We start from the raw sequence: 55,660 nt of genomic DNA, 5'->3' as shown, positions 1-55,660 counted from the left end.
ACCAGGACTGGCATGCGGAAGCGATGCGCATTTTCCAGGATCGTCGGGGACACCAGATCTTTTGCCAGGTCGTGGAAGACCTTCGCCATTTCGTCAATGGTCGGGTGAATGGGCCGGTCGAGGGAATCCCTCACGAATTTCTCGGTATACTCGTTTCGAGCGACGAACACGTGGTCGAGCATCGGCATCGCCAGGCGGTCGAGCGTGCGCGACAGGAGCCAGGGCTGAAGCAGCGTCTCGGCGAGCCACGGCGTGCCGGGCGGGTACCTTCGCATCCCCGCCGCGCCGATCAGCACGAGCCGCTCGACCCGCTCGGGCGCACGTAACGCGGCTTGCGCCACGACCTGCCCTCCGGCCGAGTGCCCGACGAGCGTCACCCGGCGCATCCCGCGCTCGTCCATCCATTCCAGGAGCGTGTCGGCGTAGCCGTCGATCGTGTTCCGCGTCCTCGGCTTGTACGAGAGCCCGCAGCCCGGAAGATCGAGCCCAGCGAGGCGAAATCGCCCGGCGAGGGGGTTCAAGACATGCTCGAAGTGCGTGAAATCACCCACGAGTCCGTGGACGAACACCACGCTTTCCCCCTCTCCCGCGTCGAAGTAAGCGACGCTCCCACGCCGGAGCGCGGCGAAGCGCGTAGGGAACGGAAATGACTGCGAACGCCCCTGACCCTGACCACCGATGACGACCACGGGCCGGAAGGTACTGACGAGCCGGGCGACGTCGAGCGAAACCATTCGGAAGGACACGCGTCCGGGTCGGGTCACGCCGCGCCGAACCCGTGAAATATTGCCCACATCACGCAACCACGCGAAGGAAAGCTTTTTCGAGGGATGCACGTGGGGGCTCGACGGCGCGCCCACATGGAAGTACATACGCCGCTCGCTCGGCCTCGATCCGGGGCTGGAACGGGCAAGATGACACCTCCTCGAAATCGCCGAAGGTCGACCTCTCCTCGGGTGGAATCGGAAAACCACGGCGAGCCTGGCTTCGTGCACGCGAGCCGCGACGCGCAGATCGATTGGGTCTTCGAGATCCTGTTCGGCAAGGGCGCGCTCGACAGGGACGAAGCGGTCGGGCAGGTGCTCGACGCGCTCGTGCTCCTCGGCCTCGCCGACGAGGAGGACGAAGCGAAGAAGGCCAAAGCGCGCGTCGCCGTGGAGCGAGCGATCGACAACGGCCTGCGCGCGGGCCGCTTCGATCGTCCGAAGCGCGGCCAGATCCGCGCCATTCGTACCGACGCGAAGGATTATTCGTCCGAGGATTGGACGCTCTGCCTGATGAACGCGCTCGACCGCGAGCCGACCGATCGCGACGCGGCCTTGCGCTTCGCCGCGTACTGGGCCGCGTCGAACACGGGTCTCTCCTTTGCGCGTTTGCAGCGCGGCGGCTCGATCTTGACGGGCCTCGACGCTGCGCTCGAGTCGGCTCTTCGGCGCGGTCGCTTCCTCGACGTGGGCGGCGGCTGCGTGCGCAAGGTCTGAGGGGAACGGCTGATCGCTTCGTGATACGTTCCGCGCCATGTTCGGCCGGATCGGCGTCATCGCCCTGAACACGTACCGCGAGTCGGTGCGCGCGCGCATCTTGCTCGGGCTCGCGGTCGTGGCCTTCTTCGTGTCGCTCTTCTCGCTCGTGGTCGGCGCCTTCACGCTGAAGAACGCGCCGCGCGTCGTGAGCGACCTCGGCGCGGCGTCGATCTCGATCTTCAGCTTGCTCGTGGCGATCGTCATCGGCGCGACCTCGCTCTACCGCGAGCTCGAACAGAAGACGCTTTTTCCCATCCTGGCCCGGCCGATCCGCCGCAGCGAGTACCTCGTCGGCAAGTACCTCGGCACGCTGCTCACGATCGTCGTCTTCATCATGGCCGACGCGGGCCTCGTGCTCCTGCTCAGCGCGGGCCTCGGCGCGAGCAACTCGGCCGCGCACCTCTCTCGCATCGTGGGCGGCGCGCTCGGCTGGCTCTTGCTCATGGGCCTCGTCGCCTGGCGCGTCCCGGCGATGCGCACCTATGGCGTGATCCCGTGGGCCGCGGGCATGCTCGTGCTCGGCGTCGTCCTCTCGGGCGTCGCGCCGGACGAGCGCCGCGTCGTGCTCGCGTCGAGCCTGCTCACGCTGCTCGAGATCGCGATCGTCGCTGCGGCGGCCACGCTCTTCGCCTCGTTCTCCACGCCCTTCCTCTCGGCGCTCTTCACGCTCGGCGTGTGGCTCGTGGGCCGGTATGCCGACAACCTGGCGCGGCTGCCCGTGAAGCAATTCGGACAAACGATTCACGACATGGGTGTCGGGCTTTCGAAGATCGTCCCGAACCTGCAAATCTTCGTCCCGGCGCGGCCGCTGCTCGTCGGCGAGGCGATCGACGTGAAGCTCTCGTCGTACCTCGGCATGGCGTCGCTCACGTCGTTCGGCTGGTCTTTGGGGCTCCTCGCCGTGGCTGCGCTCGTCTTCAACGAGCGTGATTTCCTGTGAACGACGCGGCCGGAACGACCTCGATTTCGCCCGCGCGCGCGCGTTTCGTCGCGCGGGTCGTGCGCGCGCTCGGAGCCGCGGCGATCGTCGGGCTGCTCGTCGGCGCGGTGACGGCGCGTGTCGTGTGGTCGGGCGAAGCGGAGATCGCCGAGAGCACGGCGGCGCTGCGGCGCGGCGACGCGTACGAGGCCACCGTCCGGGCGCGCAGGGCCGCCGGCTGGTATGCGCCGGGCGCGCCGCACGTGCGGGTCGCCTACGAGCGGCTCGCGTCGATTGCTACGACGGCGGAAGGTCTCGGCGATCGGGATCTCGCGCTCCTCGCCTGGCGTGGCGTCCGCACGGCGGCGATCGAGACGCGCTGGCTCCTCGTCCCGCACAAGGAGGACCTCGACCGCGCGAACCTGGCCATCGCGCGGATCGAGGCCGCGGCGCCGCGCCCGCCGGGCACGCGCACCGAGCCGCCGCAGCGCATCGAGGAGAAGCAGCTCGCGGCGCTCCTGCGCGACGAGGCGCCGCGCACGCCGTGGGTCGTCCTCTTGCTCGTCGCGTTCGTCGCGTGGGCGGGCGGCGCTGCGTGGGCCGTGCGCCGTTCGAGCGCGTCGCCGGACGGCTTCGACCTCGCGCGGGCGCGGGCGGGCATCTTCGTCGCGCTCGCGGGCGTGCTCTTGTGGGTGCTCGCGCTCTGGCGCGCTTGATTCAGGGTTTGGCGAGGCCCATTTCCGCGACCACGCCCGTCGTCCCGGGCGACGACGCGACGACGGGGGCGGGCAGGAGCTTCGGCCTCGGCTGCGCGCCGTGTGTGGCCTCGGCGAAGGCCACGAGCGCGTTCGTCTGCACGTGCACGCGCTTGGCGAGCGCGCGCGCCCCGTCGGCGGCGATCTTCCCTTGCTCCTCCTTGTGCGAGCGCGCCGCGCCGATCATCTGCTCCTTCTTCGACACGTGCAGCGGCTCGCTCACCGAAAACAGGATCGTCCCCGTGCGTACGTCGAGGAAATCGGCCTGCGCGATCCCCTGGCTCTCGACGGTCACGCCCGGCGCGAGGAACATGCCGAGCACGGTCGGATAGAGCCACGCCCAGCCGTTCAGGTGCGTGCTGTCCTCGAAGCGCTCCGAATAAAGCACGAGATACCTGAGCCGGTAGCGGGCGGCGATCACGCGCAGCCCCTCGATTCCGCCCACGTTCGGCAGGTCCGTCGAGATGTCCGTGACCTGCGAGAAATGGGGATTTCCCGCGAGCGTCTTGGCGAAATGGTGTGATGCCGTGCTCCGGAGGCCGAGTGACGGCGATCCTTTGGGATCAAACGGTTCTGCCAGGGGAATCACGCCGATGCGCGCCGGGAGCTGCAAATCGATCGGCGCTTCGAGCACGGTTTGCAGGTCCTGCTCGGTGAGCGCGCCGGTCACGTCCTTCGTGAAGTACGAGCGCTGGAGCGCGGGCGCGGCGGGCGCGACCATTTCGGGCCGCGCGGCGGCGTAGGCCTGGGGCTCGGCCATCGGTGACGGCGCGCCGCCGCAGCCGGCGAGCAGGGAGATCGAGGCGAGGATGGGGGCGACTATCGAGGCGAGGCGCGTCTCTGCGAACATGGCGGGTATCCGTTCTCCGTGGCGTGTGCATGAGAACGAGACCCGAGCCTTCGCCTTACACGGCGATCTTCAGGCGCGCGCGAGGGGCGCGAACAGGAGCTTCTGGTAATGGGCGAGCTCCTCGATCGATTCGCGGATGTCGTCGAGCGCGCGGTGCGTCTCCTTCTTCTTCGGCGCCTGCCGTTCGGGACACCACCGCTTCACGAGCTCCTTCAGCGTGGACACGTCGATCATGCGGTAATGCAGGTGGGCCACGAACGCGGGCATGTAGCGCTCGAGGAACTCGCGGTCCTTCCAGACGGAGTTCCCACAGAGCGGCGCCGTCCCTTTCGTCACGTGCTTCTGCACGAAGGCGAGCGTCTGCGCGGCGGCGTCGTCGAGGGTGACCTTCGAGGTCGGGATCCGTTCGAGCAGCCCCGAGCGCGCGTGCAGGTCGCGGACGAAGTCGTTCATCGTGGCGAGCACCTCGGGCGGCTGGTGGATGACGAGGTTCGGGCCCTCTTCCACGACGCGGAGGTTACAGTCCGTGATGATCGTCGCGATCTCGACGATCGCGCAGCGCTGTGGATCGAGCCCGGTCATCTCGAGGTCCACCCACACGAGGCGGTCCGACGGTTCGGCCATGGGGCGGAGCATAGTCAACGAAGCCCGCCCCCCGCCAAGTTTTGACCCGCTCGGCTCGCCCGAGCGGAGGTCTCGACGCCGGAGCGCGTCGATCGGTGCCTTCGCCCGCTCGCGGATGGACTACCCTCCCGGCCATGGCCCGTGCGGCGCACCCCGAAGATCACGCGCATCACGACCACGCGCATGAGGATGGTCACGATCACGATCACGATCGTCACGACGATCACGACCACGCGCACGACGAACCGCGGAAGGGCCACGCGCACCACGACCACGACCACGGCCATGCGCACGGCTTGAGCGAGCTACGGCGCACGCCGTTCCGACGGCTCATCCTGGCGTTCACGGTCACGGCCGGCTTCATGGTCGTCGAGGCGGTCGTCGGCTTTCTGTCGGGCAGCCTCGCGCTCCTCGCGGACGCGGGCCACATGCTCGCGGATGCGGCGGCGCTCGCGCTCGCCATGATCGCGCAGCGCATCGCCTCGCAGCAGCGCACGCGCGCCCGCACGTACGGTTATCGCCGCGCCGAGGTGCTCGCGGCCTTCGCGAACGGCGTCGCGCTCGCGCTCACGGCCGTGTGGATCTTCGGCGAGGCCGTGCATCGGTTCAACGAGCCGCGCTCGATCGACGGCGCGGCCATGACGGCGACCGCGGTGACGGGCCTCGTCATCAACCTCTTCGCCGCGGCGGTGCTCTCGTTCGGCGACAAGGGGCACAACATCAACACGCGCGCCGCGCTCGCGCACGTCCTCTCCGACGCGCTCGGCTCCGTCGGCGCGATCGTGGGCGGCGTGCTCGTCCTCTCGCTCGGCTGGACCCGGGCCGACCCGATCATCAGCGGCGTCATCGCGCTCTTGATCTGCTGGGGCGGCTTCAAGCTCGTGCGCGACACCTCGCACGTGCTCATGGAGGGAAGCCCCATCGAGATCGACATCGCGCACGTCGAGGACACGCTTCTCAAGGTCCCCGGCGTCGTGGGCTTTCACGACCTGCACGTCTGGTCGATCTCGGAGGGCTTCGACGTGCTGACGGTGCACATCGTCATCGCGCGCGGCTTCCACGGCACCGACGTCGTCCAGGCCGTCGCGGCGCGCATGCGCGAGGCCCACGGCCTCGAGCACTGCACCATCCAGCCCGAGCCCTCCTCCGAGCCTCAGCTCGTCCCCCTGCGCCGCAAGTCCCAGGGGGAAAACATTTTGACGTCGAACGAAACGAAGCTCCCCCTCTCCCGCGAAGGAGAGGGGGATGGGGGGTGAGGGAAGGGGGTCGGGGGACGGCGCCGGCTACGATCCGGAGAACAACTCCGTCACCCAGTACGACCCATCCGCCCCACGCGACACGGCCACCCCGACGCGCGTGAACTTCTCCAGGAGCAAATTCCCCCGGTGCGACGGGCTCGCCCAGAGCGCCCTGTGCGCGTTCGGCAGCGAGCTCGCGCTCGCCACGTTTTCCCCGGCGATCGCCGTCTGGATCCCCGCCGCCTCGATGCGCTTGCGTGGATCGCCCCCGCCCACGTCGTGGCCGACGATCCGCGTCTTCATCATCTCCTCCGAGTGCGCCCGCGCCACCTTGTCGAGCGCCGCGTCTCGCACGAGCGGCTTGCGACCTTCGGCGATACGCGCCGCGTTGATCATGCGCAGCATCGCGTCCGCGTCGTCCTTCGCCCCCGCCGCGGCCTCCTCGCCCGGCACCGCGGCGCGGACGAACTCGGTCGGCGGCTTTTGCCCGGCGTAGATCGTCGTTTCCAGCACCGGACGTGGCCCCGTCGACACCGTCGCGAGCACCTGCACGAGCCACGCGCCGGGCTGGTCCACCGCGAACGTCGACCGGATCTTCCCGCCCGATAGCGAGCTCGGCACCGTGCGCGGCGCCGCGCGTGGCCCGAGCAAGACGACCTGCACGCCCGAGGCCGGCACGAGCATCGTCCCTTCCAGCGTGATCCACTGTCCCACGCGCGCCGTCGTCGTCACCGGCGCCATGTCCGCGAGCGCGTCGAACGTGATGACCGTCGCGACCGACGCCCCGCCTTCGCCGTCGAGCTTCGCCACGCCGCATCGACGCGCGCCGAGCGACCGAAGCCCGCCGATCCACCCCTTGAAGCGCGTCTCCGTGTCCGCGTCGTCGAGGTTCACCCCGGAGAGCGACCACGCCTTCGGCCACACGTGCGGGTCCCCCGCGGCGCGCAGCGCGAAGGCGAGCTCATCGGCCGTCAGCGCGCTCGCCCCGTCGAGCTGCCGCCGCGCCACGATCCCCGCGACTTCCATGAGCGCGCTGTCCGCGGGCCCGCAGAGGTTCAAGAGCGGGGCCTCGCGTGCGCTGGTTTTCGCGGCGGAGTGGGGGGACGAGACGGTCGGCTTCCAGGTGACCCGCAGCGCGCCGGCCTCGGCCGAGGCGACGAGCGGCAGCGCGAGGGCGGCGAGGGCGGGCAGCGAGCAGACGAGCGCTTGGAGGAGGGACGGACCTCGGTGCAATCGGCGCGAATGAGCGTTCATCGACGACTCCGGGTGGGGTCAACGCGCCGCGGTGTACACCCCTTGCGCGGGGTCGGCGACGAGCGGCGCGCCGAGCATCGTGCGTTCGACGTAGCGCACCATGGCCTCATGCACCTCGCGTGGCGCGCTGCGCGCCCGCTCGGGACGGTGCCGGCCCAGGATCTCGGTCATGACGTACCCGCCGAGCCCCTCCTCGTGGGCGACCTCGAGCAGCGCCTCCATCGCCGGATCGACCGCCGCGCCCCCCTTGGACATCCGCGCGGCGACGTACGTCCCGAGCGCGGATTCCAGGCAGATGAGCTCTTCCATCATCGTGAGGTGGTAGGGCACGTCCTCGGGCTGCTCGAAGATTCGCGCGCGGACCTCGGGCTCGTAGCGCATCACGGCGCGGCAGCCGGCGTAGACGCGCGCGGGATCGCCGCCCGAGGAGCCGACGTGGATCGCGCCCACGCTGTCGACGTCGAGGAAGACGCGGAAGAGGGGCAGGCGCGTGAGGCGCGAGGAAGCGAGGCCGTTCGAGAGCCGGTCGGCGAGCTCGATCGCGCGGCGCGAGGCCGGCCAGAAGGCGATGGCCTCGGCGAGCCGGCGGCGCGCCTCTTCGCGATCCGCACGTTTCTCCGCGAGCTCGGCGAGCCGGAGGTGCGCCGTCGCGAGCGTCGGGTCGATGCCGATCGCCTCTTCGAACGCCTCGCGTGCTTCCTTCGGCTGGTTCTGCGCGACGAGCATCTCCCCGAGCTCGAGGGCGATTCCTGCCGCCCGCGTGGACCCGAGCGCCGCGCGAAACGCCTCCGCGGCGGCCTTCGTCTCGCCCGCGTCGCGCTTCGATCGGGCCGCGGCGAGCGACGTTTTCGCCTCGTCCGAGAGCTTGACCGGCGTCAGCGTGAGCGCGCGGTCCTTGCGAACCACCTCCGCCGTTTGCCACGGGTCCGGCTCTGCGGGCGGCGGCGGTCCGTACTGCGCCACCAGGTTCGCGAGCTCGGGCGCGGCGTCGTCGAGCGAGTACAGCCGCGGCGATTTGTCGATCACCGTCACGATCAACGTCGAGAACCGGATCGTCCTGCGCAGGTCGTCGAGGCGCGCGGGGCCTGCGTACTGGAAGCGATGCAGGTCCGGGTACACGCGCGCCGCCGGCACCTGAATCGGCGTCTCGACCGGGGCGAGCAGGGCGCGTTGCGCCGCGGTGTACGCGGGGAGCCACGCAGGCCTGTCGCCGAGCGCCTGCGTTTCTGCGGCCGGCGCTGCGGGGGCGGGCGTCATCGGCGCGGCGCCGGCGCAGCCCATGCCGCCGAGCGCGAACGTCACGAGCGCTGCCCGAGCTACGCCACGCATGCCTTCGGTGGTAGCAAATTTCGGCGCACCTGACACCCCTGGTGACCACGTTGAGGCTGCAAGAAAGGGGCGCGTCTCTTCGGCATTTCCGTGGTACGCTCGGCTTGCTTGGGCATCGAGGTCAATAAAGGCGCCAAGGTCGGCTTGATGACCGTCGCGCTCGCGGCTGCGGCGTTCGGCGCGTATCGCTTCATCTCGCCGGATGCGGGCACGGAGAACGGTTATCGCGTCTGGGCGTACTTGCCCGACGTGACCGGCGTCGCGCCGCACTCGCGCGTGATGATCCAGGGCATCCAGGTTGGCACCGTGGATCGCATCTGGCTCGACGGCGGCAAAGCGCGCGTCGACATCAAGATGTTCCCGACGGCCCCGCTCTTCGACGACGCGGCGATTGGCAAACGCGCGACGAGCTTGATCGGCGAATACTACATCGTGCTCGCGCCCGGGACGGAGGGGTATCCACGCATCCCGGATCAGGGGCAGATCAAGAACTACATCGAGGAGCCCTCGATCCAGTCCTTGCAGGGGCAGGTCTCCGAGATCCTGAAGGACGTCAAGACGGTGACCGAGTCCTTGAAGGGCACCGTCGGCAGCGACACGGGCAAGGATCAGCTCGAAAAGATCCTGAAAAACCTCGCCGAGGTGACCGAGGCGCTGAACGAGACCGTCCGCGAAAACCGCACGGCGGTCCGCGACACGATCAACAACATCAACACGATCACCCAGAACTCGCAGCCGAACATCAACGCCATCCTCGACAACCTGCGGCAGGTCACGGGCGACGTCCGCAAGATGACGAGCGCGAATGGCGAAAACGGCAAGGCGGGCGAGCTCCGGAGCGCGGCGGCGCGGATCGACAAGGCGACGACCTCGCTCGAGAGCGCGCTTTCGCATGCGGACAACGTCGCGGCGCGCATCGATCGGGGCGAGGGCACGCTCGGCAAGCTCACGAAGGACGAGACGCTCATCAACGAGGTCGAGAGCGCTGTCGGTGACGTGGGCGAGCTCGTCGGCGGCATGGGCCGATTGCAGACCATCGTCGGCCTGCGGACCGATTACAACTTCCTCGCGAACACCATCAAGAGCTACGTCGAGCTGCGCCTCCAGCCGTCCGAGGACAAATACTACCTCATCGAGCTCGTCAACGATCCGCGCGGTCTCACGACGTTCGAGCAGATCGACGTCGACACGACGAACCCGAACGACCCGCCGCATTACCGCGAGATCCGTACGGTCACGACGAACGCCTTCCGCTTCTCGTTCCAGTTCGCCAAGCGCTTCGGCCCCTTCACGGGCCGCTTCGGCATCAAGGAGTCGACCGGCGGCCTCGGCCTCGATTTGCACCTGCTCGACGATCGATTCGAGCTCCGGCAGGACCTCTTCGGCTTCGGCGAGCAGATCTCCCCGCGCTGGCGCGTCGCGCTCGCGTACGAGTTCATTCGCAAGTTGTGGCTGCTCGGCGGCGTCGACGACATCCTGAATGCCGATCGGCGTGATTACTTCATCGGCCTCCAGCTCCGCTTCAACGACAAGGATCTGAAGACGATCCTGCCCTTCGCGCCGCCCGTGTTCTGAGCGCGCACCCGGTGCGGAGCCCGCGCCGCACCGATCTCTCCGCAGGCGAGGGGCGCGGCGAATGCTCCGCAGCCGATTTCCCGCGGAAATCGCGGTTTCGGGCTCGAAAGGACGACGGCACGGACCGTGCAATTGGTCCTTCGCGAGCGCCGCGACAAGGCGCTGTCCCAAGGAGCCAGCCATGATGCACGTCCCCTCGTTCTTCCGCCCCCTCGCCGTCGCTCTTTGCCTCGCTTTCGCCGCCGCGCCCACGGTCGCTTTCGCGGGTGAGGGCCACGCCCCGGCCGGCGCCAAGGCCAAGGACGAGGCGGGCAAGAAGAAGCGCGTCGCCTTCCCGATTCCGGCCGATCAGTTCACGAAGCACGTGGAAAAGCGGATCGAGAAGGCCCGCGGCCGCATGGAGAGCCACATGAAGGAGAAGAACCTCCCCGAGGCGGACCGCGCCGCGCGCCGCAAAGCCTTCGACGCGAGCGCGACCGAGCTTCGCGCCGCCGCCAAGCGCGTCGCGCAGGACGGCACGGTCACGAAGGAAGAGGCCAAGGAGGTCCGCAAGATCGCGAAGAGCCTCAAGCCGGGCGGGCACGACAAGAAGAAGGGCCGCGACCACGGCAAGAAGCCTGGAAAGGCCGCCTGATCCATCACGCGTCCCCGCCCCCTGATCATCCCGCCCACGAAACGCCGCCTCGACCGGAGGCATCCGCTGTACTACTGAACAACTGCACCCTGCGCAGCCCGGTCGAGGCGGTTCGAAAAACGTGTCCTATCTAACGTCTTGCCCGTTCGTCCCCTTGGAACCTGAGCGGGTTTTTCCTCGGTGGATCCTGTGCCAAACCTGGATCGCGAGCCTGGTTGACATGACCTGAAAATTCGTTCAGTATCCGGCCCAGGTCGCGCCTCGCCCGGACGTGCTGCTCGGGCCTGCTCGCGCGCGCCAGGGATGTCGCCATGGCTCCGCCCAGCGCCAGTCATCGTGTCGTTTGCCTCGGAGTGCCCGGTAGGTCGCAGCTCGGATGTGAAGAGACCAATGCCCGCGACGTGTTCCACCTGTTCACCGGAGCCCTCGGTCCCCCGGGCACCGTGGCGACGTGTCTCGTCGGCGAGGACGCCACGAAAAAAGCAGTGAAGGGCGCATTCGACGCGGCTTCGCGTGAGAGCACGCCGTTTTTCGTCGTGTATTTTTCGGGCCGCGCCAGCGAAAAGGGTCTGCACGTGGCGGACGGGTGCATCGGCAGTGACGTGCTCGGGGGGTATTTCGAGCGCGTGGCCGCGCCGTCGGTGCTGTTCGTCCTCGATCTCGTGGTCGGCGCGGTGCCCGATGAAGAGGTCGTGCCGAAATGGGTCGAGGCCGTGGCGCGGGCACGCAAAGGCCTGCGCGTGGCGGCAGCGCGCGCGACGCGGATCGGCGTGGGCACCGAGGGCGAGGGGCGGGCGCGTTTCACGGGCGCGCTGCTCGAAGCGCTGCAAACCTCCGACGGCGATCTGGAGTTTCAGGGCGCGAAGTACATCTCGGATATGCGGGCGCTCCACGCATCGCAGGCCATTCTGCGGCGGCGGTGGCATGCGACCCATCTACCGGTGCAGATGGGGCCCTTCGGGGATTTTCCGCTCGCGCGGTGCCAGGCCGCCGCGGGTATCGGAAAAGGCACCATTCTCGGGGTCGCGGCCGGGACACGCCTCTCGGCGACAGTGCGTCATTCGATCGAAGGCCGCGCGCATGTGCCGACCGTGTTGCATTACGCGCTCGAAGACACGAGTCACGAGGTGCTCGGCGAGGGCGAGGTGGTCGTGATCCCCGACGGACCGGTGTTCGTCGGTCGCCAGCGTATTCGGCTGCCGGCCCGCGTGCTCTCGGACCATACCGTCTGGGGGCCCACGCTGGAGCTCGGCGAGCGGGTGCACGTCCGCTGGCGTATCTCCTTGCGAGATGCTCGGGGCCGCACGCTCGATCGCAAGGTGTTCGGCCACGAATACGCGGCGCCGCCAAAGTCGTCGCGGCGCTCGCGCGGGTAGGCGGCGAGGCGGCCGGGCGGCTACGAAGCGCCGCCCGCTGTGCTACAAGCCGTCCGATGCCTCGCGCGCTTCCCAGCACGGCTCTCGTCCTTTCCCTCGTCCTCGGTGCCACCGTGGCCGCGTGTCAGGGGTGCCGGACGCCGCCTCCCGTCACCGCCGAGGAGGACGCGGCCTCTGCGCAGCCGACCGTACGCCTCTACCTGCTGAGCACCGTTGCCGGCGCGATCGAGCCGTGCGGTTGTACGAAGGATCAGCTCGGAGGCGTTGATCACCTCGCGGCGTTCCTCCGCGCGGAGTCGGCCGCGGCGCCGTCGAGCCTCGTGCTCGGTGCAGGCCCGATGCTCTTCGGCGAGCCGACGCTCCGGCCCGAGGCGGTGACGCAGGAGTCGTGGAAGGCGGAGACGCTGGCCGCAGCGGCGAAGGAGCTCGGGCTCGTGGCGTGGGCGCCGGGCTTGAACGACTGGGCGGCCGGCGGCGAGGCGCTCACGAAGTACGTCTCGACCGCGGGATCGTCGCTGCTCGCGGGCAATGTCGAGGGGGTGCCCGGCGTGACGGGCGTCGTCGTGCGCGAGGTGTCGGGCGTGAAGGTGGGGATCATCGGCGTGGCCGAGCCGCGGGATCGCGGGGGAAAACTGCCGGACGGGATCCGCACGAAGCCCGCGCTCGACGCGATGAAAGCGGGGGTCGAGGAGGCGAAGAAGCAGGGCGCGCGCGTGCTCGTGGGGCTCGCGGCGATCCCGCGCGGCGAGGCGCTCCGGCTCGCGGACGCGATTCCCGATCTCGCCGTGCTCGTGCTCGGCAAGCCCCAGGAGACCGACCACAACAACGACGCGCCGAAGCCGCCGATGCGCGTGGGCTCGACGCTCGTCGTGGAGACGTCGAACCACCTGCAAACCGTGGGCGTCGTGGATCTCTACGTGCGGGCGCGGGACACGGAGGTGCTCTCGTTCGCGGACGCGAGCGGGATCGAGCGCGCCGAGGAGCTCGTCGTTCTCGCGGGCCGCATTCGCGACCTCGAGACGCGGATTCAATCGTGGGAGAAGGGCGGCAAGGTCAAAGCCGAGGATCTCGCCGCGCGCAAGGCCGACCTCGAGAAGCTGCGCGCCGAGAAGGCGAAGCTCGAAGAGCCGACGCCTTCGCCGAAGGGCAGCTATTTCCGATACAAGCTCGTCGAGGTGCGCGAAAAACTCGGCATCGAGCCGGCGATGGCGACCAAGCTCGTCGATTACTACAAGCGCGTGAACGAGCACAACCGCACGGCGTTCGCCGACCGCAAGCCCGCGGCCGCGCCGGCGGGAAAGGCGAGCTACATCGGCATCGAGGCGTGCACGGTTTGTCACGACGAGGAGCGCAAGGTCTACGACGGCACTGCGCACGCGAAGGCGTACGAGACGCTGGAGAAGGACTTCAAGGAGTTCAACCTCGACTGCGTGAGCTGCCACGTGACGGGCTACGACAAACCCGGCGGCTCGACCGTCACGTTCGTGGACAAATTCAAGGACGTGCAATGCGAGGAGTGCCACGGGCCGGGGTCGCTCCACGCGAGGAAGCCGGACGCGAAAGGGCTCATCATCCTGAAGCCCGATCCGCAATCGTGCGTCTCGCAATGCCATCACCCGCCGCACGTCGAGAACTTCGATCCGGTGGCGAAGATGGACCTCATCCTCGGGCCGGGGCACGGGAAGTAAAGCTCTCGCCGGTTTCTTGGCCCTCGCGGGGCTCGTCGCGGATGGTGTGAGGCAGCGCGCTTCGTGCGCTTTGCCTGACCCATGCACGACATCCATCCCTCGATCGCGCGGCTGCTCGCGCTGCCGGAAGCGGCGCGCCGGATCGGCCCATTCGTGCTCGTGCGTCAGCTCGGGCGCGGGGGATTCGCGCCGGTGTGGCTCGCGCGCGAGGTGTACGGGACCGAGACGTTGCGCGCAGTGGCGGTGAAGCTCGTCGCGCTCGGGGGCGATGCGTCGCGGCGCATCGTCGAGGAGGCGCGCGCGCTTTGCCGGGTCGAGCATCGAAATGTGGTGCGGTTTCATTCGCTCGCGGTCGACGAGGCGGCGGGCGTGATGGGGCTCGGCATGGAGTATGTCGCCGGGAGGTCGCTCGCGGCGCGGCTCGAAGCGGCAGGGGCGATGCGCGCGGAGCAGGTGGTCGAGCTCGGGATCACGCTCGCTTCGGCGCTCGCGGCGGTGCATCGCGCGGGAATCGTGCATCGGGACGTCAAGCCGGCGAACGTCGTGGAGACGGCCGAGGGATACAAGCTCGTCGATTTCGGGATTGCCTCGGCGAGGACGAGCTTCCCGGAGGCCGCGGCGTGGGCGCCTTCGCGGGATCCGGAAAGCACCGGGCGCGTGGCGGCGTTGCAATCGGGGACGCTCGGGTACGTGGATCCGGTCACGATTGCGACGGGCGGGCCGGCGTCCCCCGAAAGTGATCTGTATGCGATGGGCGCGACGCTTTTCGAATGCCTCACCGGCCGCTTGCCGGCGGGCGCGTACCGCGGGGATCTCGACGAGCGGATCCTCGACGGTCGAGCCTCGCCGCCGCCCGTCGCGACGCTCGCGCCGGATGTGCCCCGAGCGCTCGCGGCATCCGTCGATCGAATGGTGCGTCCAGACAGAACATTGCGGTACGGATCCGCCGAGGAGGTCGCCGCGGCGTTCGAGCGGATCCGCGAGAGGACGGCGGCGCGCCCGAGCGTGATGCAGGTCGTGGCCGCGTCGGCGCCGATCCTGGCGGTCGTGTCGGGAATCGGGACGTACGCGGCCTATGATCGAGCGGCGCGCGCGGAGGAGGCCGCGTCCCGGTGGATGCCCGCGCTGATTCAGGCGGAGGCTCGACGGGAGACGACGGAGCCCCAGATGGGCGCGGCGGCTCCCGCGGGAATACGTCCGGCGGCGCCGCGGGTCGAAGTGGAGCGACCCGCGCCGACAGCGCTGACGGTCTGCACGCCCGCGCGTTCTCCTCGGCCGAGCGTGGCCCCGAGCGCGGCCGCTTCGAGCAAACCGGCAAGCACCGCGCCTGTGACGGACGTCTCGGCTTGCGCGCTCGATGCGTGGAGCGTCGGCGCGTGCGCGCCCGATTCGAACGTGACGTCCGGCGAGCGCGCCCACGGGGCGTTCGTGGTGTTCGTGCCGCAGGTCTCGGCGCGTCATCCATTTTATTGAAGCGTATCGACGACGCAGACGCCTTCGACTGCGCATCGATGGCCCGCGGTGCATTCGAGGTTCGAAGCGCAGGGCGGGGTGAAGATCTCCGTGCTGCGCATCGGCGCGCTGTCGGCGCCGCCGAGGATCATGACGCGGCCGTCGGGGAGGAGCTCCGTGGTGTGGCCGCCGCGCGGGAGGCCGAGGTCGCCGATGGGCGACCATTCGCCTGTCTCGATATCGAGGATCTCGGCCTCGGCCACGAGGCCTCCGTCGTCGCCGGTGCCGCCGGTGACGAGCAATCGGCGCCCGCCCACGAGCAAAATGGCGTCGTGGTTCGTGCGAGCATGGAGCATGGGCGCCGCGGCCGTCCATGCGCCGGTGCTCGGGTCGTACGTCTCGACGGTGTTCGAGGCATTGCTGTCGGCGGCTCTCCCGCCGACGGCGAGGGCTTTGCCGTCCGGGAGGGTGGTGAGGGAATGAGAAGCGCGTGGCTCCAGCATGCTGCCGGTGGCGGTCCAGGTTCGCGTCGCGGGATCGAAGACCTCGGCGGCGTCGATGGCCTCGGCGCCGGGGATCGCGTCGAGGTCGGCGAACCCGCCGGAGACGAGAATGCGCGCGTCGAGGAGCGCCGTGGCCCCGTGATAGCTGCGTACCTGGGCCATGGGCCCCGCGGCGGGGAGCCATGTCTCGAAAATGGTCCTGTAGACCTCGCTTTGCGGCACGATGTCGGATACACCGCCGGCCACGACGATCATGCTGTCGGCGGGGGAATAGGTCGCGGTGAAGTAAATGCGCTGCTCGGCCATCGGGCTCGTGGCGTTCCACGCGCCTTGTGCGGGGTCGAATCGCTCGACCGTCTTCAGGTAATTCGTGCGGTGCTGACCGCCCATGGCGACGAGCGTCCCGTCGGGGAGGCGCACCATCCGGAATACGAGGCGCGGGCCGATCAGCGCGGGGCCGGGGGCGAGGGTGAATGCTTCGGGGTCGAAGATCTCGCAGCTCCCGAGGGCGTGAAAGCCGTCTCCCTGCACGAATTTGTCGAGCCCGCCGCAAACGAGCACGCGCCCATCCGCGAGCGCGCCGGACGCGTGCAGGTACCGGGGCTCCGCGAGATCGGGCCCGGGCGAAAAAACCACCTTCGCGGTCGTGTTCGGGAAATTCGTGGGCGGGGGCGGATCGCTGCAAGCGGCGAGGCAAAACGAGGTGGCGAGGAGGATCGCGATCGGCCGGGAGCGCGTGGGCATGCGCCGCATTCATAACACGAGCGGAGGCCCGCTCGCGGCGCCCTGACATCCTGTTGCGCAAAGGGTTGCCCAGGTCCGCTCTTCGGCGCGGGCCGCTCGAGCAATGAATTGCGCGGTTCCGTGACGTGCGATCGTCCCAGCAGGCGAGCGCAGCGTGCTCGAGGAGATCCGCGCGGAGAATTTCGCGCTGATGGAGGCTGCCGCGCGCCTCGCTCCGCGGTAAAACGTTTTACTTGACGGAACCCCGCCCCGCCGGTAGACGGCGCGTGTGTCCCCCGAAGACGACAGCGTCGATCTGATCCTGCGCCACATCTCGCAGCGGTTCCCGGACGAGCTCGCGCGTGGTCTCCTCGGCTGCGAAGGGCCTCTCACCGCCGCCGTGCTCGAGACCCAGGTCACCTCGCGCCATCGCGAGCTCGATCGCACGCTCGACGTACGCATCGACGGGGAGCGGAGGCTCCTCCACGTGGAATGGCAGACGGCGATGCCTGCCAACATGCCATATCGGACCTACGAGTATCAGGCGCTGCTCGGCTTTGCGGTCGCGGAGGAGAACAAGAGCGGCCCGGAGCTCGTGCCGCCCATCGAGAGCATCGTCGTGCTCCTCGGCGGTCGTGAAGAGCCGTGGCCTCTTTATGGCACCTACCGGGTTTCCCCGCGAGGCGCGCCGTTCTCGGGCGTGCACTTCCGCATCGAGCCGGTCTACCAGCGTACGATCGCCGAGCTCGCCGCCTGGGGCAGCTTCTGGCTCGCGTTCGCGCCGCTCGCCGTGGACGCGGACGAACGCAGCGTCGCACGCGTGCTCGGCGAGCTCCGCGCGCGTGTCCCGCCCGCGACGTTCGACGAGCTCGGCACGGCCATGGCCGTCCTGGCGGAAGCGGATCAACGCGAGCGGGGATTGCGAGACGTGGTACGATCGCTGTTGCCGAGGGAGCTGGTGATGCAGAACTGGATCTACAAGGAAGGGCTGGAAGAAGGGTACTCGAAAGGTATCGAGAAGGGCATCGAGCAGGGCATCGAGAGGGGCATCCACGAGGGCATCGAGAAGGGCATCCACGAGGGCCTCCGGCCGCTCGTTCACCTCTTGGAGCGCCGGCTCGGCCGTGCCCTGACCGAGCCGGAGCGCGCGACGCTGCTCGCGCGCATCCGCGTCGACGGCCCCGATCGGGTGGGCGACGCCGTCCTCGACCTCTCACCGCAGGACCTCGCGGCCTGGATCGCCCCGACGAACGGCCATTGAAAGCCGCGCGCCCCTCGCGCACCCCTCACCCCTTCCGCCGCGGCCGCGGCATTCCGTACGCCGACAGCCTCCCCACCAGCGTCCGTCGCGAGATCCCCAGCATCTCCGCGGCGCGCGTCTGATTCCCCCCGCATCGAACGAGCGCCTCGTCGATTCGCCGCCGCTCGATCGCCGAGAGCGCCGCGCCCACCTCGCGCACGCCCGACTTCGGCGACGCGTTCGCCATCCCCACGATTCGCGCCGGCAGGTGGTCCGGTAAAACCACGTCGCCCTCGCATACCGCCGCCGCGTGATCCATGGCGTTCCGGAGCTCGCGCAGGTTGCCCGGAAACGCGTATCCCACGAGCCTCGCGAGCGCGGCCGAGCCGATCGACGGCGGCGGCTGGCCGAGCTTCCGGAACGAGCTCGCGAGGAACGCCTCGGCGAGCCGCGGGATCTCGCCCACCCGATCCCGGAGCGGGGGAATGTGCAGCGTCACGGCGTTCAGCCGAAAAAGAAGGTCTTGCCGGAAGGCGCCGCGCGTCACCTCGGCTTCGAGGTCGCGGTTCGTCGCGGACAGGAAACGCACGTCGATCGGTTTTGCAATACGCGCGCCGATACGCATGACCTCGCGCTGTTCGAGCACCCGGAGCAGGCGCGCTTGCGCGCCGAGCGGCATCTCGCCGATCTCGTCGAGCAGCACCGTCCCTCCTTCGGCCGCCTCGAAAAGCCCGGCCCGCGCTTGCGTCGCTCCGCTGAATGCGCCGCGCTCGTAGCCGAAGAGTTCTCCTTCGATCAACGATTCCGGGAGCGCCGCGCAATTCAGCGTGACGAACGGACGCGCGGCTCGCGGTGATGCCTCGTGGACGAGGCGCGCGAGCACCTCCTTGCCCACGCCGGTCTCCCCCAGCAAGAGCACGCTGAAATCGCCCTGCGCCACCCTCCGCGCGCGCGCGACCAGCGCCCGCATCGCCTCCGATTCCACGACCGGCGCGCTTTCGTGCGTGCTCCGCCGCCGCAATGTCATGGGCACCGCGCCGAGGAGCAGGCCGTCACCCGCCGCCCATTCGACGAGCTCACCGGGGCGCTGCCGCAGCGTCGGCGTATCTCTGAGCGGCGCTTCGACGCCGCTTCGCCGTCGCATGTGCACGCCATTGGCGCTGCCGAGATCCTCGATTCGAATCACGCGACCGAGGTGCAGGATGGCGTGGCGCCGCGAGACCGACGCGTCCTCGATGCGGATATCGACGTCGGGCGCGCGCCCGAGGACGAGCCGACCGGACGCCGGCAGCGGGTGGGGTTGTATGCCCTCGCCGGCGTGGATCAAGAGCTCGAAGCCTGCGTCGATGTTCAGGCGATCCGTCGACATGGCCGACCGTAGGAGGCCTGGCCGACGAAAATCCAGTTTCCGGCGCTCGTTTGCCTTTGCCGTTAGCTGCGCCCGGGCAGCACGACGTTCATCATGACCCGCGTCGCATTGCCCTCGCCGTCTCCCGGCTGGGCGCGAATCACGACGCGGTCGCGGAAGCGGTACGTGCACTCGATCGACGAGAGCCCCGCCGCGTGAAGGCGCTCTTCGAGCTCCGGGAGCTGAAGCCTGCGTACGGGCCCGTCGAGGCCGCCGCGGGCCCAGGGCGCGCCGAGCGTCTCCACGAGGAACAAGGCGCCGCTCGGCGAAAGCATGGCCGCAAGCTCTTCGAGCGCTCGATCGAGCCACGAGAGCCCGTCCCGCAGCGTCCCGCCGCGCAGCTCCATGACGGGCATGAGCACGCTGCCCACCGTGACGACCGAGGCGAGCGGCGCGATGGCGAGCCCGCCGTCGCCGAGCCCCTGCGTGATCGACTTGATGCGCGTCGAGCCGCGGTGGAGGGCCTCGGCCAGCGAACGTTCGGCGCGGATGATCTTCTGCACGTTCGGCTCGACCAGCGTGATGCGGCCGAGCTCGGGGTAGGCCGAGGCGACGAGGCGCGTGAGCTTGCCCGTGCCGGCGCCGACGTCGACGAGGTGATCATCGGCGCCGAGCGGGGGGAGCGAAAGCACGAGCTCGCGGTAGTGCTCGGGTTCCCGCTCGGGCCCGGCCGTGAAGGTGGTGTCGTGCAGGTCGTACCAGTCGGGGTGCTCCCACGGGGGCATCATGCCCCGAGCTTATCGCGACGACGCCGCCCGCGCCACGCCCGCGCGCCCGTCCGCGGCCCGCGCATGCGCCTCGGGCGGGTTCGGCCGGACGCACCCTGGGTTTGCCCCAGGGCCGTTCGGACGAAAAAAGCGCGCCCGCCGACAAACGTGGAGGTTGTCAAACCCCGGCGTGGAGCCTATAGTTTGCCCCGGAACGATGTTCGTCTGGACAACCAACGGCGCGACGCGCTGCGAGGGCTTCGACGAGACCGGCGCTCTCTTCGGGGGCCTCGGGGCGATCGTGCTCGGGGGATTCGTCGGACTCGTCTTCGCCTTGCCCGTGTCCTCGGTCCTCGTGGTCCTCGGTATCGTCGTCGCCGTATGCGTCGGCTGCCGGTATTCGATCCGGATCGGGCCGGATGGCATTCGGCTCACGCTCTACCGGTTCTGGCTCGTCCCCGTGCACCGGCGGCATTCCTTGCTCGACGCGGACATCGACGTTCATCACGACCTCGACGCGGCGGAGCCGAAGGGCCTCGTCATCCGCGAGCCGTACGCCGATCCCGGCTTCGACAACGAATCCGACGTGTTCGGGCCCCGGTTCGGTCCGCCGCGCCTCCTTCGGCTGCACGCGCGGCTCGTGGACGCGCTCGACTCCATGCGCGCGGCCGTGTCGCGGGCGCCGGTGCCGCCCGGGCTCCGCAATTTCTGGCTGGGCCCGCAGATGGGCGCGTTCGACCTCGTCCGCGCCATTCGCGACGAACGTGGGCGACTCCGGCGGGTCCGTTCGGTCTCGGCCGTGTACGTCGGCGAGGTCGAGGTGCCGCCTGGATCCATTTTCCATTTCAATGAAGACCGCTTCCTCGATCCGCGCCGAGAGGACCGGCTGCACGAGGTGGTCCTCGGCGGGCCCATTCCGCTGCTCGGAAAAACGGTCCGCCCCGGGGCGAGCTTGGTCTTCGCCCCCTCGGGCCGTTTGTCGAGCCTGCGCGGCGCATTCGAATCGGAGGTGGAGATCGACGGGACGTGGGTGAACGGGCGGGACGTGCTCGCCTTCGATGAAGACGGCGAGCTCGTGGGATTCACGCTGGCGCGGGACGGACGCGCAGCGGGCCATCGTTTTCCCCAGGGGAGCCGCTTTCAATGCTGGCCGGCCGACGACGTTTTGCCCACGCGCTGGACCGTGCGCCTCGGGGGCCCCTTGCCATTGCCCGACATCACGCTCCGCGCCGGGGAGTCGATCGAGCTCTCGGACGACATCTCCCGGATCACCGCCATTTGCCCGCGTCGCAACGTGAAGGCGCACGGGCTCGTGGTGCGGGCCGGCATCGTGCCGATTCCACTGCGCAAAGACGGGCGAATCGACGTGGCGGGTTGCTTGAAAAGCGGAATCTTGCGGCCACGCGAGGAGGCCGAGGAGCCACGAGGCGTCTGACCTCAGGCCTTGGGCATCGGCGGCGTCGGCACGAAGAACCCTTCGAATTCGTCCCAGCCTTCAAGCGGGCCGGGGAAGCCGAGCACGGCGAGCGTGCGGCGCGCCGGCTCGACGACCCCGGGCGGCAATTCCTCCTCGATGGGACTACCGCCGGGCAGCGCCTCGCAGATCTCCTCGACGAGCGTCGCCGCCTCGACCACGCGGCGGACGTCGCCCGAGAGCGAGTCGTTTCGCGCCCGGATGCCCTCCGCCGTGCGCACGAACGCGCGGAGCGTCTCGGTCGCCGAGGCGAGCGACTCCGGGCTCGCCGAGCGGACGGAGGCGAACACGCGGGGCGCCGCGAACAGGAAGAGGAGGTTCATGCACTGGGACATCGCATGCGCGACCTCGGCCGCGCGGGTGGCGCTCGCATTCATGGACGGGCATGGTACCACGGACTTTCCGAGTCGGAAAAGCCCTTCCCCGCGTACAGCACGGCCTCGACGTGGGTAGACCGGCGCTCCGTCCCCAATGGAGAATGACCGTACGATCGCTCCGCAGGCGAGAAAAAACGCGTTTGGCAGGGCTAAACGTGACGTTCCGGAGCCTGCTTTTCGGCCGGATGGCGGCGCGAATATCCCAGGCGAGCGCCCCCATACCCGAAGAGCGCGCCGAGCCCGCCGAGCAAGACGAGCAGGCCCGCCCAGGTCGGGGCGCCGGGACCCGGCGCGGGCGCGGCCGCCGCGAGCGCCCAGGCGAGGGCGGCCGCGACGAACCCGCCCACCGCGCCCTCCTTCGGCCCCGCCTTGCCGCCGAACCGACCCACGAGGAATCCGCCCGCGAGCGAGGCGATCAAAAACCCCGCGAGCTGCAAGCCGATGAACGCGAGCTGCGCGGAGAACGGCACGGCCATCTTGGCGTCCGCGGGCGCCGAGACGCCGAGCTCGGCCCGATCGACGATCCGCGCGCCGAGCTTCGCCGCGATCGCCGCGAGCGGCAGCCAGACGAGGAACGTCGCGACCGCGCCGATCCCGGACCAGTGCCAGGGCGGCCGATCCTCGGCGTCCGGCGCGTCCGGCGGCGGGCCCGCTTGTACGAGCGGGAGGCGTCGCTTCTTGTCGGGCGCCGTCACCTAGCTCGGCCTGCGCCAGCGCGCGCGGGCCTCGTCCTGCATGCGGAGGAGCCGGCGCTGCTCCTGGATGAAGCTGCCGTAGGCGCGGGGGACCCGCGAATCCTTGGCGAGCGCGTAGAGCACGCGCAGCGCCGCCTCGGCGTCGTCGGTGGCGCGGTGCGCGTTGACGAGCTCGATGCCGAGCAGCGCGGCCATGTCGCCGAGCGCGCGGCTGCCTTCGTGCTTGTAGAGCTCGCGGGCGAACGTGAGCGGATCGATCCAGTCGACCTCGCGGCGCATCGCGGGCGGCGGGTTTTCGGGACGAACCGAGGCGCGCTCGAGCTCGGCGAACAAGAAGCCGCGGTCGAAGACGGCGTTGTACGCGGCGGGGATCGCGCCCGCGAGCGTTGCGAGGAGCTCGCCGGCGATCTCGGAGAACGCGGGCTTGCCGGCGACGTCTTCGTCGCGGATGCCGTGGACGGCGGTGGACTCGGCGGGGATCGGGCGGCCGGGGTTCACGAGCCAGCTATGGCGCGCGACCACGTCGCCGCGGATGCCGATGACGACGGCGACCTCGACGAGCCGATCCTGCTGGGCGTTGCGGCCGGTGGTCTCGACGTCGAGGAAGGCGATCGGGTGATCGATCCACGGCGCGCTCGCGTCGAGCTCGGAGGCGACGCCGACGGCGCGCACCTTGAGCAGGTGCGCGATGCCGGGGTAGTGCCGCCCGGTCGGGAAGCAGCCGCAGGGATCGGCGACCTTCATTTCTTCGCGGGACCCGAAGACGGAGCTGCGGAGCCTGCCGCGGGGATCGCGGAGCCTGCCGCGGGGATCGCGGAGCCGGCCGCGGGCACGGCCGAACCGGCCGCGGGCACCGCCGAACCTCCGGGCTTCGCGGGGGCCGGCGCCGGCTTGATGCCCGCGAGCTCGAGGTCGAGCTTGATCCACTCCTCGAGGTCTCCGTAGAGGTCGGTGAGTTTGCCGAGGTCGACCTCACGGCCGTTGATGAAGACCGTGGGCGTGCCCTGCAGGCCCACGCCGTCGGCTTGCTTCTTGTCCTTCTCGATGCGGCCGATCGTGTCGTCCGAGCCCATGTCCGCGCGGAACTTCGCGACGTCGAGCTCGAGCTTCTTCGCGTACCGTTCGAGGTCCGACTGCTCCAGGCGATCCTGGTTGTCGAAGAGGAGATGGTGCATCTCCCAGAACTTGCCTTGCTTGAAGGCCGCGTTCGCCGCGCGCGCCGAGATCTCCCCGTGGGGGTGGCTGGAGAGCGGGTAGAACTTGTAGACGGCGCGCACCTGGCCCGGGAACCGCTTCACGAGGTCGTCGACCACCGGGTAAAACGCGCGGCACGCGGGGCACTCGAAGTCGGCCCACTCGACGATCGTCACGGGCGCGTCGGGCGGACCGAGCTCGGGAGAGCCGTCGGTCACCAGCGTCCGGACCTTCTTGGCATCGAAGCGAGCCGTGTACGCTTCCTCGCGCTCTTGCTTGCTACGACCGGCTTGCACCTGTTTGAGCAGAAACTGTGCGGCGGGAAAACACGCCTTGCAGGGCCGGTTCTCCTGGATGCACTGGGTGATCGGGACCGGCGTCTCGGCGCAAGGGGCGAGCAGCGTCGAGACCTGGGCCGTCCACTCGCGTCGCTCGCGTGGTGTGAGCTGACCGAGCTCGATTCCAGGGACGCTCGGATCCGGCGCGGCCGACGGGGCCGGCTTCGATTCGCTCCGGTCGGACGAACCATGACACCCGCCGCCGCTCCCGAGGAGAGCCAAGAGGAGAGGCGACCATCGCAGTAGGGCCATCGCGGCGCGAGCTTAGTCGGACCCTTCGCGAGGCGCTAGCCCCGTAGCTCCATGGGCGAACCGGGGTTTGGGGCGTCGCACGGTTTGCCGAGCGTAGCCCCATCGCCCGACTGGGTGTAGCGTGTGCGCGTGCGGAGCATCTGCTATCGGTTTCCCGACCCTCGGCAGTTCGAGCAGATGATCGGTTCGGCCGGGGATTCCGAGCTCGAGCTCGGGCTTCCTTCCGGCGAATCGGTGGAAGACGGCGAGTGGGTGCTCGCCATCTTCGACGTCGGCCCGGAGAGACGGGCCACGTCCGCGGCGGCGCGCGCCTCGATCGGCCCCGAGGGTCCCATTCTCGCGTTCGAACCTCGCGACTGGCGCAGGCTCGCGGACTTCGCGGCGATCGAGGCGTTCCATCGCCCCTCGTCGCGGCCGCCGGCGCGCGCCTCGCAGCCAGACATCGAGCTGCCTCCGAGCCTGCCGCGCTCGTGGCCGCCGCGCGCCGGTGAAGGCGCGCAGATCCTCGTCGTCGACGACGACCCCGACATCCGCGACGTCGTGAGCGCGATGCTCGAAGCCGTGGGCCTCGTCGTCACGACCCGCACGAGCGCGGAGGAAGCGCTCGAGACCGTGCAGCGCGAGCACTTCGATCTGCTCGTGCTCGACTGGAACCTGCCGAAGATGACGGGCATCGAGCTCTGCCGGATGATCCGGCGCGACCTCAACGTCGCGCTGCCGGTGCTGTTCTTGACGGCGAACGCGTCGAGCCAGGACATGGTCGAGGCCTTCGCGAGCGGCGCCGACGACTACGTCGTCAAGCCCTTCCGCGCGCCCGAGCTCGGCGCGCGTATCTTCAGCTTGCTGCGCCGGACCGTAGTTCGAGGAGCGTGATCTCCGCGGGCGCGCCGACGCGCATCGGCGGGCCCCAGTAGCCCGTCCCGCGGCTCACGTAGATCTGCGTCTCGCCGAGACGATCGAGCCCCGCGACGAACGGCTGCTGCAGCCGCACGAGCATCGTCGCGGGGAAGATCTGCCCGCCGTGCGTGTGGCCGCTGATCTGCAGACCCACGCCGTGCGCGGCGGCCTCGAAGATCTGGCGCGGCTGGTGCGCGAGCAGGATGAGCTCGCGGTTCGGATCACGTCCTGCCACGGCCTTCGCCATGTCGGGCCCGTGGCCCTTCACGTACGAGCCGCCGGTCCAGTCGTCGACGCCCGCGAGGTCGAAGCTCGCCACGCCTTCGCCGATCGATACGTGCTCGTTGCGAAGCACGCGCACGCCGATGCGGCCGAGCTCTTCGATCCACGCCTCGACGCCCGAGTAGTACTCGTGGTTGCCCGTGACGAAGTAGACGCCGTACTTCGCGCGGAGGTCCGCGAGCGGCGCGACGTGCTCGCGCAGCGCCTCGACCGAGCCGTCGACGAGGTCACCCGTGATGACGACGACGTGCGGGTCGAGCGCGTTCACGCGGCCGACGATCTCCGCGAGCCACGCGCGCCCGATCGTCGGGCCGATGTGCACGTCCGTGAGCTGCACGATGCGCAGGCCCGTGAGCTCCTTCGGCAACCTGCCGAGCGCCACGTTCACCTTGCGCACCGCGACCTCGCCGAGCGCCTCCGCCGCGCCCGAGCCCGCGAGGCCGAACGTGATCATGCCGGCCGAACCGGCGATCGTGCGCGAGAGGAACTTGCGCCGCGCTTCGTCGAGCGGGCGCGAGGCGAGCTTCGAGAGCGCGTGCACCGCGGCGCGCATGGGCTCGCTGACGAGCAGCGTCGAGACGAGCAGCGCGGCCAGCCCCATCCACGTGTACACGACGAACGAGACGATCGCGCCCGCCGAGCGCGGCAGGAGGCGCACGACGAACATCGACACGGGCAGCGCGACGCCGAGCGCGACGAGCACGCGCTTCCCCCACGTCTGCACGCGCTCTTGCAGCGCCGGCGCGCGCAAGAGCCGGTGCCAGAGGTAGTAGTGGATCGCGAAGACGAGCAGGGCGAAGACGGCGAGGAAGATCGCGTACTGGAGGACGGAGCGCTGCACGGTCGGAAGGATGCCACGCGTTCGCGCGCGGCGCTCCGTCCGGGCCGCTCGATCACACTACTTCACACAGACGCCGATCCCGTCGGGGAAGCTGTTCGCCCCGCCCTGGCAGAACATGCCATCGGGGCAGTCGTTGCCACCCGTGTGGCAGAGCGCGAGGCACTTCTTGAAGGCGGCGACGCAGAGGAAACCCGCGGCGCACGGGCACTCGCCGTCGAGCCCGCTCGCGCCGGGCGCCACGCAGCTCGTCGTGCCGTCCTCGCGCACGAGCGTGCACGTGAGGCCCTCGGGGCACGAGGTGTCGTCGAGCAGCGTGCACTCGGTCGCGGGGATGCACACGGGGATGGTGAGCGGCGGGTCGTTCGCCACGTCGTCGGCCATCGGCGCCGGCGCGCAGTAGGTGTCGGCGGGACACGCCTCGACCGCGCCGCAGCAGTAAGGCCTGCACGAACCCACGCTCGATCCGGTGAGCGCGCAGCCGTGCCCCGGCGCGCAGTCGCTCGCGCGTGTGCACGGGTCGCCGGTCTTGAAGGTGCCCGGCGTCAAACACTGGGCTGACGCGCCGTCCGCGGTCGGCACGATCTGACACGCGACCTGGGGCGTGCCGTCGGGGTTCATCGCGACGCTGCAGCCGAGCGCGCTCTCGCTCGACATGCACCCCTCGCCGCAGAGGTGCGTGTACGACGTGCTGCCATCGGGCGGCGGGTTCGGCGGGGGAAAGTCGATGCCGCCCGTGGTCCCGCCGGAGCCGTCGACCGTCGGCGCCGGCGGGTTCCCTTCGCCGCCGGCCGTGGTCCCGTTGTCTTCGTCATCCAGGCTGGTCGACCGCTCGTAGGAGGAGGCGAGGAGCTGGAGGTTGCACGCGACGCCGAGGACAGACGTCGCCGCGAGCGAGGAAAGCAGGAAGAGGGAGTGGAGGAAGCGCTTCGTAGAGGCCATGGCAAGAAGGGGTGCGAGCGCGGGAAGGAATGCCCGAGTTTATCACCACGCCTCATTCACGTCCCGTGCCGCGGGTCGCTCGCGCAAGGGAGCGACGCGTCGGGATCCACCTCCACCGCGAGATGCGGCACGAACGGCTCGGCGGGTCCTTTCGAGGTGGGGAGCCTCGGGCGCCTGGGCATGACGTCCGTGTCGTGGCGCGAGGTCGAGGCACATCGCGCGCGCCCCCTCCCCGCTCCCGTGGCAAGGAGAGGGGAGGGCGTCAGGAAGTCGTCGGATTACTTCGCTTCGACGTCGCGCGTGACCACGTTGCCGGCGCTGTCGTAGACGCGGACGGCCACGATGTGCGCCCCGGGCGGGACGATCGAGGCGACATCGACGTCGAAGGCCTCGGAGGGCTCGTCGAGCACGCCGTCGCTCGGGAAGAGCGGGCGCCACTCGTCGGAGCCGGCGATCGAGACCTCGATGCGCGCGATCGGGCCGAGGCCGTCGACGACCTCGCCCTTGAGCTTGCGGCCCTGGAGCGCGAGCGACTTGTAGACGGGCGGCGTGTTGTCGACGAGGACCGTGGCCGACTCGAGCGAGTGCTTCTGCACGCGGTCGGGCGGGTTCGAAAGCTCGTCCGTCGCCTCGACGAGGATGCGGTACGGCCCCTCGGGCAGGCCCGTCGTGTCCCAGTCGAGCTCGGGCCGCGTGAGCTTCTCGCCCGGCTTCTGCACGCTGCGCCAGGTGTTCTGGCCTTCGAGGCGGTAGGAGACGCGGTAACGCAGGTCGTCCTGATCGGGGTTGTCGACGCGCCACGAGAGCTTGATCGAGCTCGACGGACGCGGCGACTCGCCGCCCGAGGAGACGATGCCCATCTTGCCGCTCTTGCTGCCGCTGTTCCGCGCCGTCGCGTCGATCGAGGTGATCACCGCGCGCGCGTTGTCGGTGACGAAGTAGAGCGTGACCTCGCGCAGCACCGCCTTCGGGTCGCGGCTCCATCGCGCGCGGATCTGCACGTAGCGGCCCGCCGGGCTCTGCACGTCGCCGGGCGCGCCGAGGCCCGCCGACCACGCGCTCCACGTCGCGTCGGGCGTCTCGGTGTTGCCGCTGCGCGTGGAGAGCTCGAGCTGACCCTCCGAGCGCCACGCGAGACGGCCGAACGTCGCGCGCAGGCCCGCGTCGAGCACCTTGCTCGTCCACACCGCGTCGGCGCCGCCCGTGCCCTTGATCTCGCGGAACACCACGGGGTCCGTCGTCGCGAGGAAGCGCTGCTTGCCGCTCACCACGACGGCGCCGATCTGCCGCTCGTCCGTGTCGGCGACGAGGCTCGCGACGTGCGCGTCGTCGACCGTGTAGAGACGTCCCTCGGCGCCCGTGCCCACGTACGGCGCGCCCGTGTCGTCGATCGCGAGCGAGACGTAGTGCGTCTCGTTGTCCGTGAGGAGCTGCTCGGCGATGCCGTCCTTGCCGAAGCGGTAGAGCATGCCCTTGCCGGGCTTCGAGGGCCGCGTCGACTGCGGGCCGGCCGGGCCCGACTTGTTGCGCTTCGGCGGCGCGAAGCTCTCGCCCATCTTGTTCGCCACCACGAACATCGCGCCGTTCTTGCCGAACGCGATCGCCTTCACCTCGTCGGCGTCGAAGTCGTACGCGACCGTCGCGCGGCCCGGGCCCGTGATCTTGTAGAGCAGGCCTTTGCCGTTCGAGCCCGCGTAGAGCGTGCCGTCCTCGGCGACCGCGAGCGAGACGATGTGCGCCTCTTCGCTGTCGAAATGCACCTGCGACTTGCCCGCCTGATCGACGCGGAAGATCTTCCCCTCGGGGCCCGTCGCCGCGTAGAGCGATTTCGACTTCGCGTCGAACGCGAGCGCCCAGACGTCCTCCGCGCCCGGCAGATCGCCGAACGCCGCCGCGGGGCCGCCGTTGCCGCCGCCCGCGGGCAAACGATAGAGCTTGCCGTCGGGGAACGTCCCCGCGATGACGTCGCCGTTCCAGGCGACGACCATCGAGCTCACGGCCATCGCGCCCGTCGTCGCGACGAGCGTGGCCTTGCCGCCCGAGACCTTGAAGATCTTGCCGTCGCTGCCGGTGCCGAGCAGCACCGAGCCGTCGGGCAGCACGACCGAGCTCCACACGCTGCTCGCGTCCTGCACGGGGAGCGAGCCGAGCGTGAGGCCTGCGCGCACGTTGCCGTTCGAGTCGACGCTGACGCCGGTCAGATCGCCGCCCTTGAGCTCGTCGATCGTATCGAGCTGGAAGGTGCGGGTGCCGACGGCGGAGGCCGTCTTCGCGGGGACGACGGCGGCAGCGAGGACGAGCGCGCCGATGCCGAGGCGCGCGATCTTTCCGGACGAGAGGGATGTCATGCGTGGGGCTTTCTTCGGGGCGGGGAGGAGGAATCTTCGTTTGAGAGATCAGCGCAAGACGTTGCGGACTTTCACGCGCACGGTGTCGCGACCGACCATGAATTGCTTGAGCGGCACGGCAGACTGCACCTGCGCGACGAACGTCTCGGGCGTGTCGGAGTCGACGCTCGATCGGAGCGTGTCGAGCGCGCCGGCGGGCAAGCGCGAGGCGATCTTGCCCTTGTAGGACGCGCCGTTCTCGCGCAGCCGGAACGAGGCCACGACGCTCTCCGGATCGAAGGTCTGGTTCGGCAGGTTCGCCACGAGCTGCGCCACGTTCTCGGGCGAGGGCAGCGGGCGCTCCACCTCGTAGCCGGGGGCGAGCTCGATCTCGACCTCGCGGCCCGCGAGCTCCGTGGGCACGTCGACCTCGATGACCTTCGTCTCGATCTTGCCCTGGAAGCGCTGCAATTCGAGCTGGATGTGCACCTTCGCGCCCGCGTCGATCTCGGGCTCGAGGATCTTCGCGCCGCGCAAGGTCACGACCTCGCGCTCGTAGGAGACCTTGACCTCGGTCTCGACGCCTTCGATCGACACCGGCTCCCAGGGGTTGTTCAAGAGCGAGCCGATCGCGCGCACGAGGCGGCCGCGCACGAAGTCCTCGGCGCCCGGGGGATTGCCGTTGCCGGCGCCGAAGTCCGTGAGCGTGATCGTCCCCCAGCGGCCGATCTTCAGCTTGCTCGTGGCGCGGTAGGTGAGGTCGTTGCGCTCGGAGGCCGAGGTCTCGAACGCATTGCCGATCGCCATCGCGACGAACGTGGGCGAGAGGAACTGATCCTGCGCGACCTCCATGTTCCACGTCGGATGCGGCACGCCGCCGGGCGCGGTGATCGTGACCTTCATCGGGAAGACGGGCGCCTTCACGGACGAGTCGACGACAATGGCGGCCTGGCGATCGTTCACGAGCGCGCCGACGGAGCGCACGGCCTCGCCAATTTTGAAGCTCCGGTTCTGGCTCGCCATGATCCAGTGCACGCGCGCGACGGCCGTGGGCAGGGCCTCGATGCCGCCGCCGAGCATGGGGTGACCGAAGGCGACGAGCTTGTCGCCGCTCACGCGCGTGACCGTGCCGAGGCCCATCGCGGAGATGTCGCCGCGGATCATCTCGACGCCGATCGCGCCGCCGTCGACGAACTTCGTGGGCGCGTCGGGCGAAGGCTTCGTCGACGACCCGCCGCCGGCCTGGAGCGGCTCCATGCCCATCGGCCCGAGCAGGTTCTGCGCGATCTTGAGCGACGTCCCCGAAAGCCCGCCGAGCATGATGGGCGTCGAGGCGCGGGCGAGCGCGCTGCCCTCGGGCGGCGCGAGCAAGCTCGACGCGCGTGACGCGAGCTGCGTCGCGTGTCCTTGCAGATCGTATCCCTCGGGCGTGCCGTGGAAAGCGCGCGCGTGTTTGTCGCGCTTGACCCTGCCGTCGTCATCGGCGGCGGGCAGGGGGCCTTTGCCGGGAATGGGCATGATGGCCTTCGGCATGGGGCGCGCGAGCTCTTCGAGCATCGATTTGATGGGCGTGACGCCGGCGATGGGCTCGACGCCGAAGAGCCAGCCATAGGCGTAGGCGCCGATCATCTTGCCGTTGAGATAGATGGGGCTCCCGCTCATGCCGCCGACGGTGCGGGCGACATCGAGGCGCGGGTGGTTCGGCGTCTTGATCAGGATGAGATCCTGGTTGGGCCGGAAATTCTTGAGGGTGGAGATGACCTCGACGTCGAAGCGCTCGGGGTTCGTTCCGGAGAACACGGTGAGGCCGTAGCCCTTCATGCCGGGTTTGACCTCGGAGAGGGGCAATGTATCCGGCGGGTCCGTGACGGCCTCGGCGACGCCCACGCCCACGAGGGCGCTCGTGATCACGCCGAGGGCGAGGCCCACGGGCACGACGCGAGATCCAGGGAGGCGGTCGAGGAACGAAGATCGTGGAGAGGCGGGTGGTGCTGTGTCGCGGACGGGGATGGGGCTTCTCGGCACGCGCAGAGCTTAGCGTGAAAATGGAGCGGGGACAGAGCCGCGAGCGTGGATCGATCGTGGTGATCGGGCCGGGTTCGTGGGAAAGGGCGCGAAAGGTCTGCGAAGTCGAGGCGAGGCGCCTCCGCCCGCGCTACGCTCGGGCGCGTGTCCGGCAAGGACGTTGCCGTCGTCGCCCTCCTGATCCTGGGGTTCGCCTCGTTCGTGACCACGCACGTGTGGCTCGCGGCGAAGCTGATTCTCCGCGGCTCGTCACGCCTGCGCGGGACGCTCGCGCTCTTCGTGCCGCCGCTCGCGCCGATCTGGGGATATCGGCAAGGCTTCCGAAAAGGAGCCGCGCTCTGGGTGGCCGCGCTGCTCACGTACGTGGCGGCGCGCGTCGTCGCGCAATTCGCGTGAGCAGACGGCCTAACGCGTGAGGGGCTCGGGCGCCTGCTTGACGTGGCGCTCCCAGACGAGCTTGCTCGCGCCCTCGGCGACCCATCGATCGCGGACCTTCTTGGCGGCGTCGCGGTGCTCGGTGGCGACGACGGCAAACCCCTGGACGAGGCACGTGCCCGGGAACGATTGGTAGGCGGCGATGGCGCCGACGTAATCGTCGCGGCCGAGCAAGCTGTCGAGCCTGCCTTCGACGAGGTCGACGATCATGGGGCGGATCTCGGCGCCGACGCTCTGGGTCATGCGGACGCGCTGGCGCTCGCCGATGCGCACGCCGTTCGCGTCGGCGATGGGCGTGGCCATGTCGATGAACTTGGCGAGGCAGGCCTCGGGCTCGTTCGGGCCTTCGATGGTCGTGTACCAGATGGAGGCGACGGCGTAGTGATCGTCGCCATAACGATACGAGGCGCGGGTGGGGTGGCCGAAGATGCGGACCCTGCGCCAGTTTTTCCAGTCGGCGAGGGGGACGTGGAGGGTGTTCCAGAAGTCGCGGCGAAAGCCCCAGGGCTCGGCGGTGAGGCGAGCGAGGGCCGCGCTTTCGGGGTCGTCGGCGTCGCCGCCGGGATTGGCGCTGGTGACGGTCTTGGGGGTCGGCGGCGCGCCGGGGGGCTGCGTGTTCGTCTGCGAGGCGCATCCCTCGGCAGCGAGGAGAAGTGCAAGAAGAGGAAGCAAACGCGGCAGCGACATGGCGAGCCCCTCGGGGTGAACGAGCTTCAAGGCTAGCAGGTAGACGAACGTCGCGCGGGGAGCACGCAGAGGGGGACGCGGGATCGTGGGAGGTTGCGCGCGGCGTCAGAGGAGGTCGCGGACATCGCGGGCGTGGTCAGGGGACCTCGCGGGCGCCGTCATGACTTGCCGCCGCGGAGCCGATCGAGTTCCGCCTGCAGCGCAGCCGCTCGCTGCTCGGCCTCGTCGGCCCGCGTGCGCTCCTCGTCGGCCCGCGTGCGCTCTTCGTCGGCCCGCGTGCGCTCTTCGTCGGCCCGCCTGCGTTCTTCGTTGGCCCGCCTTCGTTCCTCCTTGGCCCGCTTGCGTTCCTCCTTGATCTGACGCTTCGCCTCTTCCAGCGCGCGTTCGTCCTCTTCGCGTCGATGCACGAGGCCGTCGACCATCGATTCGAGCTGGCCGATGATCTCCTCCGATTCCAGGAGCGGCGTGCCTCCGACGACGAATCGCAGGCGGCCTTCCACGAGCATCAAGTCGAGGCCCAGCAGCGCGGAAGCATATCGCCCCCCTTGCGGCACGATGGGCTGGTAGACGCGCGCCCCTGGGGACGTGAGCCGATGGCCGCGCAGGATCTGCCGGCCGCGGTCGAAGATGAAGTACTCCGGGATCCCGAACTCGGCGTAGAGCGCGACGTTGCGCTCGTGATCTTTGCGTTTGTCACCCTCGACGTGCACTTCGAGCACGAAGTCGAGCCCCTTGCCTTCCGTGGCGACGACCCACTTGGTCCGCGGATGCGGGTCGACGTCGAGGACGGCCAGGACATCGGGCACGATGCGCGGGCGGTCGGGGTAGTACGTCGCGAGCTCCGACGAGAGGTAGACCCTGCGCCCGGTGCGGCGGAAGAAGCGGCCGAGCGCGTCGAGCGTGCGCTCCTTGGCCTCGCGGTGCGGGTCGCCCTCGGGCGCCATGATGTCCACGGGGACCTCGGACGGGAGCATGTCCACGACGCGCCGCCGATCCTCGTCCGACAAGGACTTCCAGACCTCCTCGGGAGGGGCACGCGGGTCCTCGGGGTCCACGGTGAACGCGAGCGGCTGCGTCATGGGGGAAACGTAGCATGGCGGGTCTCGCCTATCGTCGGCGCGCGCCGCGCCGCGGGTGTGTCGCCGAAGGCGGGTGTGTTAGCGTCGCAAACGCGAGTTTTTCCGCCCGCATGAGCACCGAGAGCGTCAACAAGAGCCCCACCGGCGTCTCGGCCGAGCCGAAGGCGCCCGAGATGGGGGACGTCGTCGCGGGCAAGTACCGCGTCGAGCGCGTGATCGGGAAAGGCGGCATGGGGCTCGTGGTCGAGGCCCAGCACACGACGCTGCCTCAGCGCGTCGCCATCAAGATCCTCCTGCCCGAAGCGGCCAAGCAGGGCGATGCCGTGGAGCGATTTCTCCGCGAGGCCCGCGCCGCCGTGTCGATCCAGAGCGAGCACGTCGCGCGCGTGATGGACCTCGGCACGCTCGAGTCCGGTCTGCCGTACATGGTGATGGAGCTGCTCACCGGCGCCGATCTGCAAGAGATCGTGCGGCAGCGCGGGCCCTTGCCCATCGCGCAGGCGATCGACGCGGTGCTGCAAGCGTCGGAGGCCATCGCCGAGGCGCACGCGCTCGGCATCATTCATCGCGACCTCAAGCCCGCGAACATCTTCGTCACCACGCGGCCCGATGGATCGCCGCTCGTGAAGGTGCTCGATTTTGGCCTCGCCAAGGCGACGCGGGCCGACGCGCTCTACACGAGCCTCACCGCGGCGAACGTGATCATCGGCTCGCCGTTTTACATGTCGCCCGAGCAGATCCGCGGCCTCAAAGGGCTCGACGCGCGCACCGACATCTGGGCGCTCGGCGTCATCCTGTATCAGATCCTCACCGGCAAGCGGCCCTTCGAGGCCGAGGCGACGCACGCGCTGTTCCTGATGATCGGCGGCGATCCGCCCGCCCCGCCGCGCTGGCAGAGGCCCGAGATTCCCGCCGGGCTCGAGGCCGTCGTGCTGCAATGCCTCGAAAAGAAGCCGAGCGATCGGCCGCAATCGATCGCCGAGCTTGCGCGGCTCTTGCTCCCGTTCGCCTCCGAGGAGGGGCGCATTTCGGTGGAGCGTATTCATCGCCTGCAAGGTGTCGCGCCGCCGCAGCGTCCGCCCTCGATTATCGACGGGACCCAGAAAGGCGCGGCGCTCGAGCAGGCCGTGCGGCAAGCGTTTGGCGAGGTCTCGCTGTCGGACAATGCGACGACGCTGAAGCGCCCGGTCAAGGCGCCCCCACCCGAAGTGCCCGCCGCGCCGCCCGCGCCCGCGCCCGCGCCTGCGGCTCCCGCGGCTCCCGTGGAGGAACTGAATGCGCGCAATGGCGCCACGGTGGTGATCCCGAGGCCTCCGCCGATGGCTCCGGTCCCCCTCGTCGACACGCCGAAGCCAGCGTCGCGCGGACTCGCCGTCGTCGTGGTGGTCGCGGTCGTGATTCTCGTCGTGATCGCTGCGGTGCTCGCCTTGCGCGCGTGGTGATACCGTCGGCGGGCCATGGACGTCGTCGCTCAAGGTCCGCTGCCCGTCGCCTCGCTCCTCTGGCAATCGCGCCCCGGTACGTGGGCGCTCACGGTGATCTGCAAGGCGACGTTCCTGCTCGTGCCCACCGAGGCGCAGCTCGCGCCCGAGCAGGATCCGATCGTCGAGCAGGACGAGCACTGGGACGACGACGAAACACGCAGCCTGCGCGCCGCGAGCGACATCGTCCCGCTCAAGCCACGCGCCGACGTCGTGCTCGTGGGTATGGCCTTCGCGCCCGAGGCGCGCCCCGTGCGCTCGCTCGTGGCGCGGATGATCGTCGGCGACATCGACAAATCGATCGAGGTGTTCTGCGACCGCGCCTTCACGCTCGACGGCGCGCTGCAAGAAGGGCCGCGCTTCACGCGGATGTCGCTCCGTTACGAGCGCGCCGGCGGCGGGCCCGAGACGTGGAACCCCGCGGGCATGCGGCCCGATGCGCGCGACAGGCAAGGCCGCATCGCCGTGCCCAACTTGCAGCCGCTCGACAAGGTGGTGAACAGCCCGGGGGATCTGCTCACGCCGGTAGGCTTTGGTCCGATCGCGGCGCGCTGGCCCTCGCGGCAGCAGAAGCTCGGTCGTCACGCAGGTCGTTGGAGCCCCACCGATCTCGCGCGCGCGCCCGCGCCGGAGGACATCGAGATCGCGTACTACCAGGTCGCGCCGCCCGATCAGCAGGTCGACGCCTTGCGTGACAACGAGCGCATCGTGCTCGACAACCTGCACCCGAAGCACGCGCACCTCGTGACGAGCCTGCCCGGCCTGCGGCCGAAGGCCGTGCTGTCGGGGCGCGAAGGCGGACCGCGCGTGATCCCGATGCGCGCCGATACGCTGGTGATCGATACGGAGCGCGCGGCCATCGTGGTGACGTGGCGGGCGCAAATCCCGCTGCGAAGCGCGCAGGAAGAGGGACGCGTGACCGTCAGCCTGGAGCACGCGGAGAAGGAGCCTTTGCCACGCGAGGAGATGGGCAAGACGACGGCGTTCGTCCGCGACGAGGAAGGGCCGGCCACGTTGCCCTTCAAGGCGACCTCGCCGGACGCGGTCGTCACCTTCGCGCCGGCGCCGCCGCGTTCTCCGCTCGATCGGCCACCTTCGGAGGGGACGGTGGCCATCGATCCGGGGGAGCTGCCTTCCCCCGCGGCGGCGCTGCCCTTCGCGGCGACGACGCCGCAGAGCCCGGTCCCACAAGGGCCGAAGCCACCTGCGCTGATCTTCGCGACGCCCGCGCCCGAGCCCGCGCCGGCGGCGAGCCCGTGGGCGAGCGGGGTGCCGCAGGTGCCTCCGCCGGAGGCGCCGGGGACGGTGGTGCATGCGCGGGCGCCGGAGCCGATCGTTGCTGCTCGAAAGACCATCGGCGAGGCCGTGGTCGAGGGCGGGCTGCCGGTCGCGGTCGCGGCCGGGAGCGCGACGCCTGCCGTCGAGGCGCCGGGCTTCGCGGTCGCGCCGTCGGCGAACGGGGGCATGTCGCCGAGCGATGCGCTGCTGCTCGTGTGGCTCGATCGCAAGACCATGCCGCGCGTCGTGCGCAAGCGCGCTTGGCAGGAGATCCTCGACGCGCGCGAGGAGGAGCCGATCGATCCGGAGTTCGACGATCCGGCCCTCTTCAAGGACCCGGCCGAGATGGAGGACCGCGCAGAGGCGCACGTGATCCTCGGCCGTGCTGCGGCCGTGAGCTTCGAGGGGCTGCTCGACGCGGCGATGCGGGCGGCGAAAAAGGCCCATGCGATTCCGCCCCTCGAGGTCTGCGAGGGCGAGCTCTCGCTGCCGTTTGATCCCATCGAGGCCTTGAAGACGACGGCGGCGACGGCGAGGCCGTTCGCGGCGGGAAAGGAGGCGCTCTCCGCAGCCGTCCAGGAAGCCGAAGGGTTCATCGGCTCGCCGGGTTATCAGAATGCGCCGGGCCTCGCGGAGCGCTTCACCCGGAACATCCGCGAGGCATATGCGTTGAGCGCGCACGGGCTCGGCGGGGACGACCTCGACGTGCTCGTCGCGCGCGCGCTCTGCGAGGGCCGGCATTACCAGCGGCGCCGGGTCCTCGGCGGAAACCACCTGCGCGCGCTCCTGCGGGCGCCCGGCGAGCGGCACCCGCTGGTGGTCTATTTGCCGGCCGCCATCGCGGACGATCTGCCGCTCTTCGGGCAATTCCCGGCGCGGGTCCTCGGCGAGGTGCATTTCGCGGTCGACCCCGAGGAGAAGCTCCCGATCGCGCTGCGGGCCGTGGCGCTCGGGCGGGTCGTGCGGCTGCCGCAGGCTTGACGCGCATCTCGGGATTGCCGGCTCAGATCTCCGTCACCCACTGGTAGCAGTGTGCGCAGGGCGGCTTGTATTTGAGATCGAAGTCCGTGGCGTAGGTCTTGATTCGCCGTAGGGGCACTCCGCGCAGCAAGAGCTGAACTGCCGCGTCGACCTCTGCGCAGACGTAGACTTCCCAGTCCTCGACCTTCTGGATGCCAGCGAGCGTCGCGCGCAGCGGTTCGAGCACCTTGGCATGAACCTCCGCCGCTTTCGTGCAGCGGATAATCCCTTCCTTGTCCCGAAAGAAGGCCTGAAGGTGGTGGTTTCCCACGGAGCTGATCCCGAACGCCATCGTGTCCGTGCCTTCCACGACCGCCGTGCAGAGCGTGGGGTTTTCGCTGACGATGGCTTCCAGCGCCTTGGGATCGTTGAAATGGTTTCTGTGAGCCTTCGCGAGCGCGGCCATTTCTTGCTTGTGCTTCTGAGCGAGCGCCTCCTGTTCCTTCTTCTTGGCCGCGATCTCGTTCTTCTTCGACTCGAGGCCCTCCGCCATCTTCTGCTTGTTTAGCCGGGCCCGTTCCTCCGCCTCGTTCTGGCCCTCGAGATCCTTCCGTTTCCTGTCGACGAATTCCTTGAGCGGGAGGAGCGCGCTCTCCCACTTTTTGTAGAACGTGTTCCACACCGACTGGACGTTCGTGTCGCTCTCGCTCGCCTTCTTTACACTCTCCAGGTCTTTATAAAGTTCCGCGATGACCGCCCCAGTCCAGATGTCTTGCTCGAAGCTGACGGCCGCGCGCACCATCTTCTCGACGTTGTCCGCGCGCAGCCAGATCTCCTTGGGGGTGGCCTTCTTTCTCGCGGGTGCGCTCGACGACGGCTTGGCGACCTTGCCCGCGGCACATGGGACGCTCGTGCTGAGCGGCGTCGGGGGGAGCGCGTCAGAGGCAGCGTTGATCATGCTCGTCGCCGCCGTCGAGGTCGTCGACGTGGTGGTCGTGGTGGTCCGGGGATCGGGGTGCATCATCGCGCCGTCACCTCCGGGCCCGAGGCCTCGCGCCATTCCTCTTCGGTGAGCCTGTCGCGGAGCGCGGCGATTCGCTCGTCCGGCGGGATCGTCTCGTCCGTCAGAATGGCGCGCACGGCCGGGTGCTCGTGAAACCTCGGCCCCACGACGATCGAGAGCCCCACGAACGCGCCGAGCGACGATTGCCACGTGAGCCTGAACGATCGCCCCTGCGCCACGCCCGCGCGGATGGCCGCGCGGAGGTGCGCGTCGTCGAGGCGATGAATCTCGGGTTCGGGACGCTGGCGGAGGAAGACGAAAATGCGCTCGACGAGCGCGTCCTCCACCAGCGGTTCGAAGGCCTTTCGCTGCCCCCGGCGCAACGTCAGCATCGCCCTATCCCTCCTGTCCCAGCCGCAGAAGCTCGTTCGTGGCGCCCTCGACGAAGAACGATTCGATCTCCGTCCCCAGGATCTCGCTCCGCTGTCGCGGCGTACATGCCGGCCAGAACAGTCGCAGGACGCGCGGGTCATAAAAACGGAAATACATCCGCTTGCCCGTCTCCTCGTCCCGCACCATGAGCGACCGGCGCAGCCTTTGGCGGACCTCCTTGAAGGGTCGCTCGCTCGTCAGATACACGCCCCAGCTCTCGCCCCACGCGTCCTCCACGAGCACGGAGAGCAGCGGCGAGCCCGGCTGGAGTTGCACGAGGTACGGCGCCACCTCGGCGAGGGCCTCGCCTTTCTGGCCTTCGTAGAGCGAACGAAATTCCTCGTCGCATGCGGCGAGCAAGGCGCGGACGCGCCGATCCCGGGCCGCATCCAGAATGGCGAAGAGATGCTTCTCCTGCGACAGCACCACGAGCGCCTCCCGGCGCGCCGAAAGCATCTCCGGCGAAGGCGGCGTCCCGGGCGGCGCCGGTGGTAGCTCCGACCGGAGATCCTCGCTGCGGATGCGGAACAGAAACCGCGTCCCGCCCGCGCCGATCCACGCGCCGTTCTTCAGCTCGGCCTCGTCCACGTGCTTGCCGTCGAGCTCCGTCCCTTGCCGGCTCCGGTCGCGCAGGCGGCACGTGGCGCCGTCCCATTCGAGATCGAAATGCGCCAGGGCCATTTTCTCGTCGTGCGCCAGGATCAGATCCGCCCGCCCGCCGCGCCCCACGCAAAATGGCCGGCCCACCGGGAGCCGCACCCGCTCCCCCGACGATCGCCCCGTGACGATGTAAAGAACGGCCTTCATGGCTCCCCGCTCGGCCCGGCGAGCGAGCTCGGCTCGCATTCCTCGCAGAAGGGCAAACCCAGCGCCGCGGCCAGGAGCAGCACCTGGATCTGCGGCGTCGTGCCGATGTTCACCGTGGCAAATCCCGTGCTGATCACCGCGCCGTCCACGGCCACATCGTCGACGCGCGCGGCCGGCATTCCGCCGATGAACACCGTCTCGCAACCCTTGGCGATCTCGCTCGGCACCTCCTGGCAAAGGATCTCGTCCTCGACCCGCGCGGCCGGCTGAAAGCCGATGATCACCGTCGGGCACCCTTCCGTGATGATGCCCGCGCCGTGGACCTCGCACGTCAGCTCGTCGTCGATGCGCGCAGCGAGGGGCATGGCCTAGCTCCCACCTTGGCCGGACGTACCGCCGGTGCCCGTGCTCGAATTCCCCGCTGGCGCGCCGGGCGGCCTGTCGCGGGGCTCGGCCTCCATCGCGTCCTCGGGCGCGTCGGGGGAGGCGCCCTTGCCGAAGGCCGGAAAACCGCCGCTGTTGATGTTGACGAGGAGCCCCACGATATCGATGCCCATCGGGTGGAAATCGATGAAGCCCGCCGGTCCCTTGATGGTCAGCCGCAGCCCGGCTTCGAGCACGAGCGTCATGCCCGCCTTGAGGTGAATCTCCTGCCCGGCGTCGAGCGCGTAATCGGTCCCCACCTTCTCCTGCTTGCCCATCTTCACGGTCAGCGAGACCCCGCCGTCGACCTGGCTGCGCTGGTCCATCTTCACGTGCAAATGGTCCGCCGATTCGATGAGCTGCTTGCGCGCGCCCTTCACCACGAGGTCCGACGTGCCGTCCACCGTCTCCATCTTGTTGTGCTGCGTGCGGAGCACCTCGTCGTTCTTGACGAGCTTGTGCAAATCCCGCTCGGCCTGCACGTAGACGCGCTCGGATCCGGCCTTGTCGTCGAATTTGATCTCGTTGTAGCCGCCCGTGGCCGGCGAGGATTGGCTCTTCCACGTGCTCACGGTCATGTCGTCCGGCAGCTTGTAGGGCACCTGCTCGATCGCATTGTAGACGCGGCCCGTCACGACCGGCCGATCCGGATCGCCGTCGAGGAACGTGACGAGCACCTCCTGGCCGACGCGCGGAATCGTGATCATCCCGTACGCCGTGCCGGCCCAGCCCTGGCTCACGCGCATCCAGCACGAGGAGCGGTCGTCGTTTTGGCCGTCGCGATCCCAGGGGAATTGCACGCGGACGCGGCCGAATTCGTCGGTATGGATCTCCTTGCCCGGCGGTCCCACCACGGTCGCGCTCTGCACGCCGAAGACCCGCGGGCGCGGCGACTTGATCGGCGGGCGGTAGGGCGCGGCGGGGTCGGCGAAGACCGCGGCGCCGGTCATGGTCCATTCGTCGCCCGGCGTGCCTTCCACGGAGAACGACGAGACGAGCAGTCGCTGGCTCGGCCCGAGCGACGGGTGCAAATGGTCCTCGATCGTGAAGACCGCGCCGGGGAAAAGATCGAGGGTGTTCGTGTTGAACGTGACCCGGCGTTTGTCGGCGCGGAGCGATTGCAGGCGGCGCGTGGCGAGGTCGGTCCCGTATTTGGGGTCGTGCCGGGCGATGGCCTGATCGTCCGCCACCGGCGTGCCACCGCCGCCCATCGTGCCCTCCACGAGGAACGCGCCCGGGCCGTAGGTGTATTGCTCGTATTTGCTCTCGGGCCCGGTCGCGGCAGGTTCGGCCGTGCCGAGGAGCGGGAAGGAGGGCTTTCGGAAATCGTGGTCGCGCATCACGTGCGCGCCGGGCCGGACCTCGTGGCCGAGGCGGACGAGCGAGAGGAATTCGCGCTGCGCGGCCTGGTTCGGGTTGTCGACGAAAGGAATGGCCGGGCGCGGCGCCGCCGCGTGCAGCTTGTCGCCGAACGTGAGCACGGAGCCCGCGCCGCCCTGGTCCGAAAACCAGAACGTGATGCCCGCCTCTTCGAGCAGGCGGCAGAGGAAGGTATAATCGCTCTCGCCGTATTGCACCTTGAATTCGAGCTTCGGGTAGAGCCCTCGATCGATCTGCCACGTCGGCTCGACGCCCCACTCGCGGAGCAACACGTCGGCGATGTCGGGAATGGAGAGGTGCTGGAAGATGCGGTGGTTCGTGCGCTGGGTGAGCAGCCAGAGATCCGGCACGATGTGCAGGTAATAGGTCGAGAGCCCGGTTTGCTCGGTCTGCGCCTGGGATTGCTCGATGTAGCTGCACACGCCTTTCCAGGTGCGGGTGCCCTGGTCTTTCACGTAGGTCCAGCCGGCCACGATGTGGAGCGAGGCGGGCTTGCCGACGATCGCCTCGAGGTCGAGGTCCGGCCGCTGCGCCCGCGCCACGACGGACACGTGGAAGAGCTCGGACAGGGCCTCCTGCACGGAGAAATTGTGCACGGAGAGCTTCGCTCCGCCCGATAACGTGAGTTCGAGGATCGGCATACGTGTCCCTCTTCGGTCCGCTCAGGGGAGCGGCTTGGGTTCTTCGTTGCGGGAGAGGACCGCGCGATCGGGGTAGACCCGCGAGACGCGCAAGGTGCGGTTCGCGCACTGAAAGAGCGGGCCGCCGGGGCCGCGGCGATAAAAGACGCGGACGTTCTCCTGCAGGTAAAACGACCAGAGCCCGGCCTCGTCGCGCAGGCCGAACACGCAGCCGAATCCGGTGCAATCGACGAGGTTGAAAACCCTGCCCGCCCGTGCCTCCTCGTCCGCGACCTTCTGGATGTATTCCTTCACGAGCAGCGGCACGTACGGCTGCCCGAGCAGATCGCCGCCCATGTAATGGTGCTTGTTGACCTCGACGTAGCTCTCGCGCGCGAAGGTCCTGGGGCGGCTCTTCGCGAAGAGCGCGCGCCAGTGCGTGCCGGCGCTGCCCTGCCAGCTCGCCGCGTGCGCGCCCGAATGAAAGACCTCCGGGCGCCGCCGATCGCCGCGAATGAAGACCGAGCAGCCCGTGAGCTCGGCCGTGAAAAACACGGGCGGATTGACGTCCGCGCCCGTGTGATCGAGGACCTCGCCCGCGGGGATGTGCATCGTGACCTGCCCGCCGCCGGGGTTCCACGGCAAATACCAGGTGAGGAAGGTGTCCGCGGCGCGCGGCGTCCCGGGCTCGTAACGCTCGAGGACGAGCTCGTAGGCGAGGTTCCGGTCGACGGTGGGGTTGTGCGTCTTGACGAGCTTCGCCGCGTGCAGGCGTCGGCTCCGCCGGATCTTGTGGCGCTCTTCGTCCGCCAGGCGCTCGGCGTTGTCGTCGTTCAGCGCGAGCAGGGCGTTCGCCACGATGGGCCGCGTCCTGGCGAATTCGAGGGCTCCGTGCGCGAGAAACTTCTGTGTGCCGGTGGCGCTGGACATGGGCGCTCGCTCCGGCGGACAAGCAGACCGGAGTTCCTGCGCGCTGGCAAGCACGTTCATGGGCGTTGTAAGATTCGCCCATGAAACTTTCGCTCCTTCGCGCCTTTTTGATGGGCCTCCCGGCCGCGCTCGTGTCGGGCTGCGTCGACGATGGGTACGACGCGTATGCGCCGAAGCCCCCGCCGAACCTCGCGTGCGCCGCGATTCCCTGCGGGGGCAGCGGGGAGGCGTGCGAGCCGTTCGTCATCGAGCCGAACGTCGTCATGGGGTCCTTGACCTCGGACGTCGAGTCGATCGTCGTCCGGCAATACGCGACGCCGGGATCGATTCGCCGCCTGCCGAAGCCGGGCTGCTCGGCGCCGATGCTGGACGTCGGAGGCCTGCGGGTCGAATGGGCCGTGGTCTCGCACAATTTCATCGCCTGGACCCAGCGCGGCAACGAATCGACCTGCCTCGGATCGAATCTCTCCTGGTGCGACCCGAGGAACTGCGATCCCGACGTGATCCCCGTGCTCGGCGAGCAACCCGAGTTCGAGAAGCTCGCCGGAATCACGCTCGGCGGCGAATACCTTTATTACATGCTCACGGACGGGCTCGTGGGGCGGGTGGCCAAAGGCACGACCGCATACGAGGCGCTCTGGATCGACCCGGAATACAAGGAGGGAATGGCGGCCTCGTTGCTCTACGACATCCGCTATAGCGATGGCCTGCTCTATTTCACGCGCTTCGCGCTGGGGGACGACGTGCCGAACTCGTGCGACGACGGCGAGAAAGCCTTGACCGGCGCGGTATACTCGCTCGATCCGTCGGTGGGCGTGGGCGTGGAGGAGAAGGCGCTCGTGAAGGGCCTCAATTATGTGTCGAGCCTCGACGTGTCCGACGAATACGTGTTTTTCTTCGCGCAGAACAACGCGCTCCTGAACCGTGTATCGAAGGCCGGCGGGGCGGTGGAGTCGTTCGTGCCGACGAGCGGCGAGCTCATCTTCTCGAATGCGGCGACGGATTTTTCGCTCGCGGTCCTGCCGCCGATCGAGGTCCAAGGAGACTGGGTCTATTTCGGCGCCTCGACGTTCGACGGCGGCAAGGCGATCGCGCGGCTGCCCGTGGGCGGCTCGAACTGGGGGACCCAGGCCGCCGAGATCGTCGTGCGGCCGACCGGGCCGTTCCATTTCACGGTCGACGAGGAGGCGCTCTACTGGATCGAATGCGAGACGAACGCGCCGTGCGAGAACGGGCGGCTCCAGGCGCTCGCGCTTTCGCCGCCGTGAGCGGAGGAAGAGCACCTTCGCTCCCGCTCGCTCTCCGCCGAACCCGGTCCTCGCCCTCCTTCGCCGCGGGTCGACCCCCAGCGAACCCGGTCCTCGCCCTCCTTCGCCGCGGGTCGACCCCCAGCGAATCCGGTCCGCGCTCCCCTTCGCCGAAATGCTGCTCCGATTGCGTGGCGAGCCCTCCGTCCGGCGTCTACCGCGCCGACCGAATTTTCCGGCATGCCCCGAAGGAGGCTCTGCATGGATACCTCGCTCGCCACGCTCTTCAATCTGTACACGTTCACGCCCGGCCGCCGTCTCTTCGCGATTGCGCAGGTGCGCAAAGCTGCGCTCGCCGCCGGCGACATGGCCATCGCCGCGTTCGCGGTCTCCTGCGTCGATCACGACGAGGCACTGCGCACGCTCGAAGCGACATGGGCAGCGCAAGACGAAAAGGCCCCCGCGTTCGCGCCCGAGGCGAAGCCGATCGATCTGGCCATCGATGGCGTGCTCGTCGCGATTCGTGATACCGCCGAGCGGCAAGTCGAGGCGTCAGCGCAGGGCGATCCCATCGCCACGAGCGGCTCCGCGCTCTTGAAGGAGATCTTTCCGCGCGGTCTCTTCGCAGTGACGTCCCTCCCTTACGTGGAAGAGCTCTGCGAGGTGGAGCGGATCCTCGGCGTGCTCCAACATCCGATGCGCGTACCCACGGTGCAGGAGCTCGGGCTCTCGCGGTACGTCGCGCGGCTCGTCGATCTGGCGAAGCAATATCGCACCGCACTCGAGCTGCCTTTGCCGAAGCGGGTCACGTTTCCCGAGGTGAAGGCCGCGCGCGCCGAGGGGCAGCGGCGAATGCTTCAGCTCGTGGCCATGATCGTGGGTCGATACCCTTCGGACACGCCGGAGGATCAGGCCTCCCGTTTGGCCATGCTCGGCCCCATCGTGCAGCAGAACGAGGCCATCGGGCAGTCCCTGCGCGCGCGGCGAACGGCCGATGACGTGGATCCCGAGACGGGTGAGCCTTTGCGCGTTCCCGTCGTGAGCGAGGCGCCGGCGGTCACGACGAGCCCCGCCTGATGTGTTTTGCGGCGTAGCGCCGGGGTTTCACCCCGGACCCGAGCAGGGGCTATCCGCCCCTGCACCCGGACCAGCGCAAGCGCTGGACCCAGGGCGACAGCGCGCGATGCGCGCTGTCGACAGGGAAGACGTTGCTAGCAGGCAGGGCTCGGCTCGTGGTCTTGCGACGGTCTGTTCGATGAACTGCGCATCGCGCAGTTCATCGACCCCGAGTCCAGCGCTTGCGCTGGTCCGGGGTGAAGGGGGCGGACAGCCCCCTTCTGGGGTCCGGGGCAAAGCCCCGCTCTCTCCCCTCAGAGCGTGACTTCGCGCATCGAGATGCGGTTCTTGTCGAACACGCCGAGCCCGAGCTCGCTCGCGATGCGGATGTACGTCGGTTCGCGGCCGGCGTCTTTGAGCGTCGGCAGGCCGTTGTCCTTGCGCCACTGCTCGATGATGCCCCAGCCGAGCGTGTCCATCGCCACGGGGTCGGTCGTCGCGTAGACGGCCTCGTGCAGCACGCGACGCTTCTTGTTCTTGTCGAGCGGACCCTCGTCGTAGATGAGCTTGAAGCCGTCGATGATGTGCAAGCGCACGCGACTCTTCACGACGTCCTGCGCGTAGAGCTCGGCGATCTGCGGGCTCGCGTTGTGCTGGTGGAAGGCGTGCGGGTTGATCGTCGCGCCGTGCGTGATGTTCTTGAGGCAACCCGTGAAGCCGCAGATCGAGTGATCCTTGATCAGGCCGACGTTGATCACGGCTGTCGCCTCGGTGAAGGGACGGACGAACTTCGTCGGGATGCCCATCACGTTGAGGTCGGGCATCGTGGCGTCCTCGTTCTCGTGCACGGCGGTCGCGATGCCCGCGGGCAGCGCCGGGTCGGGGCCCTTGTGGCGATCCCAGATGCGCGTGCCTTCCAAGAACTTCGGGTATTGCTCGAAGATCATGATCTGGCTCGCGGGCACGCCGGCGGCCATGACGCCGCGCACGACTTCGAGGATGAGCTCGCGGTTCGTGGCCATCGTCGCGCCCTTCTGGCCCGCGATGCCGTTTGGCTTGATGGCGACCTTGTCGTCTTTGTGGACGAACTTGGCGAAGGCCGCGCCGAGATCACTCTTGCCCGTGAGCTCCGACATCACGCGCTCGAGCATGAGCTTTGCGGCGCCCTCGGTGGGCCAGAGGCCGTTCGGCTGCATCACGTTCGACTTCGCGACCTTCACGACCTTGCCGGGGATCGAGAGGGGCACGAAGCCTGCCGGGGGCTTGGCTGCGAGGCCGGAGCCTGCAGCGAGCGCTTGATCGGCGCCGAGCAGCGCCGCGCCGGTGAGGGCAGCGCCGAGGAAGGTGCGTCGCGTGAAGGCCTCGGGGGACGGGGAAAAACGAGGGTCGGACATGGTCACCTGCTCGCCGGCATCGTAGCGCAGGTCGAGCGAGAGGTCCCGATGGCGTCGCCACCCCTCCGCCATGGCGGCGCCACCTCCGCGCAGACCGTTTGCACCCAAAAATGACGCGCATTCCCGCGTCGCCGCCCCTGGCACGAAGATCGCCGAAGAGGCCGCCGAGGAGGCTCTCGGTGGAACTTTCGGTCGAGGAGAAGCAGGTCGGCGCGCGGGCGTTTTTCGGGTCGATCGCGGCGCGGCTGCGAGGATCGGCATGGATGCCGCTCGCGGGGAAAGCGGCACTCGCGGCGCTCGGGTTCTTGGCGCTCGCGTTCGTGGGATCCGGAGCGGCTGCGGATTTGATGCCGCGTCGCGTCGGGGCATACCTCGGTCCGCCGGCGACGAGCGCGAGCGCGGCGGCGCCTCCGCCCGCGGCGACGGCGAGCGCGGAAGCGGATGCGGGAGCGAGAGCGCACGCGGAAGCGGATGCGGGGGCGACGGCGGATGCGGGTGCGGCGGCGGATGCGGGCGCGCCGATCGCGGCGGTGACTCCGGATGGACGAGTGATCCTGAACCTCGCGACGGAGGAGGATCTGCGAAAGCTGCCGGGCGTCGGGGCCACGAAGGCCAAGGCGATCCTCGCGCTGCGGGCGAAGCTCGGGCGGTTCAAGCGGCCGGAGGATCTGCTTCGCGTGAAGGGGATCGGGCGGAAGTCGCTCGCGCGGCTCCGGCCGAAGCTCCTGATCGACCCGCCGTAGCGGACGAGCGACGGCGTGCCAGACTGCGCGCCCATGCGAACGCGCCCCTTCGCCGTCCTCGTCTCGATCGCCGTCGCCGCGTGTTCCCAGGAGCCCGCCGGGGACTCCGCGGCGCCCGCGCGCACCGGGACGCCCGCGCCTCCGTCCGCCGCGCCGCCCGCGACGACGACGCCCGAGGCCGTCGCCGCGCCCGACGATCTCGACGTCGCCTCGCTGAAGAAGACGCTCAAGTGCGCGGCCGACGCGAAGAGCGGACCGTGCGCGGTGCTGAATGCGTTCGGCTCGTGCAAGCCGTGGAACGCGGTCGTGCCTTCCGGCGATGGCCGGTGGATCGGCCGGGGCCATCGCGTCGAGGGCGGCAAGACGACGGAGGAGTTCACCATCGTCCGCTCGCGCCGCGTGCCCTCGAACGAGGTCGGGCCCGGACAGCTCCCCGCGAAGGTCGGCATCAGCGACGTCGCCAAGCAGGAGGGCTCGGCGTTTTCCCAGGCGGACCGGCTCATCCGCATCCTCGAACGGTCCGACGTGCCGCCGCGGGCGAACATGGCGCTCGACTACTTGAAGAAGCGCGAGTCGTGGCCCGAGGGGTTTTCCATGAGGACCGTCGGCGGCCAGGTGTACGTCGCGTCCGAGGGAGGCGCGTTCGTCTGTCAGGGACCAAAGCAGGAGCTTTATCTCGTCCAGCGCGCCGCGACGCGGGGCGGGTCGGGCGAGGGGCTCTACGCGACGGTTTACCCCGTGACCTGGTGACCCGAAGCGACCACCGGGCGCGCAGGCCGGACGAGGAGTGTGGGGGCCGGGCGTGAGGATGCACTGCGCGGCTCTTCGCCTGTGCTAAGGACGCGGCGTGTCCCGCCCCGATGGCCGTAGCCCCGCCGAACCTCGCCCCGTCGAGATCGTCCCGCACTTCCACCGCAACGCAGAGGGCTCCGTGCTCTACCGCGCCGGCGGTACGGTCGTGCTCTGCACCGCGTCGATCGACGCGGTCGTGCCCGCATGGATGGCGGGCAAAGGCAAAGGCTGGCTGACGGCGGAGTACCAGATGCATCCGCGCGCGAGCCGCGCGCGAAGGGAAGCACGCGAAGGACGCGGCAAGTCGCCGAGCGGGCGGACGCAGGAGATCCAGCGGCTCATCGGGCGCGCGCTCCGGAGCGCGATCGACCTCGACGCGATCGGCGAGCGTACGATCGTGATCGACTGCGACGTGCTGGAGGCCGACGGCGGGACGCGGACGGCGTCGATCACCGGAGGCTTCGTGGCGATGTCGCTCGCGCTCGCGAAGCTGCGCACGGCGAACCAGATCGCGCCGGTGTTGCGGGACCAGGTGGCCGCGATCAGCGTGGGACACCTCGGCGGCGACGCGATCCTCGATCTCGTCTACGAAGAGGACAGCAAGGCGCGCGTGGACCTCAACGTCGTGGCGACGGCGCGTGGATCGATCGTCGAGGTGCAAGCGACGGCCGAAGGCGAGGCGATCGAGCGGCGCGACCTCGACAGCATGATCGACGTCGGGCTCGCCGGCGTCGCGAAGCTCGTGTCGATGCAACGAAGCGCGCTCGCGTCGGCGGGCGTCGAGCTCGCTTCGCTCTTCCAGGCGGGGAGATTCTCGTGAGCGAGGCGAACCTGCCGCTGGCGATCCTCGTCGCCACGACGAACCGCGGCAAGCTCGCGGAGCTCGGGGCGATCTTCGCCGACCTGCCGATCAAGCTCCTGCCGCTCTCGCAGGTGCTGCCCGACTTGCCGCCGATCATCGAGGACGGCGCGACGTTCGTGGACAACGCGTTGATCAAGGCGCGCACGGCGGCCGAGGCCGCGATGATGGTGACGCTCGCGGAGGACGCGGGGCTCGAGGTCGACGCGCTCGCGGGCCGGCCCGGCGTGCGCTCGGCGCGCTTCGCGAAGGAAGGCGCGACCGACTCGGAGAACAACGCGGCGCTGCTCGCGGCGCTCGAAGAGATCGACGACGAGCACCGCACGGCGCGCTTCCGCTGCACGATGGTGCTGCTCGATCCGTGGAACGAGGTCGAGCCCGAGGTCATCTGCGAGGGCCGCTGCGAGGGGACGATCGCACGGCAAGCGCGCGGCGCGGGCGGCTTCGGGTACGACCCGCTCTTCATCGTCAAGGGCGACGGGCGCACGATGGCCGAGCTCGGCGACGACGAGAAGAACCGCATCAGCCATCGCGCCGAAGCGGCGCGCTCGATGCGGCCCGTGCTGGAAGCATTGATCGAGAATCGACGCGCGACGGTGACGCGCGTGGTGGGCGAGCGGTGAACGGCAAGGAGCAGAAGCGTCCGCCCAAGGTCGAGGAGTGGCGCGGCGTCGGCAGCCTCGGGACGATCGGTCTCGAGATCGTCCTGTCGATCGCGTTTGGCTTCTTCGGCGGGCGCTGGCTCGACGGTAAATTCGGCACCGAGCCGTACCTCGCGGTCCTCGGCTTCTTTTTCGGCTGCGGCGCGGCCGTGAAGGCCTTCCTTCGCGCCTCGCGCGAGATGAAGGCGCAGGCCGAGCGCGAGGAGCGCGAGCAAGGCAATCCGCTGCCGCGTTACGACACGCCCGACGAGCGCAAGAAGGACGAGCCTCCGATCACGAAGGCGGACGACGAAGACGAGGGGAGGGGAGGCGCATGAGCGAAGACGCGGAAAAGCCTTCGAAGCTCGACGCGCCGATGCGCGGGGCGCTCCTCGGGGTGATCGGAACGGCGGTCGTCTTGACCGTAGGCGCGTTTGCGATCGGCGGGCCGAGGTTCGGGGTCGGCGTGGCGATCGGCGGGGCGCTCGCGCCGGTGAACCTCTGGGTATTTGCGCAGGTGGGCGAGGCGTTTTTGTCCCGGCGGGGCAACACCGCGCCTTGGGCGGTCATCGCCACGCTCAAGCTCGCGCTTTTGCTGGGCGGGGTTTGGCTCATTCTGCGCAGCGGGATTGCCTCGGGTCTCTCGCTCATCGTGGGGTATGGGGCCCTGCCCATCGGCATCACGGTGGGGACCCTGTTTGGCCCGAAGCCCCCGGAGGACCTCCCACAAGGTGATCCAAAGCGCAGATCTTTCGGGGACGCGCCGCGCGAAGATGTGCTAAAGGCGAGGCCCGCTGACGAGGGGGACCCCTCGAACGAGCCCTGAGATCGAGCAGCGAGTACGAGTTCGAGATTGGAGCGCTCCGGTGATGGAGCGACGACGGTCATGCCCGAGCATACTGGTTTTCTGACCTTCCTCCTGGCCCACCTCCCTGGTCTCCGCGAGAACGCGAAGAACCTCGGCCACAGCTTCATCGGTCACGAGCCGATGAGCTACCACTCGGTCGAGCCGATCTTCTCGAGCTTGCTCATCATCATCGTGTTCATCGCGATGGCGATGGCGGTGCGGTCGAAGTTCCGGCGGCTCGACGAGTCGGTCGTTCCGGACGATCGGCTCAGCCTGCGCACGTTTTTCGAGGCGTTCTTTGGCTACTTCTACGACATGGCCAAGGACGTGATGGGCGCGGAGAACGCCAAGCGGTACTTCCCGCTGATCGGCGGCGCCGCGGGCTTCATCTTCTTCTCGAACGTCTCGGGCCTGATCCCCGGCTTCTCGCCGCCGACGTCGAGCCTGAACGTCACGCTCGGCTGCGCGCTGCTCGTCTTCCTCTCCTTCAACATCTGGGGCATCAAGGAGAACGGCTGGAGCTACATCGCGCACCTCGCGGGGCCGAAGTGGTACCTCGCGCCGCTCATCTTCCCGATCGAGGTCATCTCGACCTGCGTCCGTCCGATCACGCTCAGCGTGCGTCTGATGGTCAACATCGCGGTCGACCACCTCATCGCCTCGGTCTTCTTCGGTCTCGTGGCGATCTTCCTGCCGCTGCCCGTGATGATGCTCGGGCTCATCGTGATCGTCGTGCAGACGCTGGTGTTCTGCCTGCTCAGCAGCATCTACATCGGCCTCGCCACGGAGCACCACCACGCAGAACACCACTGAGGCGTCCCGCCGGAAGATCGCGGTGGGAAACCTCAAAAAGCCGCTAGCCAAACCGTCAGTTTCGGATTAGAGCGGGGCCGCCCGAAGCGAAGCCCCCGAGCCCTCGGTGGGCTGGGACCAACAGTCGGTCCCCCCGAACCCCGCGGGTCGTCTCGAATGATGCATGCAGCCCCCCATGGGGGCGCGTGGCCTGAAAGGAGCAGAATCGGATGTCTCTCAAGAGCAAGCTCACCCTGTCCACGCTGGTCGCCACCGCGCTGGCCCTCGTTCCCAGCATGGCGTTCGCGCAGGATGCTGCTGCTTCGAACAAGTTCGACACGAGCGGCATGATCGCGCTGGCCGCCGGCCTCGCGATCGGCATCGCCGCCCTCGGCGGTACGCTCGGTCAGGGCCGCGCCGCTGCGGCCGCCCTCGAAGGCATCTCGCGCAACCCGGGCGCCGCGGCTCGTATCCAGACGCCGATGATTCTCGGCCTGGCGCTCATCGAGTCGCTCGTGCTCTTCGCGCTGATCATCGCGTTCTTGCTCCAGGGCAAGATCCCGCAGCTCTGATCGGATAGGCCACGCGCGGATTCACCGGGCCGCGGAGCAGGGCGTCGAGGTAGCTCGGCGCCCTGCTGCGCGCATGTGGTGGTCCGTAGGCGGCTGCTCCGCTGAACAACAGCCGGCTAACGAAGATGGCGGAGCACGTCGAGGACGACGTGCCCGAACATCACGAGCACGCCGAAGACGAGGAGCGTGATGCCGAGCGGATCCTTTCGATCCGTTTGAAGCAGCCACGTCCCCGCGAAGACGAAGGTCGCCACGACGAGGCCCGCGAAGAGGCGCCGTCCGAGGCGATCGACCGTACGCGGGAGGGTCGGATCGGTGGTGCGTAAGGTCAGCCGCCCGAGGCGCAGGTCGTCGAGGACCTCGCGGAGCTGTTGCGGCAAGTCGTAGGCAGCGCCGGAAAGGCGCTCGACGCCGCGCCAGAGCTCCATCCCGACGCGCTCGGGCGAGTAACGTTTGCGCAGGAGATCGAGGAAAAACGGACGCGCGACGCCAAAGACGTCGAGGTCCGGATCGATCTCCTTGCCGACGCCTTCGATCGTCATGATCGCCTTGCCGACGAGCAAGAAGTCCGGCGGGATCTCGATGCCGTACTTGCTCGCGCCGCGCATGAGGTCGCTGATCATCGCGGCGACGTCGATCTCCTTGAGCGGCCGGCCGAGATACTTCTCCGCCAGGACGCTGACCTCGGCGCGGTAGGCGCGCATGTCGACCTTCTTCGTCGGCGTGCCGATCGCGTAGAGCGCGTCCGCGACGCCGAGGTGGTCCTGACGAACCGCGGCGATCATCAGGTCGAGCGTCTTGTCGCGCATCTCCGGGGACAAACGTCCGACCATGCCGAGGTCGATGAGGCCGATCGTGGGGCTGTCCGGATCGCCGGAGATCAAGATGTTCCCAGGGTGCGGGTCCGCGTGGAAGAACCCGTCCTCGAAGATCATCTTCACGACGATGCCAACCGCGGCCTGCGCGATCGCGGGGCCCTTGTGTCCATGGTCGCGGATCTCGTCGTAGACCTTGCCGCCGGGCAGGAGCTCGAGCGTGAGCACGGTCTTGGACGATGCTTCGCGGTAGACGAGCGGGAAGCGCGCGTGCGGGTGACCCGCGAAGTTACGCCGGAACTTCTCGGCGTGCTCGGCCTCGAGGCCGAAGTCGAGCTCGCTCGTGATCGCGCGATCGAACTGATCGACGAGCGCCGATGGTTGGTACAAGGCCGATTCGGGGATCGTGCGCTCGATGAGCTTCGCGAGCGCGTGCAAGAGCTCGAGGTCACGCGCGACGGTCGTGCGCACGCCGGGCCGCTGCACCTTCACGACGACCTCTTGCGGGCCGTCGGCGTGCTTGAGCACGGCGCGATGTACCTGGCCGATCGAGGCCGCCGCGAGGGGTTTTTCCTCGAACCGCTCGTAGACGTCTTCGATCGGCGCGCCGAGCGAGGCCTCGACCGCGGCCTTGATGTCGCTCCACGGCAGCGGGTTCACCTCGTCCTGGAGCTTCTTCAGCTCGATGATCCAGTCGTTCGGCAGGACGTCGGGGCGCGTGGAGGCAATCTGGCCGAGCTTCACGAACGAGGGGCCGAGATCCATGCACACGAGCCGCACGCGCTCGGGCAGCGAGATGCGCCGTCGTTCTTCTTCGCCGCGCTTGGCGTCGGCCTCGGGCGCCTCGACCAGCGCGTCACTCGGCTCGCTGCCCGGGGGCAGCTCGGGCATGGCTTGCGTGCGCGGGCGACCGCCGAGCCCGAGCCGCTGCGCGAGCTCGCCGAAGCCGTGACGAACGAGCACGACGTAGATCTGGCGCAGTCGGCCGAGATCACGAACAGCGTTGACGATCGAGACCATGGGTATGCGCTCTCTCGCGTGACGGCTTCGCTTCTAGCGTACTCGCACGACCGTGCCCACGTCGTGCGTGCTCGGCAAGGCGGCGGTCCATCCGGCGGGCACGCGCGGCGTGGTCCAGAAGAAGAGCCGCTGCGCGTCGAGCGGCGCGAGGTTCACGCAGCCATGGCTGCGCACCTGGCCGAAGGATCGATGCCAGAACGCGCCGTGCAGGCCCACGCCCTTCGCGAAGAACTGCACCCACGGCACGTCCTCCATCCGGTAGTACCGCGTCGCGCCCTCGTCCTCGAGGTTGTCCATGTTCGAGGTGAAGAGCTTCGCCCAGATGCGCGACGTGCCGCGCGGCGTCGCCGTCGCCGATCCTTCGCGGCCCTTGCCCGTCGAGACGAGCGTCGCGAACACGGGGCGTTTGCCCTCGTAAGCCACGAGCGTCTGGCTCTCGAGCTCCACGTCGATCCACTTCTCGCCCGCCTCGACGTCGACCTCGGGCGGCGGCGGCGCGATCGTCGCGTGACGGATCTCCGACGAGCGGACCCACGCGTTTTCCCCGATGCGCGAGAAGCGCGCGCCGCCCACGTTTTTCTCCTCGAAGAAGGGCACACGTTCGAAGCGCGCGCGGCTGGCTTCCGTTTTGCCGAGCGCGCTCGGCGTCGAAAACACCTTCGCCTTGTCGACGAGGATCCACGCGAAGGGCAAGGCGTCCGCGGGCGCGTCGGGTTTGATCTCCTCGCCGCGGAACGCGAGCGGCCGCGCGGGGCCGAGGTCCCGCATCGGGATCCAGAGCTCGTTGTGGCTGCGTCCGTAACGAGCACCCTCGACCAGGCGCTCCTCCACGATCGCCACGGCGAACCCGGGTTCGAGCTGCATGTCGGGCGCGCCGATGTCGACCGCGTGAAGCTTTTTGTACGCAAACGATCCGTCGGGGCCGACGAAGTAGTACCGGAAGGGCAAACCGTCGGAGGTCTCGCGGATCGCGCGGTACGCCGCGTTCACGAAGGGCGTCTCCGCGAGCTCGACGGCGTCCTCGCAGACCCACGCGAGTGGGCCGATCGAGAGAAATCGTCCTTTGCAGCCCGGGCCGCGGCGCACGGCGAAGATCGGCAGGTGCACGTCGAGCGCGGCCGATCCGCGTCGCGGCGCGCCTTCCCACGGGGATGCGAGGATCGGCTGATCGGCCTTGAGGATCCGCGCGCTGACGATGCCCTGCGGCAAGGGCTCGGTCTCGGGCGCGACCCAGGGCGGCTCGTTCGAGGCGCGGGCGTGTCCCGTGACGAGGAGCGCGGCGAGCGTGAAGGAGAAGAAGGGCGGGGCGTGGCGGGTGGCTCGCAGGGTTTGTCCACGCGAGCCACCCATGACCGCCCCCATCAGCGCGTCAGCGGTAAGAGAACCGGACTTCGTGGTCGCAGATCCGGAACGAGTCGCCTTCGCCGATCGCCTTGCGCGTGATGCGCTGGCCGTTGAACTCGACGCCGTTCGTCGAGCCCATGTCGACCATGTAGTACTGGCCGTTCAGGTACTCGACCATCGCGTGCTGGCGCGAGACGTTCGGGTCCTTGATCGTCAGGTCGCTCGACTGCTTGCCGCGGCCGATGATGAAGCGGTCCTTGTTCACGACGCTCCGCTCGCCCGCGTAGTACGCGAAGAGCGGGATCGCGCCCGGGATGCCGCCGGCCGCGGAGGGCGCAGGCGCAGGCGGGGCCGGAGGCGGACCCGGAGGCGCCATGTTGCCGTACTGCGGCGGAGGCGGCGGCGGAGCCCCGAAGCCGATCGCCGAGGGAGGCCCCGGCGGCGGAGGCGGCGGCGCGCCCATCATCGGACCCGGCGGCGGGGGCGGCGGCGCGCCCATCATCGGGCCCGGCGGCGGGGGCGGCGGCGCGCCCATCATCGGACCGGGCGGCGGAGGCGGCGGCGCGCCGAGCGACGGCGGAGCC

Annotated in this window: 54 protein-coding genes (1 of these 54 cut by a window edge); 25 read left to right on the top strand and 29 right to left on the bottom strand. The window is 69.2% G+C overall.

Annotated features, from left to right (window positions below; genetic code table 11):
• On the bottom strand, positions 1 to 569 hold the 5' portion of the coding sequence (locus QHF84_RS46160; protein WP_281320017.1) for an alpha/beta fold hydrolase. Its footprint begins 202 nt before the window's first position; only the first 569 of its 771 coding nucleotides appear in the window; it begins with the start codon at positions 567 to 569; its stop codon lies beyond the left edge, outside the window.
• Positions 570 to 956: 387 nt separating this feature from the next.
• On the opposite strand from QHF84_RS46160, the gene QHF84_RS46155 reads away from it, so the two are divergent.
• From QHF84_RS46155 to QHF84_RS46145, 3 genes are read left to right on the top strand one after another with little or no spacing between them, the layout of a single operon-like run.
• Complete coding sequence (locus tag QHF84_RS46155; protein ID WP_281320016.1) at positions 957 to 1,481, top strand: hypothetical protein; 525 nt, start codon at positions 957 to 959, stop codon at positions 1,479 to 1,481.
• 37 nt (positions 1,482 to 1,518) lie between these two features.
• Positions 1,519 to 2,463: an ABC transporter permease subunit gene (locus QHF84_RS46150; RefSeq protein ID WP_281320015.1), complete on the top strand. Its 945-nt coding sequence runs from the start codon at positions 1,519 to 1,521 to the stop codon at positions 2,461 to 2,463.
• Complete coding sequence (locus QHF84_RS46145; RefSeq protein ID WP_281320014.1) at positions 2,460 to 3,158, top strand: hypothetical protein; 699 nt, start codon at positions 2,460 to 2,462, stop codon at positions 3,156 to 3,158. Before QHF84_RS46150 ends, QHF84_RS46145 begins: the two co-directional genes overlap by 4 nt.
• Position 3,159: 1 nt before the next feature.
• Here the strand turns inward: QHF84_RS46145 and QHF84_RS46140 are convergent, their stop codons facing one another.
• From QHF84_RS46140 to QHF84_RS46130, 3 genes are all read right to left on the bottom strand, one after another.
• Complete coding sequence (locus QHF84_RS46140) at positions 3,160 to 4,047, bottom strand: hypothetical protein (protein ID WP_281320013.1); 888 nt, start codon at positions 4,045 to 4,047, stop codon at positions 3,160 to 3,162.
• A 69-nt stretch (positions 4,048 to 4,116) separates the two neighbouring features.
• On the bottom strand, positions 4,117 to 4,671 hold the full coding sequence (gene orn / locus QHF84_RS46135; protein ID WP_281320012.1) for an oligoribonuclease: 555 nt from the start codon (positions 4,669 to 4,671) through the stop codon (positions 4,117 to 4,119).
• A gap of 14 nt (positions 4,672 to 4,685) precedes the next feature.
• Entirely contained in the window at positions 4,686 to 4,964 is a 279-nt protein-coding gene (locus tag QHF84_RS46130; protein ID WP_281320011.1) for a hypothetical protein, read from the bottom strand.
• A gap of 3 nt (positions 4,965 to 4,967) precedes the next feature.
• Between QHF84_RS46130 and QHF84_RS46125 the strand changes: the two genes are divergently transcribed.
• A complete protein-coding gene (locus tag QHF84_RS46125) occupies positions 4,968 to 5,927 on the top strand; it encodes a cation diffusion facilitator family transporter (RefSeq protein WP_281320010.1) in 960 nt (319 codons plus the stop codon).
• A gap of 27 nt (positions 5,928 to 5,954) precedes the next feature.
• On the opposite strand, the gene QHF84_RS46120 is transcribed toward QHF84_RS46125, so the two are convergent.
• The gene (locus QHF84_RS46120) at positions 5,955 to 7,163 is read right to left on the bottom strand and encodes a CAP domain-containing protein (RefSeq protein ID WP_281320009.1); all 1,209 of its coding nucleotides are present in this window, start codon (positions 7,161 to 7,163) and stop codon (positions 5,955 to 5,957) included.
• Between the two features lie 18 nt (positions 7,164 to 7,181).
• Positions 7,182 to 8,492 (bottom strand): tetratricopeptide repeat protein, encoded by a 1,311-nt coding sequence (locus QHF84_RS46115; RefSeq protein WP_281320008.1) that lies wholly within the window; start codon positions 8,490 to 8,492, stop codon positions 7,182 to 7,184.
• Between the two features lie 108 nt (positions 8,493 to 8,600).
• On the opposite strand from QHF84_RS46115, the gene QHF84_RS46110 reads away from it, so the two are divergent.
• From QHF84_RS46110 to QHF84_RS46090, 5 genes are all read left to right on the top strand, one after another.
• Positions 8,601 to 10,067 carry an MlaD family protein gene (locus QHF84_RS46110; RefSeq protein WP_281320007.1) on the top strand — a complete coding sequence of 489 codons (1,467 nt, stop codon included), beginning with the start codon at positions 8,601 to 8,603 and terminating at the stop codon, positions 10,065 to 10,067.
• Between the two features lie 181 nt (positions 10,068 to 10,248).
• Positions 10,249 to 10,701 (top strand): hypothetical protein, encoded by a 453-nt coding sequence (locus QHF84_RS46105; RefSeq protein ID WP_281320006.1) that lies wholly within the window; start codon positions 10,249 to 10,251, stop codon positions 10,699 to 10,701.
• Positions 10,702 to 11,012: 311 nt separating this feature from the next.
• On the top strand, positions 11,013 to 12,077 hold the full coding sequence (locus QHF84_RS46100) for a hypothetical protein (RefSeq protein ID WP_281320005.1): 1,065 nt from the start codon (positions 11,013 to 11,015) through the stop codon (positions 12,075 to 12,077).
• A 56-nt stretch (positions 12,078 to 12,133) separates the two neighbouring features.
• Positions 12,134 to 13,765 (top strand): multiheme c-type cytochrome, encoded by a 1,632-nt coding sequence (locus tag QHF84_RS46095; RefSeq protein WP_281320004.1) that lies wholly within the window; start codon positions 12,134 to 12,136, stop codon positions 13,763 to 13,765.
• Positions 13,766 to 13,846: 81 nt separating this feature from the next.
• Positions 13,847 to 15,238, top strand: coding sequence for a serine/threonine-protein kinase (locus QHF84_RS46090; RefSeq protein WP_281320003.1), 1,392 nt, complete (start codon positions 13,847 to 13,849; stop codon positions 15,236 to 15,238).
• Here the strand turns inward: QHF84_RS46090 and QHF84_RS46085 are convergent.
• Positions 15,232 to 16,464, bottom strand: coding sequence for a kelch repeat-containing protein (locus QHF84_RS46085; RefSeq protein ID WP_281320002.1), 1,233 nt, complete (start codon positions 16,462 to 16,464; stop codon positions 15,232 to 15,234). The genes QHF84_RS46090 and QHF84_RS46085 overlap by 7 nt on opposite strands.
• Before the next feature lie 268 nt (positions 16,465 to 16,732).
• Between QHF84_RS46085 and QHF84_RS46080 the strand changes: the two genes are divergently transcribed.
• The gene (locus tag QHF84_RS46080) at positions 16,733 to 17,704 is read left to right on the top strand and encodes a hypothetical protein (RefSeq protein ID WP_281320001.1); all 972 of its coding nucleotides are present in this window, start codon (positions 16,733 to 16,735) and stop codon (positions 17,702 to 17,704) included.
• A 25-nt stretch (positions 17,705 to 17,729) separates the two neighbouring features.
• Here QHF84_RS46080 and QHF84_RS46075 read toward each other — a convergent pair whose 3' ends face one another.
• Together QHF84_RS46075 and QHF84_RS46070 are read right to left on the bottom strand one after the other, a co-directional pair.
• Positions 17,730 to 19,052 (bottom strand): sigma 54-interacting transcriptional regulator, encoded by a 1,323-nt coding sequence (locus tag QHF84_RS46075; protein WP_281320000.1) that lies wholly within the window; start codon positions 19,050 to 19,052, stop codon positions 17,730 to 17,732.
• A 62-nt stretch (positions 19,053 to 19,114) separates the two neighbouring features.
• On the bottom strand, positions 19,115 to 19,819 hold the full coding sequence (locus tag QHF84_RS46070) for a hypothetical protein (RefSeq protein WP_281319999.1): 705 nt from the start codon (positions 19,817 to 19,819) through the stop codon (positions 19,115 to 19,117).
• A gap of 196 nt (positions 19,820 to 20,015) precedes the next feature.
• On the opposite strand from QHF84_RS46070, the gene QHF84_RS46065 reads away from it, so the two are divergent.
• Positions 20,016 to 21,233: a hypothetical protein gene (locus tag QHF84_RS46065; RefSeq protein ID WP_281319998.1), complete on the top strand. Its 1,218-nt coding sequence runs from the start codon at positions 20,016 to 20,018 to the stop codon at positions 21,231 to 21,233.
• 2 nt (positions 21,234 to 21,235) lie between these two features.
• Here the strand turns inward: QHF84_RS46065 and QHF84_RS46060 are convergent, their stop codons facing one another.
• The 4 genes from QHF84_RS46060 to QHF84_RS46045 all read right to left on the bottom strand — a co-directional run bounded on the left by QHF84_RS46060 (position 21,236) and on the right by QHF84_RS46045 (position 24,128).
• Positions 21,236 to 21,649: a hypothetical protein gene (locus tag QHF84_RS46060; RefSeq protein ID WP_281319997.1), complete on the bottom strand. Its 414-nt coding sequence runs from the start codon at positions 21,647 to 21,649 to the stop codon at positions 21,236 to 21,238.
• Between the two features lie 149 nt (positions 21,650 to 21,798).
• Positions 21,799 to 22,344, bottom strand: coding sequence for a hypothetical protein (locus tag QHF84_RS46055; protein ID WP_281319996.1), 546 nt, complete (start codon positions 22,342 to 22,344; stop codon positions 21,799 to 21,801).
• Positions 22,345 to 23,088, bottom strand: a complete 744-nt coding sequence (locus QHF84_RS46050; RefSeq protein WP_281319995.1) for a 3'-5' exonuclease — start codon at positions 23,086 to 23,088, stop codon at positions 22,345 to 22,347.
• Entirely contained in the window at positions 23,085 to 24,128 is a 1,044-nt protein-coding gene (locus QHF84_RS46045) for a thioredoxin domain-containing protein (RefSeq protein WP_281319994.1), read from the bottom strand. Before QHF84_RS46045 ends, QHF84_RS46050 begins: the two co-directional genes overlap by 4 nt.
• A gap of 129 nt (positions 24,129 to 24,257) precedes the next feature.
• Here QHF84_RS46045 and QHF84_RS46040 point away from each other — a divergent pair, with 129 nt between their 5' ends.
• Entirely contained in the window at positions 24,258 to 25,001 is a 744-nt protein-coding gene (locus QHF84_RS46040; protein ID WP_281319993.1) for a response regulator, read from the top strand.
• On the opposite strand, the gene QHF84_RS46035 is transcribed toward QHF84_RS46040, so the two are convergent.
• The 4 genes from QHF84_RS46035 to QHF84_RS46020 form a co-directional block, all read right to left on the bottom strand.
• Positions 24,964 to 26,148 (bottom strand): metallophosphoesterase, encoded by a 1,185-nt coding sequence (locus QHF84_RS46035; RefSeq protein ID WP_281319992.1) that lies wholly within the window; start codon positions 26,146 to 26,148, stop codon positions 24,964 to 24,966. The genes QHF84_RS46040 and QHF84_RS46035 overlap by 38 nt on opposite strands.
• Positions 26,149 to 26,205: 57 nt before the next feature.
• Entirely contained in the window at positions 26,206 to 27,087 is an 882-nt protein-coding gene (locus tag QHF84_RS46030) for a hypothetical protein (protein ID WP_281319991.1), read from the bottom strand.
• Positions 27,088 to 27,365: 278 nt separating this feature from the next.
• Complete coding sequence (locus QHF84_RS46025) at positions 27,366 to 29,435, bottom strand: hypothetical protein (protein ID WP_281319990.1); 2,070 nt, start codon at positions 29,433 to 29,435, stop codon at positions 27,366 to 27,368.
• A 48-nt stretch (positions 29,436 to 29,483) separates the two neighbouring features.
• Complete coding sequence (locus QHF84_RS46020; protein WP_281319989.1) at positions 29,484 to 31,349, bottom strand: SpoIVB peptidase S55 domain-containing protein; 1,866 nt, start codon at positions 31,347 to 31,349, stop codon at positions 29,484 to 29,486.
• Between the two features lie 234 nt (positions 31,350 to 31,583).
• On the opposite strand from QHF84_RS46020, the gene QHF84_RS46015 reads away from it, so the two are divergent.
• Entirely contained in the window at positions 31,584 to 31,835 is a 252-nt protein-coding gene (locus tag QHF84_RS46015; RefSeq protein ID WP_281319988.1) for a hypothetical protein, read from the top strand.
• A 9-nt stretch (positions 31,836 to 31,844) separates the two neighbouring features.
• On the opposite strand, the gene QHF84_RS46010 is transcribed toward QHF84_RS46015, so the two are convergent.
• Both QHF84_RS46010 and QHF84_RS46005 read right to left on the bottom strand, forming a co-directional pair.
• On the bottom strand, positions 31,845 to 32,591 hold the full coding sequence (locus tag QHF84_RS46010) for a hypothetical protein (RefSeq protein ID WP_281319987.1): 747 nt from the start codon (positions 32,589 to 32,591) through the stop codon (positions 31,845 to 31,847).
• Between the two features lie 128 nt (positions 32,592 to 32,719).
• Positions 32,720 to 33,640, bottom strand: a complete 921-nt coding sequence (locus tag QHF84_RS46005) for a Uma2 family endonuclease (RefSeq protein WP_281319986.1) — start codon at positions 33,638 to 33,640, stop codon at positions 32,720 to 32,722.
• Positions 33,641 to 33,750: 110 nt separating this feature from the next.
• Between QHF84_RS46005 and QHF84_RS46000 the strand changes: the two genes are divergently transcribed.
• Both QHF84_RS46000 and QHF84_RS45995 read left to right on the top strand, forming a co-directional pair.
• A complete protein-coding gene (locus tag QHF84_RS46000; RefSeq protein ID WP_281319985.1) occupies positions 33,751 to 35,082 on the top strand; it encodes a serine/threonine-protein kinase in 1,332 nt (443 codons plus the stop codon).
• 15 nt (positions 35,083 to 35,097) lie between these two features.
• Complete coding sequence (locus QHF84_RS45995; protein ID WP_281319984.1) at positions 35,098 to 37,380, top strand: DUF2169 domain-containing protein; 2,283 nt, start codon at positions 35,098 to 35,100, stop codon at positions 37,378 to 37,380.
• A gap of 22 nt (positions 37,381 to 37,402) precedes the next feature.
• On the opposite strand, the gene QHF84_RS45990 is transcribed toward QHF84_RS45995, so the two are convergent.
• From QHF84_RS45990 to QHF84_RS45965, 6 genes are read right to left on the bottom strand one after another with little or no spacing between them, the layout of a single operon-like run.
• Entirely contained in the window at positions 37,403 to 38,383 is a 981-nt protein-coding gene (locus QHF84_RS45990) for a hypothetical protein (protein WP_281319983.1), read from the bottom strand.
• The gene (locus QHF84_RS45985; protein WP_281319982.1) at positions 38,380 to 38,754 is read right to left on the bottom strand and encodes a hypothetical protein; all 375 of its coding nucleotides are present in this window, start codon (positions 38,752 to 38,754) and stop codon (positions 38,380 to 38,382) included. Before QHF84_RS45985 ends, QHF84_RS45990 begins: the two co-directional genes overlap by 4 nt.
• A 4-nt stretch (positions 38,755 to 38,758) precedes the next feature.
• Positions 38,759 to 39,601: a DUF4123 domain-containing protein gene (locus tag QHF84_RS45980; RefSeq protein ID WP_281319981.1), complete on the bottom strand. Its 843-nt coding sequence runs from the start codon at positions 39,599 to 39,601 to the stop codon at positions 38,759 to 38,761.
• On the bottom strand, positions 39,598 to 39,966 hold the full coding sequence (locus tag QHF84_RS45975; protein ID WP_136928789.1) for a PAAR domain-containing protein: 369 nt from the start codon (positions 39,964 to 39,966) through the stop codon (positions 39,598 to 39,600). The genes QHF84_RS45980 and QHF84_RS45975 overlap by 4 nt, the downstream gene beginning before the upstream one ends.
• 3 nt (positions 39,967 to 39,969) lie before the next feature.
• Complete coding sequence (gene tssI / locus QHF84_RS45970) at positions 39,970 to 42,045, bottom strand: type VI secretion system tip protein TssI/VgrG (RefSeq protein ID WP_281319980.1); 2,076 nt, start codon at positions 42,043 to 42,045, stop codon at positions 39,970 to 39,972.
• Positions 42,046 to 42,066: 21 nt separating this feature from the next.
• Positions 42,067 to 42,954 (bottom strand): hypothetical protein, encoded by an 888-nt coding sequence (locus QHF84_RS45965; protein WP_281319979.1) that lies wholly within the window; start codon positions 42,952 to 42,954, stop codon positions 42,067 to 42,069.
• Positions 42,955 to 43,034: 80 nt separating this feature from the next.
• Between QHF84_RS45965 and QHF84_RS45960 the strand changes: the two genes are divergently transcribed.
• A complete protein-coding gene (locus tag QHF84_RS45960) occupies positions 43,035 to 44,222 on the top strand; it encodes a hypothetical protein (RefSeq protein ID WP_281319978.1) in 1,188 nt (395 codons plus the stop codon).
• Between the two features lie 240 nt (positions 44,223 to 44,462).
• Entirely contained in the window at positions 44,463 to 45,278 is an 816-nt protein-coding gene (locus tag QHF84_RS45955) for a hypothetical protein (protein ID WP_281319977.1), read from the top strand.
• Positions 45,279 to 45,571: 293 nt separating this feature from the next.
• On the opposite strand, the gene QHF84_RS45950 is transcribed toward QHF84_RS45955, so the two are convergent.
• A complete protein-coding gene (locus QHF84_RS45950) occupies positions 45,572 to 46,723 on the bottom strand; it encodes a DUF362 domain-containing protein (RefSeq protein WP_281319976.1) in 1,152 nt (383 codons plus the stop codon).
• Positions 46,724 to 46,830: 107 nt separating this feature from the next.
• On the opposite strand from QHF84_RS45950, the gene QHF84_RS45945 reads away from it, so the two are divergent.
• The 8 genes from QHF84_RS45945 to QHF84_RS45910 all read left to right on the top strand — a co-directional run bounded on the left by QHF84_RS45945 (position 46,831) and on the right by QHF84_RS45910 (position 51,897).
• Entirely contained in the window at positions 46,831 to 47,394 is a 564-nt protein-coding gene (locus tag QHF84_RS45945; RefSeq protein ID WP_281319975.1) for a helix-hairpin-helix domain-containing protein, read from the top strand.
• Positions 47,395 to 47,427: 33 nt separating this feature from the next.
• Positions 47,428 to 48,144 (top strand): hypothetical protein, encoded by a 717-nt coding sequence (locus QHF84_RS45940; RefSeq protein ID WP_281319974.1) that lies wholly within the window; start codon positions 47,428 to 47,430, stop codon positions 48,142 to 48,144.
• A gap of 97 nt (positions 48,145 to 48,241) precedes the next feature.
• Positions 48,242 to 49,006: a ribonuclease PH gene (rph, locus tag QHF84_RS45935; protein WP_281319973.1), complete on the top strand. Its 765-nt coding sequence runs from the start codon at positions 48,242 to 48,244 to the stop codon at positions 49,004 to 49,006.
• Positions 49,003 to 49,668 (top strand): RdgB/HAM1 family non-canonical purine NTP pyrophosphatase, encoded by a 666-nt coding sequence (gene rdgB / locus QHF84_RS45930; protein WP_281319972.1) that lies wholly within the window; start codon positions 49,003 to 49,005, stop codon positions 49,666 to 49,668. Before rph ends, rdgB begins: the two co-directional genes overlap by 4 nt.
• Complete coding sequence (locus QHF84_RS45925; protein WP_281319971.1) at positions 49,665 to 50,024, top strand: AtpZ/AtpI family protein; 360 nt, start codon at positions 49,665 to 49,667, stop codon at positions 50,022 to 50,024. The genes rdgB and QHF84_RS45925 overlap by 4 nt, the downstream gene beginning before the upstream one ends.
• Complete coding sequence (locus tag QHF84_RS45920; protein WP_281319970.1) at positions 50,021 to 50,512, top strand: ATP synthase subunit I; 492 nt, start codon at positions 50,021 to 50,023, stop codon at positions 50,510 to 50,512. Before QHF84_RS45925 ends, QHF84_RS45920 begins: the two co-directional genes overlap by 4 nt.
• 60 nt (positions 50,513 to 50,572) lie before the next feature.
• Positions 50,573 to 51,346, top strand: coding sequence for a F0F1 ATP synthase subunit A (gene atpB, locus QHF84_RS45915; protein WP_281319969.1), 774 nt, complete (start codon positions 50,573 to 50,575; stop codon positions 51,344 to 51,346).
• A gap of 209 nt (positions 51,347 to 51,555) precedes the next feature.
• Positions 51,556 to 51,897 (top strand): ATP synthase F0 subunit C, encoded by a 342-nt coding sequence (locus QHF84_RS45910; RefSeq protein ID WP_136928778.1) that lies wholly within the window; start codon positions 51,556 to 51,558, stop codon positions 51,895 to 51,897.
• 116 nt (positions 51,898 to 52,013) lie between these two features.
• Here the strand turns inward: QHF84_RS45910 and QHF84_RS45905 are convergent, their stop codons facing one another.
• The 3 genes from QHF84_RS45905 to QHF84_RS45895 form a co-directional block, all read right to left on the bottom strand.
• Entirely contained in the window at positions 52,014 to 53,732 is a 1,719-nt protein-coding gene (locus QHF84_RS45905) for an AarF/ABC1/UbiB kinase family protein (protein WP_281319968.1), read from the bottom strand.
• A 33-nt stretch (positions 53,733 to 53,765) separates the two neighbouring features.
• A complete protein-coding gene (locus tag QHF84_RS45900) occupies positions 53,766 to 55,082 on the bottom strand; it encodes a L,D-transpeptidase (protein WP_281319967.1) in 1,317 nt (438 codons plus the stop codon).
• 19 nt (positions 55,083 to 55,101) lie between these two features.
• The coding region (locus tag QHF84_RS45895; protein WP_281319966.1) for an FHA domain-containing protein at positions 55,102 to 55,660 on the bottom strand (559 nt) is incomplete at its 5' end.

Source organism: Polyangium sp. y55x31 (assembly GCF_029946505.1).
Taxonomy (GTDB): domain Bacteria; phylum Myxococcota_A; class Polyangia; order Polyangiales; family Polyangiaceae; genus Polyangium.
The sequence above is the reverse complement of the archived record's forward strand: the minus strand, read 5'-3'. Positions and strand labels throughout refer to the sequence as shown.

What these genes read in the sequence shown, in the direction of transcription:
- QHF84_RS46150 (WP_281320015.1), top strand. Translation starts at nt 1,519, where the DNA reads ATGTTCGGCCGGATCGGCGTCATCGCCCTGAACACGTACCGCGAGTCG.
- QHF84_RS46140 (WP_281320013.1), bottom strand. Translation starts at nt 4,047, where the DNA reads ATGTTCGCAGAGACGCGCCTCGCCTCGATAGTCGCCCCCATCCTCGCC.
- orn (WP_281320012.1), bottom strand. Translation starts at nt 4,671, where the DNA reads ATGGCCGAACCGTCGGACCGCCTCGTGTGGGTGGACCTCGAGATGACC.
- QHF84_RS46120 (WP_281320009.1), bottom strand. Translation starts at nt 7,163, where the DNA reads ATGAACGCTCATTCGCGCCGATTGCACCGAGGTCCGTCCCTCCTCCAA.
- QHF84_RS46115 (WP_281320008.1), bottom strand. Translation starts at nt 8,492, where the DNA reads ATGCGTGGCGTAGCTCGGGCAGCGCTCGTGACGTTCGCGCTCGGCGGC.
- QHF84_RS46105 (WP_281320006.1), top strand. Translation starts at nt 10,249, where the DNA reads ATGATGCACGTCCCCTCGTTCTTCCGCCCCCTCGCCGTCGCTCTTTGC.
- QHF84_RS46100 (WP_281320005.1), top strand. Translation starts at nt 11,013, where the DNA reads ATGGCTCCGCCCAGCGCCAGTCATCGTGTCGTTTGCCTCGGAGTGCCC.
- QHF84_RS46095 (WP_281320004.1), top strand. Translation starts at nt 12,134, where the DNA reads ATGCCTCGCGCGCTTCCCAGCACGGCTCTCGTCCTTTCCCTCGTCCTC.
- QHF84_RS46090 (WP_281320003.1), top strand. Translation starts at nt 13,847, where the DNA reads ATGCACGACATCCATCCCTCGATCGCGCGGCTGCTCGCGCTGCCGGAA.
- QHF84_RS46085 (WP_281320002.1), bottom strand. Translation starts at nt 16,464, where the DNA reads ATGCCCACGCGCTCCCGGCCGATCGCGATCCTCCTCGCCACCTCGTTT.
- QHF84_RS46075 (WP_281320000.1), bottom strand. Translation starts at nt 19,052, where the DNA reads ATGTCGACGGATCGCCTGAACATCGACGCAGGCTTCGAGCTCTTGATC.
- QHF84_RS46070 (WP_281319999.1), bottom strand. Translation starts at nt 19,819, where the DNA reads ATGATGCCCCCGTGGGAGCACCCCGACTGGTACGACCTGCACGACACC.
- QHF84_RS46065 (WP_281319998.1), top strand. Translation starts at nt 20,016, where the DNA reads ATGTTCGTCTGGACAACCAACGGCGCGACGCGCTGCGAGGGCTTCGAC.
- QHF84_RS46060 (WP_281319997.1), bottom strand. Translation starts at nt 21,649, where the DNA reads ATGAATGCGAGCGCCACCCGCGCGGCCGAGGTCGCGCATGCGATGTCC.
- QHF84_RS46050 (WP_281319995.1), bottom strand. Translation starts at nt 23,088, where the DNA reads ATGAAGGTCGCCGATCCCTGCGGCTGCTTCCCGACCGGGCGGCACTAC.
- QHF84_RS46045 (WP_281319994.1), bottom strand. Translation starts at nt 24,128, where the DNA reads ATGGCCCTACTGCGATGGTCGCCTCTCCTCTTGGCTCTCCTCGGGAGC.
- QHF84_RS46030 (WP_281319991.1), bottom strand. Translation starts at nt 27,087, where the DNA reads ATGGCCTCTACGAAGCGCTTCCTCCACTCCCTCTTCCTGCTTTCCTCG.
- QHF84_RS46025 (WP_281319990.1), bottom strand. Translation starts at nt 29,435, where the DNA reads ATGACATCCCTCTCGTCCGGAAAGATCGCGCGCCTCGGCATCGGCGCG.
- QHF84_RS46005 (WP_281319986.1), bottom strand. Translation starts at nt 33,640, where the DNA reads ATGACGCAGCCGCTCGCGTTCACCGTGGACCCCGAGGACCCGCGTGCC.
- QHF84_RS46000 (WP_281319985.1), top strand. Translation starts at nt 33,751, where the DNA reads ATGAGCACCGAGAGCGTCAACAAGAGCCCCACCGGCGTCTCGGCCGAG.
- QHF84_RS45995 (WP_281319984.1), top strand. Translation starts at nt 35,098, where the DNA reads ATGGACGTCGTCGCTCAAGGTCCGCTGCCCGTCGCCTCGCTCCTCTGG.
- QHF84_RS45990 (WP_281319983.1), bottom strand. Translation starts at nt 38,383, where the DNA reads ATGATGCACCCCGATCCCCGGACCACCACGACCACCACGTCGACGACC.
- QHF84_RS45985 (WP_281319982.1), bottom strand. Translation starts at nt 38,754, where the DNA reads ATGCTGACGTTGCGCCGGGGGCAGCGAAAGGCCTTCGAACCGCTGGTG.
- QHF84_RS45980 (WP_281319981.1), bottom strand. Translation starts at nt 39,601, where the DNA reads ATGAAGGCCGTTCTTTACATCGTCACGGGGCGATCGTCGGGGGAGCGG.
- QHF84_RS45975 (WP_136928789.1), bottom strand. Translation starts at nt 39,966, where the DNA reads ATGCCCCTCGCTGCGCGCATCGACGACGAGCTGACGTGCGAGGTCCAC.
- tssI (WP_281319980.1), bottom strand. Translation starts at nt 42,045, where the DNA reads ATGCCGATCCTCGAACTCACGTTATCGGGCGGAGCGAAGCTCTCCGTG.
- QHF84_RS45965 (WP_281319979.1), bottom strand. Translation starts at nt 42,954, where the DNA reads ATGTCCAGCGCCACCGGCACACAGAAGTTTCTCGCGCACGGAGCCCTC.
- QHF84_RS45960 (WP_281319978.1), top strand. Translation starts at nt 43,035, where the DNA reads ATGAAACTTTCGCTCCTTCGCGCCTTTTTGATGGGCCTCCCGGCCGCG.
- QHF84_RS45955 (WP_281319977.1), top strand. Translation starts at nt 44,463, where the DNA reads ATGGATACCTCGCTCGCCACGCTCTTCAATCTGTACACGTTCACGCCC.
- QHF84_RS45950 (WP_281319976.1), bottom strand. Translation starts at nt 46,723, where the DNA reads ATGGCGGAGGGGTGGCGACGCCATCGGGACCTCTCGCTCGACCTGCGC.
- QHF84_RS45940 (WP_281319974.1), top strand. Translation starts at nt 47,428, where the DNA reads ATGCGAACGCGCCCCTTCGCCGTCCTCGTCTCGATCGCCGTCGCCGCG.
- QHF84_RS45920 (WP_281319970.1), top strand. Translation starts at nt 50,021, where the DNA reads ATGAGCGAAGACGCGGAAAAGCCTTCGAAGCTCGACGCGCCGATGCGC.
- atpB (WP_281319969.1), top strand. Translation starts at nt 50,573, where the DNA reads ATGCCCGAGCATACTGGTTTTCTGACCTTCCTCCTGGCCCACCTCCCT.
- QHF84_RS45910 (WP_136928778.1), top strand. Translation starts at nt 51,556, where the DNA reads ATGTCTCTCAAGAGCAAGCTCACCCTGTCCACGCTGGTCGCCACCGCG.
- QHF84_RS45905 (WP_281319968.1), bottom strand. Translation starts at nt 53,732, where the DNA reads ATGGTCTCGATCGTCAACGCTGTTCGTGATCTCGGCCGACTGCGCCAG.
- QHF84_RS45900 (WP_281319967.1), bottom strand. Translation starts at nt 55,082, where the DNA reads ATGGGTGGCTCGCGTGGACAAACCCTGCGAGCCACCCGCCACGCCCCG.